The organism is Lentzea kentuckyensis (assembly GCF_002150765.1).
Classification (GTDB): domain Bacteria; phylum Actinomycetota; class Actinomycetes; order Mycobacteriales; family Pseudonocardiaceae; genus Lentzea; species Lentzea kentuckyensis.
Window position 1 is genome coordinate 57,672 of sequence record NZ_MUYM01000075.1, and the last position, 57,671, is coordinate 115,342.

At 70.5% G+C, this 57,671-nt stretch carries 44 protein-coding genes (2 of these 44 cut by a window edge); 17 read left to right on the forward strand and 27 right to left on the reverse strand.

The annotated features are described in order from the left end of the window. The 4 genes from B0F77_RS32130 to B0F77_RS32145 form a co-directional block, all read right to left on the reverse strand. Positions 1–5,197, reverse strand: the 5' portion of a protein-coding gene (locus B0F77_RS32130; protein ID WP_086666773.1) for a type I polyketide synthase. Its footprint begins 3,128 nt before the window's first position; the window shows 5,197 of its 8,325 coding nt (coding positions 1–5,197); its start codon is at positions 5,195–5,197; its stop codon lies beyond the left edge, outside the window. Between the two features lie 4 nt (positions 5,198–5,201). After that, on the reverse strand, positions 5,202–15,482 hold the full coding sequence (locus B0F77_RS32135) for a type I polyketide synthase (protein WP_086666774.1): 10,281 nt from the start codon (positions 15,480–15,482) through the stop codon (positions 5,202–5,204). A 66-nt stretch (positions 15,483–15,548) separates the two neighbouring features. After that, a complete protein-coding gene (locus B0F77_RS32140) occupies positions 15,549–16,829 on the reverse strand; it encodes a PucR family transcriptional regulator (RefSeq protein WP_086666775.1) in 1,281 nt (426 codons plus the stop codon). 8 nt (positions 16,830–16,837) lie between these two features. Then, positions 16,838–18,406 carry an aspartate aminotransferase family protein gene (locus B0F77_RS32145; protein WP_086666776.1) on the reverse strand — a complete coding sequence of 523 codons (1,569 nt, stop codon included), beginning with the start codon at positions 18,404–18,406 and terminating at the stop codon, positions 16,838–16,840. A gap of 178 nt (positions 18,407–18,584) precedes the next feature. Here B0F77_RS32145 and B0F77_RS32150 point away from each other — a divergent pair, with 178 nt between their 5' ends. Continuing rightward, complete coding sequence (locus B0F77_RS32150; RefSeq protein WP_158102877.1) at positions 18,585–18,947, forward strand: YybH family protein; 363 nt, start codon at positions 18,585–18,587, stop codon at positions 18,945–18,947. A gap of 99 nt (positions 18,948–19,046) precedes the next feature. On the opposite strand, the gene B0F77_RS32155 is transcribed toward B0F77_RS32150, so the two are convergent. Genes B0F77_RS32155 through B0F77_RS32165 form a run of 4 tightly spaced genes read right to left on the reverse strand, consistent with a single transcriptional unit; the run spans position 19,047 to position 22,527 of the window. Further along, the gene (locus B0F77_RS32155) at positions 19,047–20,234 is read right to left on the reverse strand and encodes an acyl-CoA dehydrogenase family protein (RefSeq protein ID WP_158102878.1); all 1,188 of its coding nucleotides are present in this window, start codon (positions 20,232–20,234) and stop codon (positions 19,047–19,049) included. Positions 20,235–20,239: 5 nt separating this feature from the next. Next, on the reverse strand, positions 20,240–20,710 hold the full coding sequence (locus tag B0F77_RS48165) for a hypothetical protein (RefSeq protein ID WP_158102879.1): 471 nt from the start codon (positions 20,708–20,710) through the stop codon (positions 20,240–20,242). A gap of 3 nt (positions 20,711–20,713) precedes the next feature. After that, positions 20,714–21,676 carry a ribonucleotide-diphosphate reductase subunit beta gene (locus tag B0F77_RS32160; protein WP_086666779.1) on the reverse strand — a complete coding sequence of 321 codons (963 nt, stop codon included), beginning with the start codon at positions 21,674–21,676 and terminating at the stop codon, positions 20,714–20,716. Positions 21,677–21,729: 53 nt separating this feature from the next. After that, on the reverse strand, positions 21,730–22,527 hold the full coding sequence (locus B0F77_RS32165) for an AfsR/SARP family transcriptional regulator (RefSeq protein WP_086666780.1): 798 nt from the start codon (positions 22,525–22,527) through the stop codon (positions 21,730–21,732). Between the two features lie 364 nt (positions 22,528–22,891). On the opposite strand from B0F77_RS32165, the gene B0F77_RS32170 reads away from it, so the two are divergent. Both B0F77_RS32170 and B0F77_RS32175 read left to right on the forward strand, forming a co-directional pair. Next, positions 22,892–24,148 (forward strand): phthiocerol/phthiodiolone dimycocerosyl transferase family protein, encoded by a 1,257-nt coding sequence (locus tag B0F77_RS32170; protein ID WP_086666781.1) that lies wholly within the window; start codon positions 22,892–22,894, stop codon positions 24,146–24,148. Between the two features lie 50 nt (positions 24,149–24,198). Next, entirely contained in the window at positions 24,199–25,800 is a 1,602-nt protein-coding gene (locus tag B0F77_RS32175; protein ID WP_086666782.1) for an FAD-binding oxidoreductase, read from the forward strand. Positions 25,801–25,822: 22 nt separating this feature from the next. Here B0F77_RS32175 and B0F77_RS32180 read toward each other — a convergent pair whose 3' ends face one another. Beyond that, positions 25,823–26,758 (reverse strand): AraC family transcriptional regulator, encoded by a 936-nt coding sequence (locus tag B0F77_RS32180; RefSeq protein ID WP_086666783.1) that lies wholly within the window; start codon positions 26,756–26,758, stop codon positions 25,823–25,825. An 80-nt stretch (positions 26,759–26,838) separates the two neighbouring features. Here B0F77_RS32180 and B0F77_RS32185 point away from each other — a divergent pair, with 80 nt between their 5' ends. Continuing rightward, positions 26,839–27,684 (forward strand): NAD(P)H-binding protein, encoded by an 846-nt coding sequence (locus B0F77_RS32185; RefSeq protein ID WP_086666784.1) that lies wholly within the window; start codon positions 26,839–26,841, stop codon positions 27,682–27,684. Between the two features lie 87 nt (positions 27,685–27,771). Beyond that, positions 27,772–28,773, forward strand: coding sequence for a gamma-glutamylcyclotransferase (locus B0F77_RS32190; RefSeq protein WP_086666785.1), 1,002 nt, complete (start codon positions 27,772–27,774; stop codon positions 28,771–28,773). On the opposite strand, the gene B0F77_RS32195 is transcribed toward B0F77_RS32190, so the two are convergent. Beyond that, positions 28,766–30,646, reverse strand: coding sequence for a VWA domain-containing protein (locus tag B0F77_RS32195; protein WP_086666786.1), 1,881 nt, complete (start codon positions 30,644–30,646; stop codon positions 28,766–28,768). The two genes, B0F77_RS32190 and B0F77_RS32195, sit on opposite strands and share 8 nt — an antisense overlap. 134 nt (positions 30,647–30,780) lie before the next feature. Here B0F77_RS32195 and B0F77_RS50060 point away from each other — a divergent pair, with 134 nt between their 5' ends. Beyond that, entirely contained in the window at positions 30,781–31,014 is a 234-nt protein-coding gene (locus tag B0F77_RS50060) for a hypothetical protein (protein WP_245848929.1), read from the forward strand. Here the strand turns inward: B0F77_RS50060 and B0F77_RS49270 are convergent. After that, positions 31,007–31,303 (reverse strand): TetR/AcrR family transcriptional regulator, encoded by a 297-nt coding sequence (locus tag B0F77_RS49270; RefSeq protein ID WP_211294162.1) that lies wholly within the window; start codon positions 31,301–31,303, stop codon positions 31,007–31,009. The genes B0F77_RS50060 and B0F77_RS49270 overlap by 8 nt on opposite strands. Before the next feature lie 141 nt (positions 31,304–31,444). On the opposite strand from B0F77_RS49270, the gene B0F77_RS32205 reads away from it, so the two are divergent. Then, entirely contained in the window at positions 31,445–32,233 is a 789-nt protein-coding gene (locus B0F77_RS32205) for a zinc-binding dehydrogenase (RefSeq protein ID WP_342746859.1), read from the forward strand. A 51-nt stretch (positions 32,234–32,284) separates the two neighbouring features. On the opposite strand, the gene B0F77_RS32210 is transcribed toward B0F77_RS32205, so the two are convergent. Genes B0F77_RS32210 through B0F77_RS32220 form a run of 3 tightly spaced genes read right to left on the reverse strand, consistent with a single transcriptional unit; the run spans position 32,285 to position 34,181 of the window. Further along, a complete protein-coding gene (locus tag B0F77_RS32210) occupies positions 32,285–33,343 on the reverse strand; it encodes a DUF6545 domain-containing protein (RefSeq protein ID WP_086666787.1) in 1,059 nt (352 codons plus the stop codon). Positions 33,344–33,366: 23 nt separating this feature from the next. Next, positions 33,367–33,795, reverse strand: a complete 429-nt coding sequence (locus B0F77_RS32215; RefSeq protein WP_143466999.1) for a M78 family metallopeptidase domain-containing protein — start codon at positions 33,793–33,795, stop codon at positions 33,367–33,369. Continuing rightward, positions 33,792–34,181, reverse strand: coding sequence for a helix-turn-helix domain-containing protein (locus B0F77_RS32220; protein ID WP_086666788.1), 390 nt, complete (start codon positions 34,179–34,181; stop codon positions 33,792–33,794). Before B0F77_RS32220 ends, B0F77_RS32215 begins: the two co-directional genes overlap by 4 nt. Before the next feature lie 134 nt (positions 34,182–34,315). On the opposite strand from B0F77_RS32220, the gene B0F77_RS32225 reads away from it, so the two are divergent. Further along, entirely contained in the window at positions 34,316–35,482 is a 1,167-nt protein-coding gene (locus tag B0F77_RS32225; protein WP_086666789.1) for a chymotrypsin family serine protease, read from the forward strand. Between the two features lie 101 nt (positions 35,483–35,583). On the opposite strand, the gene B0F77_RS32230 is transcribed toward B0F77_RS32225, so the two are convergent. From B0F77_RS32230 to B0F77_RS32240, 3 genes are read right to left on the reverse strand one after another with little or no spacing between them, the layout of a single operon-like run. Then, positions 35,584–37,158, reverse strand: coding sequence for a hypothetical protein (locus B0F77_RS32230; RefSeq protein WP_086666790.1), 1,575 nt, complete (start codon positions 37,156–37,158; stop codon positions 35,584–35,586). Between the two features lie 58 nt (positions 37,159–37,216). Next, positions 37,217–37,390, reverse strand: a complete 174-nt coding sequence (locus B0F77_RS32235) for a DUF397 domain-containing protein (RefSeq protein WP_086666791.1) — start codon at positions 37,388–37,390, stop codon at positions 37,217–37,219. Further along, the gene (locus B0F77_RS32240; RefSeq protein WP_086666792.1) at positions 37,365–38,213 is read right to left on the reverse strand and encodes a helix-turn-helix domain-containing protein; all 849 of its coding nucleotides are present in this window, start codon (positions 38,211–38,213) and stop codon (positions 37,365–37,367) included. Before B0F77_RS32240 ends, B0F77_RS32235 begins: the two co-directional genes overlap by 26 nt. A gap of 132 nt (positions 38,214–38,345) precedes the next feature. On the opposite strand from B0F77_RS32240, the gene B0F77_RS32245 reads away from it, so the two are divergent. From B0F77_RS32245 to B0F77_RS32270, 6 genes are read left to right on the forward strand one after another with little or no spacing between them, the layout of a single operon-like run. Further along, the gene (locus B0F77_RS32245; RefSeq protein WP_086666793.1) at positions 38,346–39,470 is read left to right on the forward strand and encodes an efflux RND transporter periplasmic adaptor subunit; all 1,125 of its coding nucleotides are present in this window, start codon (positions 38,346–38,348) and stop codon (positions 39,468–39,470) included. Beyond that, a complete protein-coding gene (locus B0F77_RS32250) occupies positions 39,467–40,162 on the forward strand; it encodes an ABC transporter ATP-binding protein (RefSeq protein ID WP_086666794.1) in 696 nt (231 codons plus the stop codon). The genes B0F77_RS32245 and B0F77_RS32250 overlap by 4 nt, the downstream gene beginning before the upstream one ends. Beyond that, positions 40,159–41,349, forward strand: a complete 1,191-nt coding sequence (locus tag B0F77_RS32255) for an ABC transporter permease (RefSeq protein WP_086666795.1) — start codon at positions 40,159–40,161, stop codon at positions 41,347–41,349. The genes B0F77_RS32250 and B0F77_RS32255 overlap by 4 nt, the downstream gene beginning before the upstream one ends. Before the next feature lie 8 nt (positions 41,350–41,357). Beyond that, on the forward strand, positions 41,358–41,840 hold the full coding sequence (locus B0F77_RS32260; RefSeq protein WP_245848930.1) for a hypothetical protein: 483 nt from the start codon (positions 41,358–41,360) through the stop codon (positions 41,838–41,840). Continuing rightward, positions 41,840–42,532, forward strand: a complete 693-nt coding sequence (locus B0F77_RS32265) for a response regulator transcription factor (RefSeq protein WP_086666827.1) — start codon at positions 41,840–41,842, stop codon at positions 42,530–42,532. Before B0F77_RS32260 ends, B0F77_RS32265 begins: the two co-directional genes overlap by 1 nt. Next, positions 42,529–43,794 (forward strand): sensor histidine kinase, encoded by a 1,266-nt coding sequence (locus B0F77_RS32270; protein WP_086666796.1) that lies wholly within the window; start codon positions 42,529–42,531, stop codon positions 43,792–43,794. Before B0F77_RS32265 ends, B0F77_RS32270 begins: the two co-directional genes overlap by 4 nt. On the opposite strand, the gene B0F77_RS32275 is transcribed toward B0F77_RS32270, so the two are convergent. From B0F77_RS32275 to B0F77_RS32285, 3 genes are all read right to left on the reverse strand, one after another. After that, positions 43,772–44,863, reverse strand: coding sequence for an FAD-dependent oxidoreductase (locus B0F77_RS32275; RefSeq protein ID WP_086666797.1), 1,092 nt, complete (start codon positions 44,861–44,863; stop codon positions 43,772–43,774). The genes B0F77_RS32270 and B0F77_RS32275 overlap by 23 nt on opposite strands. 98 nt (positions 44,864–44,961) lie before the next feature. Then, a complete protein-coding gene (gene dgoD / locus B0F77_RS32280; protein ID WP_086666798.1) occupies positions 44,962–46,104 on the reverse strand; it encodes a galactonate dehydratase in 1,143 nt (380 codons plus the stop codon). A 46-nt stretch (positions 46,105–46,150) separates the two neighbouring features. Beyond that, positions 46,151–46,828, reverse strand: coding sequence for an SDR family NAD(P)-dependent oxidoreductase (locus B0F77_RS32285; RefSeq protein ID WP_086666799.1), 678 nt, complete (start codon positions 46,826–46,828; stop codon positions 46,151–46,153). Between the two features lie 73 nt (positions 46,829–46,901). On the opposite strand from B0F77_RS32285, the gene B0F77_RS32290 reads away from it, so the two are divergent. Continuing rightward, complete coding sequence (locus tag B0F77_RS32290) at positions 46,902–47,492, forward strand: bifunctional 4-hydroxy-2-oxoglutarate aldolase/2-dehydro-3-deoxy-phosphogluconate aldolase (protein WP_086666800.1); 591 nt, start codon at positions 46,902–46,904, stop codon at positions 47,490–47,492. On the opposite strand, the gene B0F77_RS32295 is transcribed toward B0F77_RS32290, so the two are convergent. The 4 genes from B0F77_RS32295 to B0F77_RS32310 all read right to left on the reverse strand — a co-directional run bounded on the left by B0F77_RS32295 (position 47,470) and on the right by B0F77_RS32310 (position 52,401). Then, a complete protein-coding gene (locus B0F77_RS32295; RefSeq protein ID WP_086666801.1) occupies positions 47,470–49,422 on the reverse strand; it encodes an alpha-galactosidase in 1,953 nt (650 codons plus the stop codon). The two genes, B0F77_RS32290 and B0F77_RS32295, sit on opposite strands and share 23 nt — an antisense overlap. Beyond that, complete coding sequence (locus tag B0F77_RS32300) at positions 49,419–50,228, reverse strand: carbohydrate ABC transporter permease (protein ID WP_086666802.1); 810 nt, start codon at positions 50,226–50,228, stop codon at positions 49,419–49,421. The genes B0F77_RS32295 and B0F77_RS32300 overlap by 4 nt, the downstream gene beginning before the upstream one ends. An 86-nt stretch (positions 50,229–50,314) precedes the next feature. Next, positions 50,315–51,139, reverse strand: a complete 825-nt coding sequence (locus B0F77_RS32305) for a carbohydrate ABC transporter permease (protein ID WP_086666828.1) — start codon at positions 51,137–51,139, stop codon at positions 50,315–50,317. Further along, positions 51,139–52,401 carry an ABC transporter substrate-binding protein gene (locus tag B0F77_RS32310; RefSeq protein WP_086666803.1) on the reverse strand — a complete coding sequence of 421 codons (1,263 nt, stop codon included), beginning with the start codon at positions 52,399–52,401 and terminating at the stop codon, positions 51,139–51,141. The genes B0F77_RS32305 and B0F77_RS32310 overlap by 1 nt, the downstream gene beginning before the upstream one ends. A gap of 77 nt (positions 52,402–52,478) precedes the next feature. Between B0F77_RS32310 and B0F77_RS32315 the strand changes: the two genes are divergently transcribed. Further along, positions 52,479–53,165: a FadR/GntR family transcriptional regulator gene (locus B0F77_RS32315; protein ID WP_086666804.1), complete on the forward strand. Its 687-nt coding sequence runs from the start codon at positions 52,479–52,481 to the stop codon at positions 53,163–53,165. On the opposite strand, the gene B0F77_RS32320 is transcribed toward B0F77_RS32315, so the two are convergent. Together B0F77_RS32320 and B0F77_RS32325 are read right to left on the reverse strand one after the other, a co-directional pair. Next, the gene (locus tag B0F77_RS32320; protein ID WP_086666805.1) at positions 53,149–55,662 is read right to left on the reverse strand and encodes a caspase, EACC1-associated type; all 2,514 of its coding nucleotides are present in this window, start codon (positions 55,660–55,662) and stop codon (positions 53,149–53,151) included. The genes B0F77_RS32315 and B0F77_RS32320 overlap by 17 nt on opposite strands. Before the next feature lies 1 nt (position 55,663). After that, positions 55,664–56,035 carry a hypothetical protein gene (locus B0F77_RS32325; RefSeq protein ID WP_086666806.1) on the reverse strand — a complete coding sequence of 124 codons (372 nt, stop codon included), beginning with the start codon at positions 56,033–56,035 and terminating at the stop codon, positions 55,664–55,666. A 151-nt stretch (positions 56,036–56,186) separates the two neighbouring features. On the opposite strand from B0F77_RS32325, the gene sph reads away from it, so the two are divergent. Next, on the forward strand, positions 56,187–57,110 hold the full coding sequence (gene sph, locus B0F77_RS32330) for a sphingomyelin phosphodiesterase (RefSeq protein ID WP_086666807.1): 924 nt from the start codon (positions 56,187–56,189) through the stop codon (positions 57,108–57,110). Between the two features lie 46 nt (positions 57,111–57,156). Here the strand turns inward: sph and B0F77_RS32335 are convergent, their stop codons facing one another. Continuing rightward, positions 57,157–57,671 carry the end of a DUF7824 domain-containing protein gene (locus B0F77_RS32335; protein WP_086666808.1) on the reverse strand. Its footprint extends 1,972 nt past the window's final position, so the window shows 515 of its 2,487 coding nt (coding positions 1,973–2,487); its start codon lies off the right edge, out of view — the gene reads right to left on this strand; it ends in the stop codon at positions 57,157–57,159.

The following is a 57,671-nucleotide window of genomic DNA, read 5'->3' on the forward strand; positions in this document are numbered from 1 at the left end:
GGTCGCGCACGCCGCCCGGATAGCGACAGGCCATCCCGACGATGGCGACGGGTTCGTCGGCGGCGCGCGTGGTGGCGGTGGTCGTGGCGGTCGGCCGCTCTCCGAGCAGAACTTCGCGCAGGTGGTCGGCCAGCGCGCCCGGTGTCGGGTAGTCGAAGGCGAGCGTGGCGCGCAGGCGCAGCCCGGTGGCGGCGCCGAGCCGGTTGCGCAGCTCGACCGCGGTCAACGAGTCGAAACCCAGCGCCCCGAACGCCTGGTCGGCGCGGATCGCCGTGGGATCGGCGTGGCCGAGGACCGTGCCGATGTGCTCGGTGACGATCCGGAGCAGCAGATCGCGCTGCTCCGGTTCGGACAGCCGGGCGAGCCGCTCGGCCAGCGCACCACCACCGGCGCTTCGTTCGGCCGCCTTCCGCCTGGCACGCACCAGGCCGCGCAGCAGCGGGGGCACGTCCGGACGGGCCCGCAGCGCCGTCAGGTCGACCGGCACGGCCGCGAGCACCGGTTCACCTGCGTCGAGTGAGGTGTCCAGCATCGCCATGCCCAGCTCGGCGGTGACGGGCCGCAGACCGTCCCTGGCCATCCGGGCGTGGTCGGACGCCGTCAACGCCTCGACCATGCCCTCCGCGACGTCCCACAGACCCCAGGCCAGCGACAGACCGGGCAGGCCGAGACCGGCCCGGTACGCGGCGAGCGCGTCCAGGAACGAGTTGCCCGCGGCGTAGTTGCCCATGCCGGGGTTGCCCATCGCACCCGCCGTGGAGGAGTACAGGACGAACGCGGCGAGATCATGCCCCTTCGTCAGCTCGTGCAGGTGCCAGGCGGCATCGGCCTTGGCGCGCAACACCTTGGTCAGCTGCTCGTCGGTCATCGCGGTGACCAGGGCGTTGTCCCCCACGCCCGCGACGTGCACGACCGCGGTGAGCGGGTGCTCGGCGGGAACGCCGGCCAGCAGCCCCGCCACGGCCTGCCGGTCGGTCACGTCGCAGGCCGCCACGGTCACCTCGGCGCCGTGCGCCGTCAGCTCCGCCACCAGCTCGGCGGCGCCGGGAGCCCGAGTGCCCCGCCGGCTGGTCAGCAGCAGGTGCCGGACGCCGTGCTCGGCCACCAGGTGGCGAGCCGTGATGGCGCCGAGCGCCCCGGTGCCACCGGTCACCAGCACCGTGCCGTCGGGGTCGAGCCCCCGACCCAGCGCCTGCCCGCCCCGGTCGCCGGCGCTGTGCGCGACCAGCCGGGGGATCAACACCGCGTTCGCGCGCACCGCCACCTGCGGCTCGTCCAACGCCAGCGCTGTGGCCACCGCGGCGGTGAGGTCCACGGCCGCACCCGGCAGGGTGTCCACGAGGACCAGGCGATCGGGATGCTCGGCCCGCGCGCTGCGGACCAGTCCTGCCACGGCGGCCGCGGCGGGGTTGACCGTCTCCCCCGCGTGCACGGCGGCGGCGCCCTCGGTGCGCACCACGACGAGGCCGTCGCCGGCGAGCAGGTTTCGCAGCGCTGCCAGGGTTTCGCGGGTCGCGTTGTGGGCGGCGGCCAGGGTGTCGCCGGTGGTGTCGGGGGTGAAGGTGGTGTGCTCGCCTACCGGTTCTGCGCTCGCGGGCACCGGGGACCACGTCATCCGGAACAGCGACGGGTGGGCGGCGACGGGAGCCTTCAACCGATCCGCCGCCACTGGCCGGGTCGTCAACGTCTCGACCGTGCACACCGGGGCGCCGGTCGGGTCCGCGGCGTACAGCCGCACGCCGTCCGGGCCGTGTGGGACCAGGTGGACGCGCAACGCGGTGGCACCGGTGGCGTGCAGCTGGACGTCCGACCAGGCGAACGCCAGCGCGGCCTGGCCGGAGCCCAGGTTGTGGTGCGCGTACAGGTGCAGCGCGGCGTCGAGCAACGCCGGGTGCAGGCCGAAACCCTTGACCGAGTCGGCCGGCAGGTCCAGCTCGGCGAACAGGTCGTCGCCCCGCCGCCAGCCCGCCACCAGTCCCTGGAACAACGGCCCGTAGTCGAGGCCATGCCCGGCGAGGTCCGGATAGACGTCGCCGATGTCGACGGACTCGGCGCCCGGCGGCGGCCAGGCCGCGAGATCGGTGCCGGTCCAGGTGCCGGCGGCACCACCTGCGCCCAGCGTCACGGACGCGTGCCTCACCCAGGACGCGTCCGGCACGTCGACGCGCGAGTGGACGGTCAGCGTCCAGCCGCCGTCCTCCCCCGGGACGGCCACGAGCTGGAGCTGCAGGGCCCCGTCGGCGGGCAGCACCACGGGCGCTTCGGTGACGAGTTCCTCCACCACCGGCGCGCCGAGCTGGTCGCCCGCGTGGAAGGCCAGGTCCACCAGCGCGGAGCCGGGCAGGATCACGGTGCCGAGCACTGTGTGGTCGGCCAGCCACGGGTGGGTGGTCAGGCTGATCCGGCCGGTGAACACCGCCCCGTCGCCCTCGGCCGGGCGCAGCAGGCCGCTCAGCAGTGGGTGTTCGGCCGGGGTCAGGCCCAGACCGGAGGGGTCGGCGCGGCGGGTGGCGGCGAGCCAGTGGCGCTGCCGCTGGAAGGCGTAGGTGGGCAGGTCCACGCGGGTCGCGTCGCCCAGCAGGGCCTCCCAGTCCGGCGTGACGCCGCGCGCGTGTGCCCGGCTCACGGCCATGAGCCACTGCCGTTGGTCGCCGTGATCGCGCCGCAGGGTGCCGACCGCGGCCACCGGGGAGCCGGCGAGCGTGTCCTCGATCGCGGCGACCAGCACCGGATGCGCGCTCACCTCGATGAACACCGCGGGGCCAGCGACGGCGGCACGCACGGTGTCGGCGAACAGGACGGGCCGGCGCAGGTTGCGGTACCAGTACCCGGCGTCCAGCAAAGCCGTGTCCACCAGCCCACCGGTCACCGTCGAGTACAACGGCACGCCAGCCGGCATCGGGACGACCCCGGCCAGCTGGCCCAGCAGCTCGGTCTCGATGGACTCGACCTGCGAGCTGTGGGAGGCGTAGTCCACGGGCAGCACCCGGTGGCGGACACCGCGTTCGGCACACCGCGCGGCGAGCTCGGCCAGGTCGTCGGGCGCACCGGCCACCACCACCGAGGTCGGGCCGTTGACCACCGCGATCTCGGCCAGTCCCCCGGCCAGCTCGGCGGCCTCCTCCGCGGAGAGGGCCAGCGAGAGCATGCCGCCCTTGCCGCTGAGTTCGCGGGCGATCAACGCACTCCGCAACGCCACGACCCGCGCGCCGTCCTCAAGCGACAGGCCACCGGCGACCACCGCCGCCGCGATCTCACCCTGCGAATGGCCCACCACCGCGGACGGTTCCACCCCCACCGAACGCCACAACGCGGCCAAAGCCACCATCACCGCGAAAGAGACCGGCTGCACCACATCGACCCGGTCCAACCCAGGAGCACCCGGCACACACCGCACCACGTCCAGCACCGACCAGTCCACAAAGGACGACAGCGTCGAATCACATTCCTCAAGCACAGCACGAAAAACCGGTGACGACTCCAGCAGCCCCGCCGCCATCCCAGCCCACTGCGCACCCTGACCCGGAAACACGAACACCACGTCGGGGTCGGTGCCGACCACCCGCACGGTGTCCTCCGGCGTCACGGCGCGAAGCCGTCCGCTCAGCTCCGTGAGGTCCCGGCCGACCACCGCCGCGCGCACTCCGAGCTGCGCTCGCGTGGTGGCCAGCGAGAACGCGACGTCCGCCGGGTGCACGTCCGCCAACCGGTCGGTGAGCTTGGCGATCTGCGCGAGCACCGCCTCCTCCGTGTGCCCGGACACCACCCACGGCACCACGTCCGGAAGATCACGATCCACAATGGACTCGAACTCGGGACCCCGCTCCAGAATCACGTGCGCGTTCGTGCCACTGATCCCGAAGGACGACACACCCGCCCGCCGAGGTCGGTCGACCTCCGGCCACGGCCGCGCCTCGGTGACCAGCTCCACCCCGCCCGGCGACCAGTCCACCTGGCGCGTCGGCTCGTCCACGTGCAGGGTGCCGGGCAGCACACCGTGCCGCATCGCCTGCACCATCTTGATGATCCCGGCGACCCCGGCCGCGGCCTGCGTGTGCCCGATGTTGGACTTGACCGAACCAAGCCACAGTGGACGGTGCTCAGGCCGGCCGCGCCCGTAGGTCGCCAGCAACGCCTGTGCCTCGATCGGATCACCCAGCGGCGTACCGGTTCCGTGCGCCTCCACAACGTCCACATCGGACACCGACAACCCCGCGGCCGCCAGCGCCGCACGGATCACCCGCTCCTGCGAAGGGCCGTTGGGCGCGGTGAGACCGTTGCTCGCGCCGTCCTGGTTGACCGCGCTGCCCCGGACGACGGCGAGGATCCGCCGTCCGTCGCGCCGGGCGTCCGACAGCCGCTGCAACGCGACCAGGCCGACGCCCTCCGACCAGCCGGTGCCGTCGGCGGCGTCCGCGAACGCCTTGCACCGGCCGTCCGGCGCCAGTCCCCGTTGCCTGCTGAACTCCAGGAACACGGTCGGGGTCGCCATGACGGTGACACCGCCCGCCAGCGCGAGGTCGCACTCACCGCCACGCAATGCCTGCGCCGCAAGGTGAATGGCCACCAACGACGACGAGCACGCCGTGTCGACCGTGACCGCCGGACCCTCCAAACCAAGGGTGTAGGCCACCCGCCCGGACACCACGCTCCCGGCCGTGCCCGCCGCGAGCAGGCCCTCGACCTCCGGTGGCGCCTGGCCGGCCGGCGGCGCGTAGTCCTGGTACATGGCGCCCGCGAAGACGCCGGTGCGACTGCCGCGCAGACCGCTCGGGTCGATTCCGGCGTGTTCCAGCGCCTCCCAGGAGGTTTCCAGCAGCAGGCGGTGTTGCGGGTCGATGGCCTGTGCCTCACGGGGTGAGATGCCGAAGAACCCGGCGTCGAACTCACCGGCCCCGTAAAGGAAACCGCCGTTGCGGGTGTAGGTGCTTCCGTTGCGTTCCGGGTCCGGGTGGTGGATGCGCTCGGTGTCCCAGCCGCGGTCGGAGGGGAACTCGCCGACCGCGTCCCCGCCGTCGCGCACCAGCTCCCACAGCTCGTCCGGGGTGTCGGCGCCACCGGGGTACCGGCAGGCCATGCCCACGATCGCGATGGGCTCCCTGACCTGTTCCTCCAGCTCACGCAACCGGCTCTGGGCCTGCCGGGTGTCGGCGATCGCCTTCTTCAGGTACTCGCGGAGCTTCTCCTCGTTGGACATCCCCTCAGTCCTTTCCGGTGGCGTCGACGAGCCGGAACAGCTCCTCGTCACTCGCACTGTCCAAATCGGATTCGCCCGCCGCGTCGCCGATGTCGCGCCAACGCTGGAGAATCCGCTCCAACCGCTCGGTGACCTGGCCGCGGGCCCGCGCGTCCAGCGCCACGTCCGCCAGCAGCACGTCCATCTCGTCGATCTTCAGCCGGACCACGTCCGCCGGTTCCGGCGCGAGCTGCCCGCGCAGGTGCTTCACCAGCGCGGCGGGCGTGGGGTGGTCGAACACCAGGCTCGCCGGCAGCCGCAGGCCGGTGCCCGCCGCGAGCCGGTTGCGCAGTTCGACGGCGGACAGCGAGTCGAAGCCCAGGTCCAGGAACGCCTGGTCCCGGTCGATCGCCAGGTGGTCGCGATGGCCGAGCACCGCGGCGCTCTCGGTGCGCACCAGGTCGAGCAGCAGCTGGTTCTGCTCCCGCTCGCCCAGTCCACGCAGCCGGTCGGCCAGGTCGGCCACCGGTTCGGCGGCGACGCGGCGCGGCGCGGCGGGGACCAGTCCGCGCAGCAGGGCGGGTACGTCCGCGGCCCGCAGCGCGGCCCGGTCGAGCGGAGCCGCCACGACCACCGGTTCCCGGCCGGCCAGCGCGAGGTCGAACAGCGCGGCGCCTTCGGAGTCGGTGATGGGCCGCAACCCTCCCCTGCGCAGCCGATCGCGGTCGGCCGCCGACAGCCGCTCCGCCATGCCGCCGCCCGACCACGGCCCCCACACCACCGACCGGGCGGGCAGCCCGAGGCGAGCGCGGTGGGTGGCGAGCGCGTCCAGCGCGGCGTTCGCCGCGGCGTAGTTGGCCTGGCCGGGGCCGCCCAGCAGACCGGCCACGGACGAGAACAGCACGAACGCCTCGACCGGCCCGGCCAGCTCGTGCAGGTGCCACGCGGCGTCCACCTTGGCGCGCAGCACCGTGTCGAACCGCTCCGGCGTGAGCGCGGTCAGCACTCCGTCGTCGAGCACGCCGGCCGCGTGCACCACCGCCGTGACGGGGTGTTCGGTCAGCAGCCCGGCCACCGCCTCGCGGTCAGCGACGTCACAGGCCGCCGCCACGACCTCCGCGCCGTGGGCCGTCAGCTCGCCGACCAGTTCCTCCGGCACTCCGCGCCGGCCCACCAGCACCAGCCGCCGCACCCCGTGGGTGACGACCAGGTGGCGGGCGATCACCGAGCCGAGGGCGCCCGCCGCCCCGGTGATCAGCACCCGGCTGTCCGGCGTCCACGGCGAGCCGTCCGCCGCGGCGGGCGCGGGAACCAGCCGGGGAACGCTCACCCGACCCGCCCGCACGGCGAGCTGAGGTTCCCCGGCGCCCGCGAGCGCGGCCAGGTCCAGTTCCGCGCACGGGTCCGCGTCGACGAGCACGATCCGGCCGGGGTGCTCCGCCTGGGCGGACCGCACCAGGCCCCACACCGCGGCCGCGGCGAGGTTCGGCACCTCCCGCTCGTCCACGGCGACGGCCCCGGTGGTGCGCACCACGATCGGGTAGCCCGCACTCTCGCCGGAGTCGGCGAGCGCGTCCCGCAGCCCGGTCAGCACCGCGGCCAACGCCTCCCGGACGGCGACGAGCGGCTCGCTCACCAGCTCAGCCCCAGATTCCGGCGCTGCCACCACACGGACAACCGGCGGCTCACTCACCAACCCGGCCGCCGCGCCCTCGGCGGCCGGGATCTCCACGGGCTGCCAGGCGAGCACGTGCACGGCGCCCGCCGTGCTCGGCCGGCTCACGAGCTGGTCCGTGCTGACCGGACGCGTGGTGAGCCGGTCGACGGTCAGCACGGGCAGCCCGGCGGGGTCTTCCGCGTGCAGGGTCAGCGCGTCCTCGCCGTGCCTGGTCAGTCGTACCCGCAGCAGCCGCGCACCGGTGGCGTGCAGGTGGACGCCGTGCCACCCGAACGGCAGTCGCAGGTCGTCGTCGGCGTGCGCGGCCGGGTGCAGTGCCGCGTCCAGGAGTGCCGGGTGCACGCCGTAGCCGTCCTGGTCGACGGCCACCTCGGCGTAGCGGTCCTGCCCGTGCCGCCAGACGGCACGCAGGCCCTGGAACGTGGGGCCGTAGTCGAGTCCGCGGCCGGCCAGGTCGGCGTACAGCTCGGCCGGCTCGACCGGTTCCGCGCCCGGCGGCGGCCACTCGCCGATCGGGACCGTGGCCGGTGCGGGTGCGTCTACCAGCGTGGCGGTGGCGTGCAGGGTCCAGTCCGCGTGGAGGTCGTCGGGCCGGGAGTGCACCCGGACGCTGGTCCTGTCGTCCGCCGTGGACACCGTCAGCTGGACCTGCCGGGGCTCGTCCAGTTCCAGCGGGGACTGGACGAGCAGCTCCTCGACGGTCGTCGCGCCGGTCAGGGCCGCGGCGTGCAGGGTCAGCTCGACCAGCGCGGCACCGGGCAGGATCACGCGGCCGAGTACGCGGTGTTCGGCGAGCCAGCCCGGCGCGTCCGGCGCCAGCCGCCCGGTGAACACCGTCGCGCCGTCCTGCGCCAGCGACACGGCCGCGCCCAGCAGCGGGTGGTCGGCGGGCTGCTGCCCGACGGCGGCCGGCACGCCGGTCACCGGTGCGCTGTCGAGCCAGTAGCGTTCGCGCTGGAACGGGTAGGTCGGCAGGTCCACCGCCCGCGCCCCGGCGAACACCGTGGTCCAGTCCGGCTCGTGCCCCGCTGCGCGCATCGCCGCGAGTGCCGTCACCGCGCTGTGTTCCTCGTCGTGCCCCGACCGCAGCGCGGGTGCCACGACCCGGTCCTCCAGCACGCGCTGGGTCAGTCCCGCCAGCACGCCGTCCGGCCCGAGCTCCAGGTATCCCGTCACCGGGCCGCCGTCGACCTCGGTCAGTGCGTCGTGGAAGCGGACCGGGTCGGTGACGTGCCGCAGCCAGTACTCCGCACCGGACATCTCGGTGGTGACCGGCCGCCCGGTCACCGTGGACACGATCGGCACGCCGGGCTCGCCGAAGGACAGGTCCGCGAGCACCTCGCGGAACCGGTCGAGCATCGGCGTCATCAGCGGTGAGTGGAAGGCGTGGCTGACCCGCAGTGCCCTGGTCCGGCGGCCCTGCGCCGCGAACCTGGCCGCCACCGCCTCCGCCGCCTCCCGGTTGCCGGACACGACCACCGCGTCCGGGCCGTTGACCGCCGCGAGGCCCAGGTCGTCCTCACGCTCCAGCGCCGCTCGCATCTCGGCCTCGGTGGCTTCGACGGCGATCATCGCGCCGCCTTCCGGCAACGCCGCCATCAGCCGCCCGCGCGCCGCGACCAGCCGGGCCGCGTCCGCCAGCGAGAACACCCCGGCCACGTGCGCGGCCGCGATCTCCCCCACCGAGTGGCCCACCAGCCAGTCCGGCCGCAGGCCCCACGACTCGTAGAGGCGGAACAACGCCGTCTGCAACACGAACAACCCGGTCTGCGTGTAGTCCGTGCGATCAAGCAGCTCCGGCTGCCCGGCCAGCACGGTGCGCACAGGCAACGGCACCCAGTCCGTCAGCTCGGCGTCCACCGCGTCCAGCGCCGCGTCCCACGCCTGTGCGAACACCGGATAAGCCCGGTGCAGCCCCTGCCCCATCCCGGCCCACTGCCCGCCCTGTCCCGAGAACAGGAAGGCCAGCCCGCCCTGCCGAGCGGTCACGCCGTGGCCGTTCGCGGCGAACTCGTCCAGCCGGTCCAGCAGCTCGTCACGACCGACGCCGACGACAGCGGCCCGCAGCGGGAACGCGGTGCGCGTCGTGGCCAGTGAGAAGCCGACGTCCGCCACCGGCACGTCGGGGCGTTCGCGCAGGTGGGCGGCGACCCGGGCCGCCTGGGCCCGCAGTGCCGCACCGGTCCGGGCGGACAGCACCAGTGGCGTGGTCGTCGTGGGCGGTTCGGGTCGTTGCTCCGCTTGCTCCGCCACCTGCTCGACGATCACGTGGGCGTTGGTGCCGCTGATGCCGAACGACGACACGCCCGCGCGCCGGGGCCGGTCCACCTCGGGCCACGGCCGTTGTTCCGCCAGCACCCGCACCGCGCCGGACTCCCAGTCGACCTCGGCGCTCGGCCGGTCCACGTGCAGGGTGCGGGGCAGAACGCCGTGCCGCATCGCCTGCACCATCTTGATGATCCCGGCGACACCGGCCGCGGCCTGCGTGTGGCCGAAGTTCGACTTGATCGAGCCCAGCCACAGCGGCCGGTCCGCCGGACGGTCCTGCCCGTAGGTCGCCAGCAACGCCTGCGCCTCGATCGGATCACCCAGCGTCGTGCCCGTGCCGTGTCCCTCCACCGCGTCCACGTCCTGCGGCGCGAGGCCGGCGGCCGCCAGCGCGGCGCGGATCACCCGTTCCTGTGAGGGACCGTTGGGCGCGGTCAGACCGTTGCTCGCACCGTCCTGGTTCACCGCACTGCCCCGGATCACCGCCAGGATCCGCCTGCCGTTGCGCCGCGCGTCCGACAGCCGCTCCAGCAACAGCACACCGACGCCCTCCGACAGCCCCGTGCCGTCAGCGGCGTCGGCGAACGCCTTGCACCGCCCGTCCGCCGCCAGGTTGCCCTGCCGGGCGAACTCCACGAACGTGTCCGGAGTGGCCATCACCGTGACGCCACCCGCCAGCGCGAGGTCGCATTCGCCACCGCGCAGCGCCTGACTCGCGAGGTGCGTCGCCACCAGTGACGACGAGCAGGCGGTGTCGATGCTGACCGCCGGCCCCTCCAGACCGAACACGTAGGACAGCCGGCCGGACAGCACGCCACCCGCGTTGGCCGCGCCGAGCACCTCCTCGTAGCCGCCGGTGGTGCCGGTGAACCGGGCGCTGTAGTCCCGGTACATCGAACCCGCGAACACACCGGTGTTGCTGCCGCGCAACAAGGCCGGGTCGATGCCGGCGCCTTCCACCGCCTCCCACGCGGTCTCGAGCAGCAGCCGCTGTTGCGGGTCGATCGCCAGTGCCTCGCGCGGCGAGATGCCGAAGAAGGTGGGGTCGAAGTCGGCCGCGCCCGTCAGGAATCCGCCGAGCCCGGTGGGGACTGCGTCCAATGACGGCCAGTTCCGGTCCGCCGGGAACGCCGACAGCCCTTCCCTCCCGTCCGCCAGCAGCTCCCACAGCTGCTCGGGGCCGTGCGTGTCGCCGGGGAACCGGCAGGCCATGCCGATGATCGCGACGGGTTCGTCGGACGATGGCCGGACGGTGGCGGTGACCGGGACGTCCGCGGGACCGACGCCCAGCGTGGTGCGCAGGAACGCGGCCAGCGCCGAGGGCGTCGGATGGTCGAACACCAGCGTGGCCGGCAGCCGGACGCCGGCGGCCTTGGACAGCCGGTTGCGCAGCTCGACCGAGGTCAGCGAGTCGAACCCGAGATCGCGGAACGCCTGGTCGGCGGGCACCGACGCCGGGTCGGCGTGGCCGAGAATGGTGGCGACGTGGCCGCACACCAGATCGAGCAGCACGGCGAGCCGCTGCGGCTCGGCGAGCGAACGCAACCGTTCGGCCAGGCCGGCGGCGTCTCCCGAGTCGGCCCGCCGCCGGACGGGCGGCACGAGACCCCGCAGCAACGCCGGCACCTCGCCGGTGCGCAACGCGTTCAGGTCCAGCGGCGTCACGGCCAGCACCGGCCGGTCGGCGTCGACGGCGGCGTCGAAGGCGGCGAGTCCCGCCGCGGTGTCGATCGCGGCGAGACCGTCACGGGCCAGCCGGGCGTGGTCGGTGCCGCCGAGATGGCCGGTCATGCCACTGGCCTGCGCCCACAACCCCCACGCCAGCGACGTCGCGGGCAGCCCGAGCTCACGCCGGTGCCGGGCCAGCGCGTCGAGCGTGGCGTTGGCCGCCGCGTAGTTCGCCTGGCCCGGTGTGCCGATCAGTCCGGCCAGCGAGGAGTAGAGCACGAACGCGTCCAGGTCCCCAGCCAGCTCGTGCAGGTGCCAGGCGGCGTCCACCTTGGCCCGCAACACCTTGTCGACCTGCTCGTCGGTCAGACCGGTCACGGTCCCGTCGTCGAGCACACCGGCCGTGTGGACCACGGCGCTCAGCTGTTCGACCTCCGCCAGCAACCGCCGCACTTCCTCGCGGTCCGCCACGTCGCAGGCCACGACCCGCACCTCGGCGCCCGACTCGGCCAGCTCGTCCGCCAGCTCCCGCGCACCGGGGGCCTCGATGCCACGACGGCTGGTCAGCAGCAGGCGCCGGACGCCGTGCTCGGCCACCAGGTGCCTCGCCAGCGCCGCGCCGAGCACACCGGTGCCGCCGGTGATCAGCACGACGCCGTCGGCCCGCCATGGCGCGCCCGTGACCGGCGAGGTGAACCGAGCGAGCCTCGGCACCAGCGCGCCACCGTCCCGGATGGCGAGCTGCGGCTCCCCGTCCGGCAGCGCGGCGATGCCGTCCCCGTCGACCAGCACGATGCGTCCGGGGTGCTCGGACTGCGCGGACCGCAGCAGCCCCCAGACGGCCGCGGCCGCTGGGTCGACCTGGTCACCTGGTGCGGCGGCAACGGCGTTGCGGGTGGTCACCACGAGGGTGGAGCCGGTGAACCGATCCTCGGCGAGGAACCGGCGGACAGCGCCGAGGGCCTGCCCGACGGCGTGGCGCACGGCCACGCCTGCGGCATGCCTGTCGCTCGGTAAGCCGTCCGGTCCGGACACCGGCAAGTCCCACCGCACCAACGATCCCGGCCGCTCGTCGTCCAATGTGGACAACGCGGCCCCGCCCGCGGTCAGCGCCACCGGCCGCCACGCCTCCTCCAGCAGCAGGTCGCTCCCGGGCATGCGGGCCGTGACCCCGTCAGCGGGCCGGGTGGTGAGTGCGTCCGCGGTGAACACCGGCTGCCCGGCCGGGTCCGTGGCCAGCACCTCGACGGCGCCCTCCCCCGCAGGGCTCAGCCGGACCCGCAGCCTGGTCGCCTCCACCGCGTGCAGCCGGACACCGTGCCAGCTGAACGGCAGGCGCACGTCGTCGGCGAAGTAGGCGAACAGGTGCAGCGCGGCGTCGAGCAGCGCCGGGTGGAGGCCGAAGCCCGCATCGGGCTCGACGGGCAACTCCACCTCGGCGTACAGCGAGTCGTCACGGGTCCAGGCGGCGGTCAGCCCCTGGAACACCGGCCCGTACCGCAGGCCTCGCCCGGCCAGCGAGGCGTACGCCGAGGTGAGGTCCACGGGCTCGGCGCCTGCGGGAGGCCACGGCCCGGTGTCGGCGGGCTCCTGGCGCTGTTCACCGCTCAGCACACCACTCGCGTGCTTCGTCCACGGGCCGTCGCCGGCACGGGAGTGGATGGTCACCTGGCCCCGGCCGCTCTCGTCGCGCTGCAGGTTGACCTGGAGCTGCCTCGGCTCGGTCAGGTCCAGGGGTGCCTCGACGACCAGCTCGTCCACGGTCGGCAGGCCGAGGTGGTCACCCGCGTGCAGGGCCAGCTCGACGAGAGCCGCGCCGGGCATGATGACGGTGTCGCGCACCGCGTGATCGGCCAGCCAGGGGTGCGACGACAGGCTGACCCGGCCGGTGAGCAGCACGCCGTCGCCGGTCGCCGCCGGGACCGCGGCGGTGACGAGCGGGTGGCCGGTGGCGGCCAGGCCGAGGCCGCCGGGATCGTTGCCCTGGTCGGTGCCGAGCCAGAACCGCTTGCGCTGGAACGCGTAGCCGGGCAGCGGCACCCGTGCCGCGTCGGGCCCGAGGAGGGCGGGCCAGTCGACGGCGACGCCCAGTGCGTGCGCCTGGCCGACGGCGGACCGGAACCGGGTGAGGTCGCCCTCGTCCCGGCGCAGGGTGCCGAGTGCGGCGACCGGAGCGTCCGCCAGAGTGTCCTCGATGGCGGCCACCAGCACCGGGTGCGTGCTCACCTCGATGAAGATCACGGACTTGAGGTCGTCGGTGACGGCACGCACGGTGTCGGCGAACAGCACGGGCCGGCGCAGGTTGCGGTACCAGTACCCGGCGTCCAGCAAAGCCGTGTCCACCAGGCCACCGGTCACCGTGGAGTACAACGGCACCTGGGCCGACGCGGGGACGACCCCGGCCAGCGCGGTGCGCAGCGCGTCCTCGATCCGCTCGACCTGGACGCTGTGCGAGGCGTAGTCCACCGGCAGCGTGCGGTGCCGCAGGCCCTCCCGTTCGCACCGGGCGGCCACCTCGGCGATCACCTCGGGCGCGCCGGCCACGACCACGGCCGCCGGCCCGTTGACCACCGCGACGTCCGCGCCGGAAGCCAGTTCGGTCACCCGTGCGGCGGACGCCGCGACCGACAGCATCGCGCCCCGGCCGCTGAGTTCGCGGGCGATCAACGCACTGCGCAGTGCCACGACCCGAGCGCCATCAGCGAGCGACAAACCTCCCGCCACCACCGCCGCCGCGATCTCACCCTGCGAATGACCCACCACCGCGGACGGCTCAACCCCCACCGAACGCCACAACCCGGCAAGCGCCACCATGACCGCGAACGACACCGGCTGCACCACATCAACCCGGTCCAACCCCGGCGCACCCGGCACACACCGCAGCACATCCAGCACTGACCAGTCCACAAAGGACGACAACGCCGAATCACATTCCTCAAGCACAGCACGAAAAAACGGCGACGACTCCAGCAGGCCCGCCGCCATCCCCACCCACTGCGCACCCTGACCGGGAAACACGAACACCGCACGCCCGGATCGCGCCCGGTGCCCGTCAGTGCGACCGTCGGCGACCGCGGCCAGTGCCGCGGGCAACGTCTCGCGGTCACCCGCCACCGCGGCCCGGTGCTCGAACCGGTCGCGCCCGGTCGCCAGGGTGAGCCCCACGTCCGCCGGGTGCAGCCCGGGGAACCGGGCGACGTGCTCGGCCAGCCTCGCGGCCTGCGCCCGCATCGCCTCCTCGGTGTGCCCGGACACCACCCACGGCACCACGTCCGGAAGATCACGATCCACACTGGACTCAACCTCGGGTGCCTGCTCCAGGATCACGTGCGCGTTCGTGCCGCTGATCCCGAACGACGACACACCCGCCCGCCGGGGCCGATCCACCTCCGGCCACGGCCGCTCCTCGGTCAGCAACCGCACGTCGCCCGACGACCAGTCCACCGCGGGGGTGGGCTCGTCCACGTGGATGGTCCTGGGCAGGACGCCGTGGCGCATGGCCTGCACCATCTTGATCACGCCGCCGACGCCGGCCGCCGCCTGCGTGTGGCCGATGTTGGACTTCAGCGACCCCAGCCACAGCGGACGGCCAGTCTCGCGGCCGCGCCCGTAGGTCGCCAGCAACGCCTGCGCCTCGATCGGATCACCCAGCGGCGTACCGGTTCCGTGCGCCTCCACAACGTCCACATCGGACACCGACAACCCCGCGGCCGCCAGCGCCGCACGGATCACCCGCTGCTGTGACGGACCGTTGGGCGCGCTGAGCTGGCTGCTCTTGCCGTCCTGGTTGACCGCGCTGCCCCGGATCAGCGCCAGCACGGGGTAGCCGAGCCGGCGCGCGTCCGACAGCCGGGCGAGCACGAGTGTGCCGACGCCCTCCGACCAGCTCGTGCCGTCGGCGTCCTTGGCGAACGACTTGCACCGGCCGTCCGGCGCCAGGCCCCGCTGCCTGCTGAAGTCGATGAAGAACCCCGGCGTGGACAGCACCGCGACGCCGCCCGCCAGCGCCAGCCCGCACTCACGGCCGCGCAATGCCTGTGCCGCCAGGTGGATGGCCACCAACGACGACGAGCACGCGGTGTCGACCGTGACCGCCGGGCCCTCCAAGCCGAGGGTGTAGGAGATGCGACCGGAGGCCACGCTGAGCTGGTTGCCGGTGACGAGGTAGCCGTCGGCGGCCTCGACCGCGGGGTTCAGCAGGCTGGGCCCGTACTCCTGCGCCATGATCCCGACGAACACCCCGGTGTCGCTGCCGCGCAGGCTGCCCGGCGCGATGCCCGCGTCCTCCAGCGCCGTGTAGGCGGACTCGAGCAGCAGCCGCTGTTGCGGGTCCATCGCCTGCGCCTCGCGCGGCGAGATGCCGAAGAACTCGGCGTCGAACTCGTCCGCGTCGTGCAGAAAACCGCTTTCCCGCAGGTAGGACGTGCCCGGCTGGTCGGGGTCGGGGTCGTACAGCGCGTCCAGGTCCCAGCCCCGGTTCGTGGGGAAGCCGGTGACCGCGTCCCGCCCGTCGGCGACCAGTCGCCAGAGGTCACCGGGGTCGCGCACGTCGCCGGGGTACCGGCAGCTCATGCCGACGACGGCGATGGGTTCACCGGCCGCGGCGTCCAGCTCGCGGATGCGGTCGCGGGCGTGCTTGAGCTGCACGGTGACCTTGTTGAGGTAGTCGCGCAGCTTCTCGGCTTCCGCCACGGTGGTTCACCTTCCTCGTGCTCATGCGGGCTGGAGTGCTCGTGGTCCGGGCGGTGCCGGCGGTGGTCAGTTCGTCGCCGTGCCGGGTGGTCCCTGGTCGCCGGTGCCCAGCACCTCCGCCAGGTGCAGGGCGGCGTGCAGCTGGAGGCGGTTGTCGGCCAGCGGGCTGCCGCGCAGTTGCTCGGCCTTCTTCACCCGGTACAGCACGGTGTTCTTCGCGACGTGCAGGTGCCGGGCCGCGACCGCCGGGCTGCGGTCCTCGTCGAGGTAGCTCTTCAGCGTCGCCCGCAACACCCGCGCGGCCGGGGTGTCCGCGGCCAGCGGGCCGAGCTGGCGCTCCACGAAGGCCGCCGCGGTGGTCTCGTCCGCGGCCATCAGCGCGACGAACTCCAGCGCGCGGTACTCGTGCACGGCGGACGCGCCCGACCTCGACCCGAGCCGGGCCGCGGTCACCGCCTGCAGGTGCGAGGAGCGCATCCCGGCCGGTCCGGCGGCGGGCAGTCCCACCGCGGCGCGCACGTCCGGGGGCAGCGGCACGTCGGCGAGGTCCGCGTCCCCCTCGGGTTGCGCGCCCCACGCCCACAGTCCCGCGGCGCCCACCGGTATCAGCAACCGCGCCGCACAGCCCGCGCGAGCGAGCAAGCGCGACGCGGCGCGCTCCAGGTCCGCGTCGCACCGGTCGTCCCGCTCCGACCACACGAGCACGGCGAGGTGCCGGCGGGTGACGTCGTAACCGAGCAGACTCGTGGCCTTGTCCGCCGGCACGGACTCGGCGCGCAGCACCGCGCGGACGAGTTCCCTGCGGCGCGCGACCAGCCCGCCGTGCCACGTCTCCCTGGCCCGCAGGAACCCGGCGGACACCAGGGTGCACAGAGTGTCCACGGCGTCGAACAGCGCCTCGGACAGCTCGTACATCACCGTGACGGGCTGGTGCGCCTCGTCCAGTCCGCCGCACCGGCCCAGCAGGTCCTGGGTGATCCGGGCATGTGCCATGCGGACCAGCGCCAGCGAGCAGTCCAGCTCGAAGCCGCGTTCCACGTGCGTCCGCACCGCCGCCTCGACACACCGGGAGAACTGGTCCGGCAGCTGCCGCGCCCCGTCCAGCCGCAGCGCGCACCACAGCGCGATCATCTCCAGGAACGCGTGGTCCTCCGGCACGAGCCGGACGCCGGACCCGGCCAGCTCGGCGGTGACGGCCGCCCGCAGGTCGCGTCCGGTGGACACGGCCCAGCCGACGACGTCACGCCCGCCGTGGGCGACCGCCTCCTCGATCACTTCGGCACGGCAGGCGGGTTCGGCCTCCGTGCCGGACGCCACGGACAGCAGCAGCCGCGCGGTGTTCGCCATCGCGTCCCCTAGAAGACTCGCCTGCCGGCGAACGCGGTGAGCCCCTGGTCGTCGCCGACGCGCAGCAACGCGCACAGCGCGCGCAGCCCCGCGGCGAGCCGGTCGATCTCCTCGTCGGTCACGTACACCGAAGGCTGCAACCGCAACGTGTTCGGGGCACTGCCGGTCGGGAACAGCCGGACCCGGTGCTCGTGCAGCAGGTAGCCGCTGGCCAGGAAGCCGAACTGGCCGACGCCCTGCAGCTGTGCGGCCAGCGCCGAGTCCGATGTGGACAGATTGCCGAACTCGATGCCCTGGAGCAGCCCGAGACCACGGACGTCGGCGACGATGTCGGGGTAGTCGGCGCGCACCGCGTGCAGTGCGGAGGCCAGCCGTTCGCCGCGCTCGGCCGCCTTGCGGTAGAGCGCGCCGCCGTCGGCCTCCAGCAACTCCAGCACCGCGGCGGCCACCGAGGTGGACAGACCGTCCTTCGCGAACGTCGAGCTGTGCACCATCTCGAACTCGGGCCGGTACCGGGAACCCCGCACGAGGGTCACGGAGAGCTTCACGAGCCCGCCGCCCAGGCTCTTGGACAGCACGTAGTAGTCGCCCAGCAACCCGATCTGGGAGGAGGCGAAGAAGGTTCCGGTGCGGCCGGTGCCGCTCTGGATCTCGTCCACGACGACCGGGCACCCGAACTCGGCGGCCAGTGCCTGGACCTGCTTGGCGAACTCGGCGGTCAGCGGCACGATGCCGCCCTCGCCCTGCACCGGCTCCAGCAGCAGCGCGGCGAACACCGGGGCGTCGCGCTGGACGACCTCGACCCGCGTCGCGGTGACGTTCAGGTCGTACGCGACGACACGGGCGTCCTCGAAGGTCGCCCTCAGCGCGTCCGGGTCGCCGGCCGGGGCGAAGACCGCCTGCGCGCCGAGGGACGCGAACGGCAGCCGGTAGTCGCCGTTGTGGGTGAGCTGGATGGAGCCCATCAGCTTGCCGTGGAACCCGCCGGTGAGCGCGACGAGCCTGGGCGGACCGGCGAAAGCGGTCTCGTTGTGCCAGCGCAGTTCCGCCACGACGTCGTCGAGGTCCGTCCCGGCCGGCAGGCCCAGCACCGAGGCGTCGATGTCCGTGGGCTCCGCCGCCTGCGCGGCGGCGATGTGCTCCTCGATCTCGGCGCGCAGTGCGCCGACCCGCAGCACGCGGTCGAGCTCCGCGTGCTTCACCGCGACCTCGATCCCCTCGGCGCCGCTGTTGGCGAACACCCCGAAGTACGGCTCGTCGGTCTGGAACTCCCGGTGCAGCACGCGGTTCAACGTGCCCACGACGTCGTGCGCCTGCGGTCGCAGTGACAGCTGCGTCAGCACAGGGGCCTCGCGCTGGAGCAGATCGGTGAGGTGGGCGACCAGGGCCGGGTTGTTGTGCCCCAGCAGCAGGGCGCCGAACCCGCCGAGGAAGTCCGTCACCGGGACCTCGGCGCCGTCCACGCCCTTCGCGAACACCGTGTTGCCCACGGCCCGCACATATTCCACGTCCAGGCCGACTTCACCCGTCGCCCTGTGCAGGACGCCATCGACCAGTTCGCTGACTTCGGTCGTCATGACCCTCCTTTTTTCCGTCGGCCTGAAATGATTCTTTCGAACGCGCCTAACCGGCCACTAACGAATCCTGGGACGGTTTCCTGGGTTAGCAGACGATTAGTGCGAGGTTATGAGAGGAGTCGAGCGGGACTTTAACCTTGCGGCAGCGGGAACCATTCCGAGCACGGAGGAGCGGCGGATGTTCGCGGAAATTCAGCAGAAGTACAGGGACGCGTTCAACGCGGGTGACGTCGACGGGGTGCTCGCCACCTTCATCGACGACGGGGCCACGGTGGTCGAGCGCGGACTCGCCCTGCCCAAGAGCGGTGACCTGCGGGAGGCGCTGGCGGGCTACTTCGCCGAGTCGAAGCCCCAGGTCGACTTCGAGTTCATCCACACCTACCTCGCCGGCGACATCGCCATGGTGGTGACCGAGTGGTCACTGGACGAACTCGGCCCGGACGGCGCCCGGCACAAGCAGAGCGGCCGGGCCACCGACGTGCTGGTGCGCGAGAACGGGCAGTGGAAGTTCGCCATCGACAACCGGTTCGGCTCCAGCTGACCTGCCGGCGCTTGACGATGAAGGGCTCCTTCATCCACCTGAGGTGGATGAAGGAGCCCTTCATCGCGTCCGGCGGGCGTCCGGCGGGCGTCCGGCCGGTCAGTGGATGACCGAGACGGGCTCCTCGGTGCCGAGCAGCGCCCGGCTGTAGTCCTCGAACGCCACGAACTTGTTGAAGTGGATGTGGTGGCTGCCCACCTCGAAGTCCCGCCAGTAGCGCTGCAGCGGGCTGGCACTGGCGAAACCGCCGGTGCCACCGAGGTCGAGAATCCTCATCAGGGCCTGCCGCGCGGCCTCCAGCGCGGAGACGCCGTGCCTGCGCGCCCTGGTGCGCTCCTCGCGCGACATGGAGCCCGCCGCCCTGGCCGCGTCGTAGATGTCCGACGCGGTCAGCATGTGCTGGTAGGACGTGTCCACCAGGTGCGTGGCCTCGCCGAGCCACTGACGCGCGACCGGCGAGTCCAGCGAGGTGCCGTAGGTGGTGTCGATGAGCGGCTTGCCCTTGTCCAGGGTCGCCCGCACGATGTCCAGCGCACCGTGCACGGCGCCGACCAGCGACGCGATGGACCGGTGCGCCACCGCGGCGAACGTCTCCAGGCTGGGGAAGTTCGTGAGGCTTCCCTGCGGGGTGATCTCGTGCTTGATGACCCTGCTGTCCGGCACGAACAGCCCGTCGTACTCGACGGTGTGACTGCCGGTGGCCTGCATGCCCGCGACGTACCAGGTGCGGTCGATCCGGCCGTCCTTCGGCGGGGCCGCCATCGAGATCAGCTCACCGGTGGGTTCGCCGTCGGCGACGACCGGCACGACCGCCAGGATCATCCAGTCGCCGATCTCGCAGCCGGAGATCGTCGGGAAACGGCCGGAGACCCGGTAGCCGCCGTCCGCACGGGTCGCGGTGGCGCCGTGGTGCCCGCCGTTGGCGCACACGTAGACGTCCGGCGAGGCACCGAACATCTCCTTGGCGCCTTCCGCGGAGACCAGGCTGGACAGCGTCTCGGCCGCGCCGGTGATGCTGACCAGCCAACCGGCCGAGGCGTCACCCCGGCCGACCGCGGCGATGACGGCCGTCTGCGTCCGGATGTCGAGCTCGTCGCCTCCGAGCGACTTCGGCACGCTCATCCGGAAGAAACCGGCGTCACGCAACGCGTCCGCGCTCTCGGCCACGATGCCGCGGTCCTCCTCGCCGCGCGCCGCGTTGGCCCGCAGCAGGGGGATCAGGCCGTGGGCCTTGTCTACCAGCTTCTGAACTTCGGGCGCGTAGCCCAGATCCAGGTCCGTGGACACCCCGTTCATCCCTTCGAGTCGAAGCTGGTGGGCACCTTCTCGAGCACGGCCAGGCACTCGATGAAGAAGAAGACGGCGCGGAAGAAGATCAGGATGTTGCCGTGGACCAGCCGCAGCTGCTTGTCCACGACCATCCGCTGGTGGTCCAGCTCGCCCGCGAGGAACTGCCGCCAGGTGTCCCTGGTCCCGACGATCACGAAGTCGGCGGACACCGGCTCGCCCGGCGCGATGATCCCTGCCTTGGCGCACTTGCCCTGCTGCCAGGTGAGGTGGAGGTAGGAGGTGCTGCCGTCGCGCTCCTGCACTCCCAGCGCCCAGGTGTGGGAGTACACGCCGCGGGTGGCGGCGATCCACTCCCAGTAGCTCTCCTGCTTGCGCGCCAGCGTCTCCTCGCTGGGGCCGTGGTCGAGCCGCTCGCGCACGGTCTCGGCCCATTCCTCGGTGAGGAAGCCGAACGTCGGCGTCGTCGTGGTCATCGGTCAGCCTCCCGCGATCTCGGGCTGGATGTTGTTCACCATCTCCTGGATGTCCGGCGGCAACGAGATGCCCACGTCGGACAGCTTGTTGTTGACCTGCCGGATCATGAACTGGACGACCTCCTCCTCGGAGAACCCGAGCGGCTCCAGCGGAGCCGGGACGCTCGCGCCGCCGTTCATCGCCAGCTCGGTGCGCAACGTCTCGTGGATCTCGTTGAGCAGCCGGGGGTCCTCCTGCACCGAGTCGCGCAGGAACCGCATGCCGAACTGGACGTGCCTCGCCTCGTCCCGGCAGGACGCGATGAACCCGGTGTAGTAGCCGGGCAGGTAACCCTTGTTGCGGCAGTAGCTCAGCGTCAGCTTCATGATCGTCAGGGCCAGCACGCCCTCGATCCACAGGAAGTAGGCGGTGGCGAAGCGCACGCGCTTGACCGGGTCCGCCGGGTCGAGACGCAGGTCCTCCGTCAGGTAGGACAGCAGGCCGAACGCGCCCACGAACGTCTCGGGCACGTGCGGGAACGAGGAGGCGAGCAGGTCCTCGACCGACTCACCGGGCAGGCCGACGACCTCGCGGTAGAACCGGTCGAAGAACAGGGTGTGCCTGGCCTCGTCCTCGAGCTGCGTGGTGAGGTACATCTTGGCTTCTTCGCTGCCCGTGAGCATGAAGATCGGCAGCTCGACCTCGACCTGGCGCTCCGCGTGGTGGAACGCGGCGGCGATCTCGGTGAACGCCTTGCGCTCCACCTCGGTCATCTTGGTCCGCCAGTCGATGGCGTCCTGACTGAAGTCCAGGTCGTAGGCGTTCCAGCGATGGGTGAAGTACCGCTTGTAGAGATCGATGTAGTCCGGGAGCTTCTTCAGGTCCTTGTGGACGTAGTCGATCATGTCGTCGATGCTGACGTCCTTCATCGTCCCCAGTGTCGCGTTCTCGACAGCGGCGAGCGCGGCCGATGACATCTGCGCCATCCAGTGGTCTCCATTTCATTTCCGTCTTGCCGGGTTCACGAAGCGGGCAGGTGTCAGCCGTGCCCGTAGGCGCCGGGGACCAGGTCGGCCGCGGTCACCGGGGTGAGGTCGTGGTGGAGGATGGCGAGTTCGAGCTCCCGCAGCGGAGGGCTCGGTTCCAGGCCGAGCTGACCGATCAGCGCCGCCCTCGTCGTGCGGTACAGGGTCAGCGCGTCGGCCTGCCGCCCGGTCTCGTACAGGGCCCGCATCAGCCGCGCGCACACCTGTTCGTTCAGCGGATCGGTGGCCAGCAGGTGCTCCAGGTCGCCGATCACGTCCGCGTTGCGTCCGAGCGCCAGGTCCGCGTCGACCCGGTCGAGAAGCACCGCCGTCCGCTCCTCCGGCAGCGCCCGCAGCTCCGGCCAGTCGTAGCCGTGCTCGACCAGGTCGGCGAGCGCGGCCCCGTGCCACAGCCGGGACGCGGCGTGCAGCGTCGTGGACGCCTGCTCCCACCGGCCCGCACGGAGCTCGGTGCGGCCGAGAGCCGCGAGGCGCCGGAACAACGCCAGGTCCAGCGACTCCTCGTCGACGAGCAGCGCGTAGCCCGGCCCGACCCTGGACAGCTCGGCACGGCAGGTGTGGCGCGCGGTGGCGAAGATGCCGCGCAACCGGAAGACCGCGTTGTGCAGCACCTGGCGCGCGGTGGGCGGGACCCTGGCCGGCCAGACGGCGTCGATCAGCCTGCTCATCGGCACCATCTCGTTGGCGTGCAGCAGCAGGTATCCCAGGGTCGCCCCCTGCCGCACCCCGCTGACCCGCACGGGACGGTCACCGTCACGCACCCGCAGCGGGCCCAACACGTGAAATCGCATGCATCCCCCAAGGCACACAGCCCGATTCACCGCGAAGCAGGGAATTCACCTTCCGGCGATTTGTCTCGGTATTGCCACCGATGAGAACCATATGAGCGAACACCTCCGCACTCCAGGTCGCCGCATGCTCAGGAAGCTGCAGTTCCGTTTCCTGAAGCGCAGGAACGAAGCAAACGGGTAAGGTGGAGAAGTACGCCGGTCCGGTCGAGCGGGAAATCGACCCGACCTCGCGCGGCCACCTGGCGCCGGTACTGGCGAATCATTTTGTCTCCGAATTCCGGAATCCGCCCGCGCCCTGTCCGCGGGCGGCAGTCGCCGTTTCGTGGACCGGCCATCGCCGACCCGTCGAGGAGATCCTCCGAAAATGATCGAGATCATCAGCAGGCCCACCGTCGTCCGCGGTCTCTCGCCCACCGAAAGCTGGTACGCGGCACTCGGCGCCTACGTGGGCTACGCGGTGGAGGTACGCGGGCGGCTGGACGTGGACGCGCTCACCACCGCGCTGGAGGCCGTCCGCCACTCCTACCCCGTGCTGGCCGCGCGGCTGGACCAGGTCGGCGACCAGCGGGTGGTGGTCACCGGCACCGAACCGCTACCCGGCGTCAGCGTGGTCAGCGTGGGCACCGCCGATCCGTCGGCCCCGCTGACGGGGTTCGACGTGGACCCGCGCGACGGTGTGTCCGCGGTCCACGTGGTGCACGACGGCGACCGGGCGATCGTCGCGCTGGTGATCCACCACGCGATCGCCGACGGCCACCACGCGATCGCCGTGCTGGAGGACTTCTGGGCCTGCTACACGGACGCCGTGCAGGGCAGGGCGACGGTCCTCCCCGTGCACGGATACCCGGACGCGATCGAGAAGATCCTGTCCAACCGGGGGATCGGCGACTTCGAGTACCCGGTCCCGCCCGCACGACAGCCCGCCGGGCGCGCGGCGGACACCGCGGACCTGCCCGTGTTCACGAACCAGCTCGTCCGCTGCGAGTTCGGCACCGACGCGCTGCTGGATCTCGGCCACCGCACCGGAGTCACCCTGAACGCGCTGGTGTCCGCGGCGATCATCCAGGCAGAGGCGGCCGAACGCGGCCGGCCGGTCACCGAGATCCCCTACGCCATCACCGTGGACATGCGGACCAGGCTGACACCCCAGGTCGCGATGGCCGCGGGGACGAACGTGATCAGCTTCGTCGGCTTCACCGCGTCCGAGGACACGGGCTCCGACCTGATCAGCCTGGCCCGCGCGGTCGGGGCCCGGCTGCCGGAAGCGGTCGAGGAGCGCACGGAGATCCACCGCAACGCGGCGGGAATCCACGACTTCGTCGACGGCCTCACCCGGCCGTCCGCGCCGGGCAGCGTGCTGACCACGAACTGGGGCACGGTGCCGGCCCTGCGCTCCCCCGCCGAGCTGACCTTCGGCGCTTTCCACGGCGCCCTCTACAACAAGGTCCAGGACACGAGTGTGTTGAGCCCGAGCAGTTCCAGCTCGATGCACCTCTACGCGATCTATTCCTTCAACGGCACGACAGCGGTCGAGGCGGTGCTCGGCGATCCGGCACTGCACCAGTCCGCGCGACGCAAGATCGCGGCCGTGACGTCGGCGCTGCGCGCGCACCTCCACTGACCCGCCGCACCACCAGCACTGTCCCGCACCGATGAGGAAGGACCTCGCCCATGACCGACCAGTCACGCCGGAGACTCCTGCTGGGCGCGGCGGCGATGCCTGTCGCCGCCGCCGTGTCCCCGATGCTGCCCAGAACCGCCGCCGCCGCCGACGTGGTGGAACCACCCACCACTGTGGTCACCCCCACCGACCGCCAGTACGCCGACCTGGTGATCGGCTCCAACGCCCGGTTCGTCGCCACACCTCGCCAGGTGCACGTGGTCGGCTCGGCCGCCCAGGTCGTGCGGTCCGTGCAGGCCGCGGTGGACGCGGGTCTCAAGGTCGTCGTCCGCAGCGGCGGGCACTGCTCCGAGGACTTCGTGCACGCGCCGTCCTCGCAGTTGATCATCGACCTCTCGGAGCTGAACGAGACCGGCTTCGACCCCGCGCGCGGTGCGTTCTTCGTGGAGCCGGGCGCGGGGCTCGGTGAGGTCTACCGCACGCTCTACAAGAAGTGGGGCGTCACGATCCCCGCCGGTCTCACCCCGACCGTCGGCGCGGGCGGGCACTTCAGCGGCGGCGGGTACGGCAGGCTGAGCCGGCTGTACGGCAGCTCGATCGACCACCTGTACGGCGTCGAGGTCGTGGTCGTCGACGCCGCCGGGAAGGCCAGGCTGGTCACCGCCACCAACCTGCCGTCCGATCCCAACCGCGACCTGTGGTGGGCGCACACCGGCGGTGGCGGCGGGAACTTCGGCGTGGTGACCAGATACTGGTTCCGCTCCCCCGCCGCCACCGGGAACGACCCGGCGGCCCTGCTGCCCAAGCCGCCGAAGACGGTGCTGGACAGCCTGGTTCGGTGGTCGTGGCCGGACATGACCCGGGAGGCCTTCCGCAGACTGCTGCGCAACCACGGTCGCTGGCACGAGCTGAACAGTGCGCCGGGTTCGCCCTACGCGAGCTTCTACAGCCTGTTCACCATCCTGCGCAGACAGTCCGGTGTGCTCGACCTCAACACCACTGTGGACGGTACGCGCCCCGACGCGGACCGGCTGCTGGCCGACTACCTCGCCGCGCTGAACGACGGCGTCGGTGTCCCGTTCACCCATGACGTGCGCCGCGACCCGTGGCTCAAGTCCGCTCTGCTCTCCCGCACACCGGACACGTTCAGCGGCACCCGCGCGAAGGTGAAGGCGGCCTACCTGCGCAAGCCGCTGCCCGACCGGGAGCTCGACATCGCCTACGACCGGCTGACCGGCACCGCCTACGCCAACCCCGTCGCGGGCTGGCTGATCACCTCCTACGGCGGCGCGGTCAACGCCGTGCCGCCGACCGCCACCGCACAGGCCCAGCGCGACTCCATCAACAAGATCGTCTACGTGACGAGCTGGACCAACCCCGCCGAGGACGCCGAACATCTGCGGTGGGTCAGGGAGTTCTACCGGGACATGCACGCGAACACCGGTGGCGTCCCGGTCCCCGGCGAGCAGTACGACGGCTCGTACATCAACTACGCGGACGTCGACCTCGCCGATCCCGCCTGGAACACCTCGGGCGTGCCCTGGCACACGCTGTACTACAAGGGGAACTACCCGAGGCTCCAGCAGGTGAAGGCCAAGTGGGACCCGCGCGACGTGTTCAACCACGCGCTGTCGGTGCGGCTGCCGAAGTGAGTGCCGGCCGGCGTGGCGGCGCTCAGCTCGCCCGCCACGCCGGTTCCGGGTTGCGGTGGTCGCTCGGCCGCGTGCCGCGCAGCCGTTTGAACGCCACGCTCAGCGCGAAAGCGTTGGCGTAGCCCACTTTCCGCGCGATCGAGCCCACCGTGTGGTCGGTCTCCCTGAGCATGTCGGCGGCCAGTGCGATCCGCCAGTTCGTGAGGTAGGCCATCGGCGACTCGCCGACCGACGCGGTGAACCGCCGGGCGAGCGCCGCCCGCGACACCCCCACCTCGGCCGCCAGGTTCGCCACGGTCCACGGGTGGGCGGGCGCGTCGTGCATCAGCCGCAACGCCTGGCCCACCACCGGTTCCTCCAGGGCGCGGCACCACGCGGGCGCGTCGGCCGCCGGGTTGTCGAACCAGGCGCGCAGCGCGGAGACGAGCATCAGATCGAGCATCCGGTCCAGCACCAACTGGTGTCCTGGGCGGTCCCTGGCCACCTCCTCGGCCAGCATCTCCGCGGACGGGTAGGCGGTGTCCGCCGCGGACACGACCAGTACCGGCGGCAACGACCGGAGCAGCCGTTCGCTGAGCTCTCCCCTGCGCTCGAACGCCCCGCTGAGCAACACGGTCGCCCGGTCGTCCGGCGTGCCGCAGGTCCGGTCCCTGACGGACTCCACCCCCACCGCCGTCGGGCAGAAGTCGGCGCTGGTCACCTCCAGCGTGGGCGTGGTCGCGGGGTCGTCGGCCACGACGTAGGGCACGTCGCCGCGCACCACCGCGACGTCACCCGCCCGCACCAGCGCCGGTTCGCCTCTGTCCGGGACGATCCAGGCGTGACCGCGCAGCATCGTGGCGAGCGTCAGCGGGGCACCACTGGCCATCCGCAACGCCCACGGCGGTCGCATGACCGCCTGCCGGAAGACGGCGCCACGCGCCCGTACGTCCGCCAACAGCTCCGAGACGGCATCCACCCCTTCAGCGTAGACGATCAGACATCAAGTGGAGCGCATTGGCCATGGATGGTCTCGCTGTTACACGTTTTGATGGAGTCATGTCTGATCAACCAATTCTCGTCACCGGGGCTACCGGGAAGTCCGGCAGCCGCGTCGTCAAGCAGCTGCGCGCCAAGGGCCTGCCGGTCCGCGCGGCCGCCCGGCACGGTGAGCAGGTCTTCGACTGGACCGACAGCGGCACCTGGGACGCCGCGCTCGAAGGCGCCCGCTCGGCCTACATCGTGCAGCTCGACGGCACGGTGCTCGTCCGCCAGTTCGTCGAGCGCGCGGTGAAGCACGGCCTGCGGCGAGTGGTGCTGGCCTCCGGCCGTGGCATCGACAACCCGAACTACGCGACCGACACCAGCGGCATCCTGGACGGTCTCCTCGACAGCGAGGCCGCCGTGCGAGAGAGCGGCCTGGAGTGGTCCATCACCAGGCCCGGCTGGTTCGCGCAGAACTTCAGCGAGGGCTTCTTCGCCGACTACATCCGTGCCGGTGAGCTGCGCCTGCCCGCGGGCGACGGCGCCGTCAGCTTCGTCGACGCCGAGGACATCGCGGCGGTGGTCGTCGCCGCGCTGACCGAGGACAAGCACAACGGGCAGATCTACGAACTGTCCGGCCCCAAGGCCCTCAACCTGGCCGAGGCGGTGGCCACGATCTCCGAGCACGCCGGTCGCGAGATCCGCTACGTACCGCTCTCCGTCGAGGACTACATCGCGGAGCTGGTGGCGGCCGGTCTGTCGCCCGAGGACGCCAAGGCGTTCGCGGACATGGTCGAGCCGATTCGCAACGGCACCGACGAGTACCTCTCCGACGGTGTGCAGCGCGCACTCGGCCGTCCGGCACGGACCTTCGCCGAGTTCGCCAAGTCGACCGCGGAAGAGGGCGGCTGGGCGGTCTGACCCCCACCGCCTTTCTGGTGTCGTGACCGGCGGCTTCGCCCGTCACGGCACCAGAACCGCCGGAAGGCCTGACATAGAGTCGGTCTCATGATCACATCGAGAGACCGCGTGCTGGGCCGGATCGCCGATCACCTCGTCGCGCTCGGCCGTCCGTTGCGAGTGGCCGTCGACGGGATCACGGCGTCGGGCAAGACGACCCTGGCCCGCGAGCTGACCGCGGCGGTCGCGTCGAGGGGCCGTTCGGCCGCGCACCTGTCGATGGACGGGTTCCACAACCCGCGTGCGATCCGGCACCGGCAGGGGCGGGACTCGGCGGACGGCTACTACGCCGACGCCTACGACTTCGCGGCCTTCGCACGGCTGGTGCTGGAGCCGCTCGGGCCCGGCGGGGACCGGAAGTACCGGGAGCGGATCATCGACCTCCACTCGGACGCCGCCGTCGACGAATCACCGGTGATCGCCCCTGATGACCTCGTGTTGGTCGTCGACGGGAGCTTCCTGCAGCGTGACCTGGAGTGGGACGAGGTGGTCTTCGTCGACACGCCGTTCGAGATCGCTCGGGCCCGCGGCACGCGCAGGGACACCGAACTGCTCGGCGGGCTGGAACAGGCCGAACGTGCCTTCGACCAGCGGTATCACGCCGCGAGCCAGCGCTATCTCGACGAGGTGGGACCAGCCGCCCGTGCCTCCATCGTGCTGGGCAACGCCGATGTCGCGAACCCGGTGCTGCGCCGGATCGGAGGCCCGGCCGACGCGGTGGTCAACCTCTTCTCGTACGGGACGCTGCAGACGCCGTCGGTCCAGCGCGAGCACTTCGGCCGGGAGCTCCACGGCGCGCCGGACGTGCTGCCGGGTTATCGGCAGGACTGGGTGACGATCACCGACCCGGCCGTGATCGCGGTCAGCGGCACGGACCGGCACCCGATCGTCCGGCACACCGGCGATCCCGCCGACACGACCGCGGGCACTGTTTTCGAGGTGACGACGGAAGAGCTGGCGGCGGCCGACCTCTACGAGGTCGACGACTACCGGCGGGCGCTCGCCCGGCTCGGGTCGGGCGCGGACGCCTGGGTCTATCTGGCTAGCTGAAGCGGTTGCGGATGAAGCCCGACCTGCTCTGCCCGAACCTGTTCATGGCGAAGATCGTGTAGCCGACGTCGCCCCCGTCGGTCCACGCCTGGATCTGCCCGAGGTTGCTCGAAAGGCTGATCAACTTCCGGAACGTCGTCTGGTCGTCGCGGAACTGCGGCGCCGGCACCTGGGAGTGGGCCGCACTGAGGACCTCGACGTGCTCGGCCAGCCGGCGCCCGGCCGACTCGCGGTCGTTCTGGTAGAGGTCGTCGAGCGCGTAGAACGTGACCTCGCTCGTCCAGAGGCCGACCGCGTGCGCGAACACGGTCTCGGCGGCGATCGTGGTGTCGGGACCGAGGTCGACGACGTGCCGGCGGTTGTCCCTGGCCACGGCGTCGACGTACTGGACCGTGGCCTGGCCGAAGCCCTGCCAGCCTTGCGGGGCCTGCACTTCCAGGACCACCCAGTACGTCTCGTCGAACGCCAGGTCGGGCGCGAAGATCCGGATGCCGTCGTCCTCGGTCACGAGGTCGGGCAGCGACTCGACGCCCATCTCCTCGCGCGCCCGGTGTTTCGCGGCCGACACTTCCCGTTCGACGCGGGCGCGGCTGGGCGGATCGGTGATCAGGTCGTGGCCGTAGAGGTGCCACGCGGTGATCTCCGCGTCGAGGCGGATCTGCAGCTGGATGTTGATCGCGGCCAGGTGGTCGCGGCGGGCGAGGTCCTCGGCGAGGTTGAGACGCACGTCGTCGGGAGTGGTCACCAGCAGGCAGGAGCCGCCGGTGAGGCCGGCCAGCGCTTCCAGTTCGCGCATGCGGGCGTCTGCGCCGAAACCGAAGCAGGACAGGGTGAGATCGCCACGGATGCGGTCGGCGATGTTGCGGCGGATGGTGATCCAGTTGCGTTCGCCCGAGTTCGGATCGCCGTCGGAGAACAGGTACAGGCAGTTGACCACGTCCGCCTGGGAATGCCGCGCGATCTCGTCGATGCCGTAGAGGACGCCGAGGTTGATGTCCGTGCCGCCGTCGGCCCCCAGGCCCGTCACGATCTCGTCCAGGCGGGCCGCGGGGATGTCGTGCTTCGGCGTGGCCTTGAGCAACGTGCGGACGCGCGTGTCGAACGTGACGATTCCCAGGACATCGGTGTCGCGCAGCTGGGAGTAGAGCCCACGAATCGCCGACTTGACGGTGTCGAGCTTCTCCCCCTCCATCGACAGGCTCGTGTCGACGACGAACACGAAGTTCACCGGCAGCATTTCCCGGTTCGGCGACGTGCCTCGGCCGCCCTCGCCGGCGCGCAGTGCCAGTTCGACGAAATGCGTGGTGTTCTCGTTCGCGCGGAAGTGTTCCCGCGCCTCGCACGTGCCGTGGCTGACGGCGAGAGCCTCCCCCGATGACGGCGTGGGAATTCCCGACGGATTCGAGGCCACGAAATCGTCGAACCGGATCTGGGCCTGGTCGATCAGCACGCCCTGGTCGACCAGGTCCGCGATGCCGAGGGTCGCCTTGGTGCCGAACTCGTTGTTGCGCCGGACGAACAGGCCGCTGCGAGGAAGGGGGCCCGGTTTCCCGTCCAGCCCGAGGGCGAGGGACGACCAGTCGGATGCCTCGGCGTTCAGCCGCACGCTGGCGTTGACGGTGCTGCCGAACTGGACGGACAGGAGCTCGCGCAGGGGCGACGAATCCTCGCCCTCGACGGTGTCCAGGCACCCGTCGACATCGTCGTCAAAGCTGATGTCCTTCTCGTAGCGCTGGTCGACGACCGGCGCGTTGAACACCGGGGGTTCGTTGACGACTTCCTGACGGCGCGACGAACGACGACGGATCACCACAACGATTGCGACAACCACTATCGCGATGCCGAGTGAGGCCAGGACCCAGGCGAGGCTCATGGCTCCGCATTATCGGCCTCGCCTGATCCCTGGGTGGTGGACTCCCGGAGAAACACGAGGACGCCATTCGTTCTGACCCGGAATTGTCCCGTTTGTGGCAACGAATTGCGAGGACGTCCGGGATCACGGCGACCGTGTCACGAATCCGGCTCGTGAGCGCGGCCACGGCCGGGTCGGCCTGCGCGGCCCAGTCGGCCAGGGCGTGGCGGAACGCGGCGAGCAGCATGTCCCCCGCCAGCCACGGGCGCGGATCGCCGGTGGCGTCGACGCCGAACCTGCGCTGGACGACCTCCAGTGCCGCACACGTGGTCTGCTCGCAGAACTGCAGCCCGTGCGCGTTCATGGACGGCGTCACCGCGGTCAACTGACAGCTGAGCAGGGCGCGCCGAGCAGTGCGTCCCGCAGGAAGTGCAGCAGCAGCGCGCAGTCGGGTTCGCGGGTGTCCAGGTCGTCGAGGAAGGCCTGCCACATGTCCTGCAGCGGTGCCATCGCGACGTCTTCCTTGCTGGTGAAGTACCGGAAGAACGTGCGCTTCGAGACGGCCACCTCGTCGCACAGCTGATCGAGGGTGACGCGAGCGAAACCGTGCTGGAGGAACAACTCCAGCGCCGTGTCGATCAACGTTTCCCGCGTGTGCTGCTTCTTGCGCTCACGCACGCATGCGCGCCCTTCTGATCGACCACTCCGCGCCCGGCGGCCTCGCGCCCGGCGAGACCGAAGATCCCGTACCCGCACCACATCAGGCGCTGGTGCGGGTCACCGCGGCCTCGCTCAAACTTCGGCGAGGTCAGCCACGGCGTGCCGCTGGTCCCGGACGGCACGGTGCTCGGCTCGGACGCGGCGGGGGTCGTCGAACGTGCCGCGGCCGACGGTTCCGGACCCTCCGCCAGCACCCCCGTGGTCACGATCGGCCCGGCCGGTGCCTGGGCGCAGCTGCGTGCCGTGGACACCGACGCGCTGGCCGTCACGCCCGCCACGGCCGACCCCGGCGCGGTCAGCACGATCCCGGTGGCCGGGCTCAGCGCGCTGGGAGCGTTGCACCGCCTCGGTTCCCTGCTGGGACGACGCGTCCTGATCACCGGTGCGACCGGCGGCGTCGGGCACTACGCAGTCCAGCTCGCCCGGCTCGGTGGCGCCCACGTCATCGCGTCCACCGGCGACCCCGCCGCGCACGGCGACGAACTGCGGGCCCTGGGCGCGGGCGAGGTCGTGACGGAACCGGGCCTGGTCGACGCACCGGCCGACGGGGTCGTGGACCTCGTCGGCGGGCCGCAGCTGGTCGACGCCTTCGGCAGGCTCGCCCCGCGCGGCACGCTCGTCGCCGTCGGACACACGACGGGCGAGGGCGAGACCTTTCCGTTCGGCGCGTTGCTGGGCAACCACGGCCACGACCGTTCGATCGTGACCTTCTACCTTGGCGCCTTCACCGGACTCGGCGCGGACCTGGCGTGGCTGGCCCGCCAGGTCGGCAGCGGCGTGCTCACGCCGCGGATCTCGTGGCGGGGCGGTCTGGCCGAAGCCGGCGAGGGTGTCGGCGCTCTGCTCGGACGGCGCCTGCACGGCAAGGCGGTCATCGAGCTGGGCTGAGTCTCAGGAAACGAGCGACAACCACGCAAGCGCTCTGATCGATCCGCTGGCCTACTGCCGCTCGGCGAGCCGGGAGTACGCGACGCTCACCTGTGCGAGCCAGGCGGCGTCGTCGCCGGGCCTGGGCGTCGCGAACACCGGCGGCGGCAGGCTCGGCTCGTCCCCGCGGAGTGCGGCGGCGATGCAGGCGGCTTCGGCGTGCGCACGCGCGCCGTCGGGTCCGAGGTCACGGGCTTCGGCCAGAGCCGCCTCATACACGGCCGAGTCGAATCGCGAGCGCAGCGGACCGAGGAGTGCGTCCCGGATTCCGATGACGCGGGTCAACAGGCGGGCGCGCTGGCCGCGCACCCCGATGTTCTCGGTACCGACGGCCGAGGCGAGTGGCTCCAACTGCCGGTACAGCCGCCTGCGGGTCCACCACGCTCCGAACGACGGCAGCACCAGGCCGAGCAGGAAGAACACCGAGCCGGGGAAGACGAGGTAGATCTGCACGCCGCTGGGTCCGTTGTCCGCCCACGACGGAGGGAAACCCAGGAAGACGGCCCAGAGGTAGTACAGCTTGTGCACACCCTGCGCGACCAGCAGCGCACACCCGACGCCGAGCAGGGTGAGGCTGGTGCGCAGCAGGTCGCGCTCCGGGGTTCGGTTGCGCCACAACAACCTCAGCAGACCGGCCTGCACCAGCATGCTGTAGGTCTGCGAGGTGGTCACGTACGCGACGACCCCCGGATCGGTGTGGCCGCGGGAGCCGAGGATGGGCAACCCGAGCCGGAACGGGCCGAGCAGGTAGCAGACGACCAGAGCGGCCATGCTCCCGAAGAGCAGGCGCGTCCGCCACCGGGTCGACGTTCCCGGCGCCACCACCGCGAGCGTGAAGTTGGCCGCGTTGTAAGCGGTGGCCATGTTGGCGAGTTGCTGCACCAGCAACCAGATGCTGGGGATCTCGCCGGTCAGCCGATGCAGGAACCAGTACACCGGCGGATAGCCCAGCAACCGGGATATCTCCATGAACAGCAGGGCGAAGAACACCGCGCGGGTCGCCTCGTCGCCGGGACTGCGGCGCATGGCGAGGAACCGGAACACCACGCTCACCGCGACCAGCGCCGTCATCAACGCGTGAGCGTTGTCCGCTATCAAGTCTCCAGCACGCGTCGGAAGCCGTCGCCACGAGACGCTCGGGCGAGCACGGCGTAAGCGAACTGCTCGGCCTCGCGTTCGGCCTTGGCCGAGAAGGCGTCGTGCTGGCGGGCCAGCATGATCCGCAGCGTGGCGCCGCTGAGGTCGGGCAGCAACGCGTTCAACGTCTCGGCGCCTTGGTGGTCGTGCAGGATGTGGCCGAGCTCGTGCAGAATGATGTGTTCCTGGTGCAGCTCGGACGTGTCCTGCTCGTAGCAGATGATGTCGGCCTGCTCGCCTGCCAGCCACAGACCGCACGGCCCGAGAGCGGACAACGGCATCGGCGCCAGCACGATCCGTCTTCGCCTTCGCCGCGACACCCGCGCACACAGCTCGACGATGTCGAACGGACTCGGAAGGACGAGTCCGCGGGCCAGCCTGCTCACTCGAGACCTTCCAGCTTCCGCAGCTGTTCGGTCAACGCGCGGACGGCGTCCACACTGCCCTGCGACAACCCCACCATCCGCGCCGCCGCGTTGGCCACCCCTGCATCCCGCATGGCTCCGGCCAGCCCGATCTGCGCGGCGATCTCGTCCGCCGTCTGGTCGTCGAAGAAGAACGCCACCGGCACACCGAAGAACCCCGCCAGCCGTTCCAGCGTGTCCTTCGTGGGGTTGAGGTTCTTGCCCGACCGCAGCGCGGACAGCAGCCCGGTCGACAAGCCCGTCGCGGCGGACACTTCGGGGTGCGTGAAGGGCTTGCGGCCTTTCGGGTGCACCTCGCGAAACAGGTACTCCACCTTCTCGGCCAGCGTCCGAGGACCACCGCTCACCGATCGTCCTCCTCCATTGACGCACCGATCGGCAGAGTCTACGGTACGTGATCGTGTCACTTTAATGACACAGACTGTACGTAGAGTCAGTCTACTAAGCCTTGGGGGCTTCGTTGAAAAGATCACGTCTATTTGTGCTGCCTGCAGTCACCCTGTTACTGGTCTCGTTCAACGGCCAAGCAGCCGCGGCCAAGTCGGGCAAGCAGCTGACCGCCGCACCTGCCGGAGCGCCGATCGCCACAACACTCGACACCACCGCATCCGCCATCCAGGACCGCGCGCTCCACACGGAGATCGGGTTCGCAGGCCTGTCCGTCGACCGGAAGACCCAGACAATCACCTTGCACGCCAAGGACCTGACGGCCGCGAGGACCCTGGTCGCAGCCGTACCGGGCACAGCGGCAATGAAGATCGACTTTCGTGCGGCGAAGCACAGCCGCTCCGAGTTGAGAAAAGCTGCCGACCTGCTCTGGAAGTCGGCCGCGAACTGGAAGGCGTCCAGCGCTATTGAGGTGTACTCGATAGCGCTCAATCCGGATGGCAGCGGGCTCAAGGTACGGGCCAACGATGTCGCCGCCGTCTCGACCGCTGCGACGTCCGGTGTACCGCTCAGCGTCGAAAGGGGTGAAGGCGGCGCAGTGCCGGCCAGCCGGTACGACGACGACCCGCCGTTCTCGGGCGGCATTCACCTCGGCAGCGGTGGTGCTTCGTTCTGCAGTTCCGCTTTTGGGGTGCGCCAGGGAGCCCAGACTTTTCTGATGACCGCGGCGCACTGCTACGAGGGAGGTGTCGGTGACGGACCGGTTCAGACCGGCATGGGCGGGCACCACATCGGATACGTGAGCGGGTGGGACTCGACCCGTGATGCCGCATCGGTCGCGACCAACGCGTGGAGTGGGGTGTGGACGAACGACAGCAGCTGGACCCACTACCGGGATTCCGCCTGGTCCTACAACAACAACGAGATCTGCCAGAGCGGAGTTCACACGGGGTACACCTGTGGGATCTTTGTGGCCGACCAAGCGACCAGTTGGACCTTCTCCGGCTGGCCCACGCCGATCTACGGAGTCAGGGCCTGCGCTCCGCAAGGGTACTTCGCTGTTCGGTCCGGTGACAGCGGAGGCCCTGTCTACGACTGGCACGCGGACGGAAAAGTGCGCAGTCGCGGCATCATCTCGGCGGGCGACGCGGAGCTGGCGACCACCGGCCGCAGCCGCTGCATGTACTTCGCAGAAACCAACGCGATCCTGAATTCCTGGAGTCACAACACCACTCCGGTCACCCTGCTGACCAGCCCCTGATCCACCCCTGGCCGCAGAACCCGCCTGACCAAGCGCCCGCGCCGGCCAGGCGGGTTCTGCGTCGTCATGACAGTTGCCCGCTCAACGGCAACGGACTGCGATCAAGAGACCAGCGAAAGTCCGCGGCGAACCGGCTCCTGGACCGCGGCGGCCTCAGCAGAGGGAATGACGACCTCTTCGCCGCCGATCTCCCGCGTGATCCACGCCCCGGACTCCACCATGACCTTCAAGGTCCGCGTGTCCATCGCGTTGACCCGGCCGTAGTACCACTCGTCGGTGGCCAGCGAACCCATCCGGTCGCCGAGGCGCTTCTTGATGTCCAGGACGCGCTGGAACAAGGTCGACACCAGCGCGGCGCGGTCGAACGGGCCCTCCAAACCGGTGCGGATGCGGTCCTCGATGCCGCGCGGCACGCCCTCGGAGTCCGGCATGAGCATGGTGGTCCACGCGCGTGACTTCTCGCGGTACTGCAGCTGCTGCATGATGCCCTCGTGTTGCGCGAAGTCGGCGGCACGGAAAGCCGAGCCGCGCCAACGCTTCTGCAGGTTCACGGCCAACGAGAGCGCGCTCTTGAGCCCGGTGTTCAGGCCGCGGCCTGGCCAGAAGTGCAGCGAGTTGGCGGCGTCGCCGAGCAGGAAGCCGAACGTCGACGGCGCGAGCTGGGCGGTGAACTTCGACATCTGCTGCATGCCGAGCGTGAACGAGTTGATGCCCACGACGTCCGCCGCGCCGACGCCGAAGAAGCGCAGTCCGTCGAGAATCCGGGGCCACAGGTAGGAAAGCTTGTCGACGGACGGCTTGAACACGGCGCGGTGCCGGTCGCAGACGAAGCGCGTTCCGGACGGACGCATGGTGCAGCCGAACTTGCCGATGCACGACACCGGGCCGTTCTCGCCGAGCGCCACGATCTCGGAGGCCTCCTCGGCGGTCAGGCGCATGTTGATGAAGCCGCCGCCGAGCGAGTTGAAGAGGAACCTGTTCTGCGCCACGGTCAACGGCACGGTGTGCTCGTCGGGAACCTTGGCCGTGACCCGGATGCCGAGCACGCGCTCGTCCAGCGGCGAACCGTCCACAGAGAACAGTTCACGGCTCGGGGTGCCGAAGTGGGACGAGAGCGAGTCGCGGGTGGCGGACCTGGCGCCGTCGGCGATGGCGAGGACGTGCAGGCCGTCCCAGCGGGCCGGCGCGCTGTAGGCGCTGGGGACCAGTTCGATGCCGTAGACGTCCTGCGCCATGTCGAGGAGGGCGTCCTCGATCCAGCGGATCTTGATGTTGCGCGGACGGCCCTTCGACTCGGGCGAGTCCGGGCCGAGTGGCCACATCTCGGAGAACTTGCCGGGCGTGAAAAGGCGTTGGCGCACCTCGGCGGGCAGGGCCGCCCAGACGTTGCTCTGCAGCGTCACGACCTGCTCGCGACGGTTGTTGCCGTCGGCCGCGCCGCGCCAGGCGACCCGGTTGCCTGCCCGCTTCCAGCGACGGTCGAACACGCGCACCGCGACCTGGTCCCCCAGCAACGACTTCAGCGTGCACGCGAACGCCAGACCGACGGGACCGCCGCCCGCGACGTCGACCCGCAGCGGTGCCTTCCTGCGCAGCGGCACCACCTGGCCGCCCTGCTTCGGCAACAACACCGTCGGGCCACACCGGCCGATCAGCACCGTCTTCTCGTCAGCCATGACCCGTCCCCCTTGATCCCGTTCGACGGCGGGAACACGTGCTGAGACGGGAGAAGGTTCAACGATTTTCGAGGAAGTTCTGCCACGCGGTGAAAGTGAAGGTCAGAACGCCTCCGGACGGGTTCTTGGAGTCACGGACGAGCGCGTCGTGGGCCAGCGACACCTCGACGCAGTCCCCGTCCTCGGTCGCACCGCTGTAACTGCTCTTACGCCATGCACGTTCCTGAGTCATCGAGGTCCTCTCGCGGTTGGCCAGCGTACTCCGCCAGCCTGCTCCGCGATTGTTCCGCATCCAAGGCGACCTCAGCCAAACGGTCGAACAGCAGACGTGCCCTCACGATGGCGCTGGGATCCTGGACGAACACGTTCACCAGGTCACCCTCGATGAACGCCACCGGCCTCGCCTTGTCGAACTCCCACAGAGTGCAGTTGGCCGCGATCACAGGCGCCCCGACGGGCACTACCCGGATGAACTGCGCGCTGTACAGCAACCGGAAGTACTGATCCTCCATGATCCGGCTGTCACCGACTTGCATCTGCAGTGCGTGCTCGTGGATGTAGAACAGGCAATCAGGCCGATCGTGTCGCAGCAGAAGCGACTGCCGGTCCGTCCGGAACTGCACGAGGGACGGGATTCGGTCCTCAGCGACGAATCCACCCATCCGGTACCAGGCGTCGGCGTACTCCGCCGTCTGCAGGAGGCCGGTGACCGACTGCGTGTCGTACCTCATGATCGTCTTGGCCGTGGACTCCGCCATCGCAAGCGTGCGCAGGTTGTCCGACGTCTGGACGATGTACTCGTCGAACGCGTGCCGGTAGCGCCGCTTGAAGTCCTCGAAGAAGTCGATGTCCTTGTCGCACTTGGACAAGTACTGCACGAGGTCGATCTCACTCGCGCGGTACTTGCCGTTTTCGATGGTCGAGAGCTTGCTCGGATCCCAGCCAAGCCTGACGGCGAGTGCGGCACCGGTCAGGCCGGTGCAGGTCTCGCGCAGTTTGCGCAGCTCATCGCCAAGTTGCCTGCTGTACGCAGTGGACTGAGTGGTCGTGGCCATGGTTCGACGTTAGGGCTTGCTCCAAGAGCAATTAAGGCGCTCATTCGGGTGAAAACGTCCCACCCTGATCTTCAGCACGTTGCCAGGAAACTCGCAGCCGCGCCACAGCTTGACGGACGACCATCCCAGCCCATGACTCGACGTCGCAGATCCTTGTTGATCAACGGACTGCTGGTGGTGGTGCTCCTCGGCGCCGGTGTGGCCGGCTACCTGGTGTTCTTCGGTTCCTCCGGCAGTGCCCAGCCCACCGCCACCCGCACGGCCGCGGCCGCGAACCGCGACGTCAGCGAGACGGTGACGGCCTCGGGCACGGTGCAGAGCTCGTTCAGCGCCGCCGCGTCGTTCAGCGCCAGCGGCACGGTCACCGAGATCGACGTCAAGGTCGGCGACGTGGTCACCAAGGGCCAGCAGCTCGCGAAGCTCGACCCGACGCAGGCTCAGCTGCAGGTCGACATCGCGCAGGGCAACCTCAACGCGGCGCTCGCGAAGGGCACCGGCACGACCGCGCTGCTCACGGCGTACCGGCAGACCCAGCTCGCGCTTCAGCAGGCGCAGGACACCCTCGCGGCCACCACGCTGACCGCACCTGGCGACGGCACGATCACGTCGGTCACCGGGTCCGTCGGGCAGAAGGTGGGCAGCGGCAACAACACGTCCAGCACCACGAGCAGTACCACCACCACCGCGGCGTCCGGGTTCGTCGTCGTCACCGACCTGAAGAACCTCGTGCTGCACGCCAACGTCTCCGAGTCCGACGTCAGCAAGCTCAAGGCCGACCAGGCCGCGACCGTCACGGTCAACGCGATGCAGGCGCAGCCGATCCAGGCCAAGGTCACCCAGGTCGACCTCACGCCCACGACCTCGAACAACGTCGTCCAGTACGGCGTCACGCTGACCCTCACCGAACCACCGGCCGGGCTGCGGCCGGGCCAGTCCGCGAGCGTCGAGGTCACCGTCAGCTCGGCGACCAACGTCCTCGCCGTCCCCGCGGCGGCCGTCCAGACCGTCAACGGCGCCAGCAGCGTCCAGGTGCTGGAGAACGGCGCGGAGACCCGCAAGACCGTCGAGATCGGGGTGCGCGGCGACCAGTACGTGGAGATCAAGTCCGGGCTCAGCGCGGGCGAGGAGGTCGTGCTGCCGCAGGTGACCACCTCGACCAACCAGAACCGCACCGGCCAGCAGCAGGGCACCGGCCAGTTCCCCGGCACCGGCGGCGGCAACCGCAACGGCGGCGGGCTCACCGGGACCGGTCGATGAGCCCGGTCATCGAGGTCAGGAACCTCCGCAAGACCTACGGCTCCGGAGACACGGCCGTGCACGCGCTCAGAGGGCTCGACCTGACCGTCGAGAAGGGCGAGTACATCGCGATCATGGGTGCGTCCGGGTCGGGCAAGTCGACGCTGCTGAACATCCTCGGGTGCCTCGACGTGCCGACGTCGGGCAAGTACCTGCTCGACGGGATCGACACCGGCGAGTTCGACGAGGAGCAGTTCTCGTTGCTGCGCAACAGGAAGATCGGGTTCGTCTTCCAGTCCTTCAACCTGGTGCCGCGCACCACGGCACTCGCGAACGTCGAACTCCCGCTGGTGTACGCGGGAGTTCGACGTGCCCAACGCCGGGAACGGGCGCTGGCCGCGCTCGATCTCGTTGGTCTCAAAGACCGCACGCACCACCGTCCCAACGAACTGTCCGGCGGCCAGCAGCAGCGCGTCGCCATCGCCCGTGCGCTCGTCACGTCGCCCGCGATCGTGCTCGCCGACGAACCGACCGGGAACCTCGACACCGAGTCCAGCCGCGAGGTCCTGGGCATCCTCGACCGCCTCAACGCGAGCGGGCGCACGGTCGTGCTGATCACGCACGAGGACGAGGTCGCCGCCCACGCCATGCGCACGATCCGTGTGGTGGACGGCAGTGTTCAAACGGGCGGGGTCGCGGGGGTGCTGGTGTGAGGCTCTTCGAAATCGCCGCGTTCGCGGTGCGCGGCCTGACCGCGAACAAGATGAGATCCGGCCTCACGACGCTGGGCATCCTGATCGGTGTCGCGTCGGTGATCCTGCTGATCGCGGTCGGCAACGGCGCGTCGAGCGCGGTGCAGCAGAGCATCGCGGGGCTCGGCACGAACATCCTGACGATCAGCCCGCAGCGCGCCCAGCCCGGCAGCACCGTCAAGCCGCTGACCACGGCGGACGCGGCGGCGCTCGTCAGCGCGGACTCCCCCGACGTCAAGTACGCGTCGCCGGTGGTCTCAGCGCAAGCCACCGCCGGGTACGGCACGACGAGCTACGCGATCAGCCAGTTCATCGGCTCGGATCCGCGGTACTTCGACACCACGAACAGCGCGGTGGCGCAGGGGAACCTGTTCTCCGACAACGACGTCCAGCAGGCGCGCAAGGTCGTCGTGATCGGCGCGACGGTGGCCACGCAGCTCTTCCCCGGCACCGATCCGGTCGGGAAGTCCATGCTGGTCAACAACATCCCGTTCACCGTCATCGGGGTGCTGGCGGCCAAGGGTTCCAGCGGGTTGCAGGACGCCGACGACATGGCCGTGGCGCCGCTGACGACCACGCAGAACGCGTTGACCGGCTACGGCAGCCTCAGCCAGATCGTCGTGCAGGCGCGGTCGGCCGACGCGCTGCCGAACGCGCAGGCGCAGGTGACCACGATCCTCAACGGCCGGCACAAGGTCACGCAGACCGCCGACTACCGGATCCTCAGCCAGGACCAGCTGCTCACCGCGCGCACCGCGACGACGGAGACGTTCACCGTGCTGCTCGCGTCGGTGGCCGCGATCTCGTTGCTGGTGGGCGGAATCGGCATCACGAACATCATGCTGGTCACCGTCACCGAACGGATCCGCGAGATCGGCATCCGCAAGGCCGTCGGCGCGCCCCGGTCGTCGATCCTCGGGCAGTTCCTGATCGAGGCGACGCTGCTGAGCCTGTTCGGCGGGTTCCTCGGCGTCGCGGCGGGGGTGATCGGCAGCCGGTTCACCATCGCCGGCATCCAGCCCGTGCTCGTGCCGTCGTCGGTGCTGCTGGCGTTCGCGGTGTCGGCGTTGATCGGCCTGTTCTTCGGCAGCTATCCGGCGTCGCGCGCCGCGAAGCTCCGTCCCATCGAAGCCCTCCGGCACGAATAGGAGTTCTTGTGAGCAACCCACTGGATCAGCCGTTGGAGAACGACATCTCGGCCGAGCTGAAGGAACGCAAGGCCGGCATCGGCAAGACCACGATGATCCTCGGTGTCGCGGTGCTGGCCATCGTCGCGTTCGTCGGCGGGGTGTTCGTGCAGAAGTCCTTCGGCTCCACGCAGACCCCGGCTCGCCAGAACGCCGCCGGCCGCCAGTTCAACGGCACGCCTCCTTCGGGCGCTCAGCAACGACCCAACGGCGGGTTCGGCCGCGGCACCACGGGCACGATCGACCACGTCGACGGCACCACGGTGTACGTGAAGACCCAGAACGGCCAGGTCGTCAAGGTGTCCACTTCGGACACGACGAAGGTGCAGATCACGTCCGACGGCAAGCTGACGGACCTCAAGGCCGGGCAGCAGGTCGTCGTGCAGGGCCAGGCGGGCTCGGACGGCACGGTGACCGGGCAGACCATCACGCAGCGGCCGACCACCGGGTGATGCAGGATCAGCGTGTGGAACGTGGCCGGTTGCTCGTCGTCGAGGACGAACCCAGCATCCGCGAACTGCTGTGCGCCAGCCTGCGGTTCGCCGGGTTCACCGTGTCCAGCGCGGCCACGGGCGGCGAGGCGTTGCAGGCGGCCCGTTCCGAGGCACCGGACCTGGTGCTGCTGGACGTGATGCTGCCCGACCGGGACGGGTTCGAGGTGGTGCGGCGGCTGCGTTCGTCCGGTGTGCGGGTGCCGGTGCTGTACCTGACCGCGCGCGACAGCACGGACGACCGCATCACCGGCCTGACGATCGGCGGCGACGGGTACATCACCAAGCCGTTCAGCCTGGAGGAGGTCGTCGCACGGGTGACCGCCGTGCTCCGCCGCACCCGGCCCGGCCACGAGAGCGAGCAGCTGACCTGCGGTGATCTGTCGCTGGACGTGGAGAGCCACATCGTGCGGCGCGGGTCGCGGGTGGTGGAGCTGTCGCCGACGGAGTTCCGGCTGCTGCACTACCTGATGCGCAACAGCGGCCGGGTGCTGTCGAAGGCGCAGATCCTGGACCAGGTCTGGTCGCACGACTTCGACGGCGACTTCGGGGTGGTCGAGTCGTACATCTCGTACCTGCGGCGCAAAGTCGATGTCGCGGAACCGCGGCTGATCCACACCGTGCGCGGCCTCGGATACATGATCAGACCATGACGTTGCGCGTGCGACTGGTGGTCGTGCTCGTCGCCCTGGTGGCCGCGGGCCTGTTCGGCACGTGGCTGATCGGCTCGCAGGTGATGGAGCGCTACCTGCTGGGCCAGCTCGACGCGCGGATCGACCGGGTCGCGTCGTCGCCGCGGCCGTTTCCCGGGCGGGAGAACGTGATCCTGCGGTCTCCGTCCGAGGTGCTGTCCGGAACGCCGTTCGCCGGCCTGCCTGGGTACGGGTCGTTGACGCCGGGCGAGCACGTCTCGGTGGGCTCGCACCGGTTGGTCATGCGGCAGCTCGACGGGGCCGAGCTGATCGTGGCGACCGACCAGTCGGAGGTCGACAAGGCGGTCGGCGATCTGCGGCTGGCGTTCCTGCTGATCAGCCTCGGCGCGCTGATTCTGGTCGGCATGGCCGGGTATGCGCTGGTCCGGGCCTCGACGCGGGCGCTGGAGGAGGTCGAGCAGGTGGCCGGCGAGATCGCGGCCGGTGACCTGTCGCGACGGGTTCCGGTGCGGCGGCCGGGGTCCGAGGTGGGACGGCTGGCGTCGGCGTTGAACACGATGCTCGGGCAGATCGAGCAGGCGTTCGCGGTGCGCGTCTCGTCGGAGAACCGGATGCGGCAGTTCGTCGCCGACGCGTCACACGAGCTGCGGACGCCGTTGACGTCGATTCGGGGCTATGCCGAGCTTTACCGCCAGGGTGCGGCCTCGGATCCTGCCGAGGTGTTGCGACGCATCGAGGACCACGCCGAGCGGATGGGCGTTCTCGTCGAGGACCTGCTGCAGCTGGCACGACTGGATTCCGCGCAACCACTGGTCTTGTCCACTGTGGACCTGGTCGTGCTGGTCACCGACGCCGTGGTCGAGGCACGGGTGCGCGCTGCGGACCGGACCGTGTCGCTGGAATTGCCGGACGGACCGGTGCTGGTGCAGGCCGACGAGGCGCGGGTGCGGCAGGTGCTGACGAACCTGCTCGACAACGCGCTGATCCACACGCCGGCGGGGTCGCCCGTCGAGGTGCGGCTGGGGCCGAGCTCCTTCGAGGTGGCTGATCACGGACCGGGGATGTCGGCCGAGCAGGCTTCGCGGGCGTTCGAACGGTTCTACCGCGTGGACGCCGCGCGAGGGCCGGGCGGAACCGGGCTGGGTCTGGCGATCGTGGCGGCGCTGGTCGCGGCCCACGGGTGGACGATCTCGCTGGACACCGCGCCGGGTGAGGGCGCGGTGTTCCGGGTGTCGTTCGTCAGTTCTGCTCAGCCGCGATGAGCTCGAGCACCTTCTGCGGTGCGTCGTCACCGAACAGGCTCTGCACGACCACGTCAGCATCGGCGGTGGTCTCCTCCGCGCGCACGAACATGGCCTGCTCGTACGCGTGCAGCGCGACCTCCACATCATCATGGGCGGCCAGAGCCTTGCCGAGCTCGGCACCATCCAGCATGGCGAGGTTGGCGCCCTCACCGTTGGGCGCGGCGAGGTGCGCGGCGTCACCGATCAGGGTCACGCCCGGCACGCGGTCCCACCGATGCCCGGTGGGCAGGGCGTAGTGCGGCCGCAACAGCGGCACGGTGTCGGACTCGGTGATCAACGCGGTCACCTGCGGCGCCCACCCCTCGAACTCGGCCGCGAGCCGCGCGCGGTCCGTCACGTCGATGTCGTCGAACCACTCCAGCGGCCGGCTGAACTCGACGTAGGCGTGCAGGACGCCGCCGGCCTCGCGGTGCGCGAAGATCCCCTTGCCTGAGCCGGGGACGAACATCGAGCCGCCACCGACGACCTCCGCCACGGCCGGGTGGTCGGTGTCGGCGTCGTACAGGTAGGTCTCGACGAACGACATGCCCGTGTACTCAGGTGTGGCGTCGGTGAGCAACGACCTGACGCGCGACCACGCGCCGTCCGCGCCCACCAGCAGTTCCGCCGTGATGGTGGTGCCGTTGGCGAACGTCACCTCTTTGCCGTGTACCCCGGTCACCTTGTGGCCCCAACGGACGGTGCCTTCGGGGAGGGAGTCGAGCAGCATCTGCCGAATGTCGGCGCGCTGTGCCTCGGGACGGCCGCCGGTGCCGTCGTCGCCCTTCTCGAACAGGACGGACCCGTCGGTGTCGAGGAACCGCATGGCCTCGCGGCCTTCCAGCACGATGGCGCGGAACTCGTCCATCAACCCGGCGGCCTCGACGGCGAGCTGGCCGTTGTAGTCGTGGACGTCGAGCATGCCGCCCTGCGCACGTGACGTCGGCGAGTCCTCCGCCTCGTAGACGGTGGACGGGATGCCGTTGACGTGCAGCACGCGGGCGAGCGTGAGACCGCCTAGGCCGGCACCGATGATCGTGACGTGCATTGGGGCTCCTTCAAGGTCGTGATCCGGGAACACGACCAGGTTCACCCGCGGCGCTGGCACCTCCCGCACACGTCACTGGCAGCGGCTGACAGCCGCTGTCACCACTCGGCGAAGCTGCCGTCGTCGTGCCGCCAGATCGGCGACCGCCACGAGTGCCCGATCTCCGCGGCCCGGCGCACCGCCTCCTCGTCCACCTCCACGCCGAGCCCCGGCCCGGTGGGGCGCGCGATCCAGCCGTCCACGACCCGCACCGGCGCCATGTCGACCAGGTAGCTGGGATCGGTGCCGTGGTAGTGCAGGCCGGCGCTCTGTTCCTGGATCAGGAAGTTCGGCGTCGTGAACGCCACCTGCAGCGACGCCGCCAGCGAGATCGGCCCGAGTGGACAGTGCGGGGCGATCGACGCGCCGTAGACCTCGGCCATGGAGCCGATCCGGCGCAGTTCCGAGATGCCGCCCGCGTGCGACGGGTCGGGTTGCACGACCGCGACGCCCGCTTCCAGCACCGGCTTGAACTCCCACCGCGAGAACAGCCGTTCCCCCGTCGCGATCGGCACGGTCGACGCCTGGACGACGGACGCCAGCACGTCCGCGGGGAGTTCGGGCAGCACCGGTTCCTCGACGAACATCGGCTGCACCTCTTCGAGCAGGCGCACCAGACGCCGGGCCATGGCGGGGGAAACGCGGCCGTGGAAGTCGATGGCCAGGTCACCGCCGGGGCCGAGCGCGTGCCGGGCCTCCCGCGCGCGGTCCAGCACCGCGTCGACCTCGGCGGGTGACGCGATGGGCCTCATCTCGGCGGTGGCGTTCATCTTCACGGCGCTGAAACCCTCCGCGACCTGCTGGGACACCGCCTCGAACACGCCGTCCGGACGGTCGCCGCCCACCCACGAGTAGGCGCGCACGCGGTCGCGCACCGGGCCGCCGAACAGTTCGTGCACCGGCAGGCCGCGGGCTTTGCCGGCGATGTCCCAGAACGCGTGGTCGTAGCCGGACAGCGCCGACGACAGGATCGGGCCGCCGCGGTAGAAGCCGCCGCGGCGCAGGACCTGCCAGAGGTCCTCGACGCGCAGCGGGTCCTGGCCGATCACCAGCTCGGACAGTTCGTGCACGGCCGCGCGGACCGTCTCGGCCCTGCCCTCCACGACCGGCTCACCCCAGCCGGTCACCCCCTCGTCCGTGCTCACCTTCAGGAACAGCCAGCGGGGCTCGACCAGGAACGTCTCGACCGCCGTCACCTTCATCCGGCCTCCTTCGTGGACACCCCGGCCGGCAATGCTGCGAGAGAAGTCAAGACGAGTCCTTTGCCGCGGACCAGCCGCCGTCGACCAGAAGCTCCGCGCCCGTCACGAACGACGCCGCCGGAGACAGCAGGAAACCGATCACCGACGCCACCTCGGCCGGGTCGCCGAGACGGCCGGCCGGGGTGGCTCGGGCACTGCGTTCGCGATCCTCGGCGGACACCCGGTCCCACGCCGCCGTCAGCACGGGGCCGGGCAGCACCGCGTTGACCCGGACGTCGGGCGCGTACTCGACGGCGAGCTGGCGGGTCAGCGCGACCAGCCCGCCCTTCGTGGCCGCGTAGGCGCCGTGGCCGGGGATGCCGAAGTGCGCGTGCACCGACGAGACCAGCACGACCGAGCCTTGGCGTTGCCGCAACGACGGCAGGCAGGCCCGCAGGCCGTGGAACGCGCCGCTGAGGTTGACCGCGAGCTGGCGTTCCCACTCGGCGGGCGTGGTGAAGTCCAACGGCTTGACCGTGACCGTGTAGGCGTTGCACACCAACGCGTCCACGCCGTCGCTCAACTCCACGGCTCGACGCCACGTCTCCGGGTCGCTGACGTCGCCTTGAATCGCGACATCACCGTGCAAATCGATCCCGACCACCCGGTAACCGTTGTCGGTCAGGTGCTTCGCCGTGGCGGCGCCGATTCCCGCCGCCGCACCCGACACCACCGCGCACTTCATGCGACGAGCCTCCCCTTTGCGCGTCCTGAGTGTCAAGAATAATTCCTAATTTATGTGTAGTAGGCTGTCCAGCGTGAGCTACCGCTACGAGATCACCCAGGCAGTCGTGCGGCAGGGCATCATCGCGATCATTCGCACCGGCGACACCGACTCTGCCCTCAAGGCCGCCGTTCCGCTGCTGGACGCGGGCCTCACGTCACTCGAACTCCCGCTGACCAACCCCGGCGCGCTGGACGCGATTCGCCGGTTGCGCACCGACTTCCCGTCGGTCGTCATCGGCGCCGGCTCGGTGCTGGACGAGGCTTCGGCGGTCGCCGCCGTGCGCGCCGGAGCACAGTTCCTGGTGGCACCGAACCTCGAACCGTCGGTGATCCGCGCCGGCCACCGGTACGGGGCCGCGGTGCTTCCCGGCGCCGCCACGGTCACCGAGGTGATCCAGGCGATGGAACTGGGCGCGGACGCCGTGAAGGTGTTCCCCGCGCCGACTCCGCAGTGGGTCAGGGACGTCCTCGCCGTGCTGCCGCATGCCCCGCTGGTGCCGACCGGCGGCGTGGCACCGGCCGACGTTCCCGCGTGGCTGGAAGCGGGCGCGGTGGCGTGCGGGGTCGGGTCGGCCCTCGCCCGCACGCCTCTCGATGAGATCAAGGCCCTCCTACGGGCCTGAGCACCACCACGTCGGCGTCGTTCGTGGCGGACCAGTCGAACGGCAGCCCGACGTGCGTCAGGTGCGCACCGGAGTACGCCTCACCGGCCTCGTCCACATAGGACTGGGCGGTCAGTCCCTTCAGCTTCAGCCGCGACGACCGGCCGGGCACCACCGGAACGCCCGTCAAGCCGCCCGTGTTCCAGGCCAGCACGACGATCCGGTCCTCACCCGAGTACTGGATCGCGTCGCCAAGCAGGTGCACCTCGCCGTTGTGCACGACCTCGCGGATGTCCTTGTAGCGCTCGATGAGCACGGCGGCTTCCTCGCGTTGCTCGCGAGTCCAGTGCCGCACGTCGGCGCCGATGCCGAGGACACCGGCCATCGCGAGCACGAAGCGGAACTTCAGCGAACGCGGACGGGCGTCGAAGATACCGGGCGCGTCCGTGACCCACGACGACATCAGGTGCGGGGCGTGCATGTGCAGGAACCCGTGCTGGATCTTCAGGCGGTCCAGCGGCGCGGTGTTGTCGCTGGGCCACACCACGTCCACCCTGCCGGTCGTGGCCAGGTCGATCCGGCCGCCGCCACCCGCGCAGCCCTCCACCAGCACGTGGGGATGTGCCGAACGCAGATGGTCGAGCACGCGCCAGTAGTTGCGGACGTGCGCGTTGTCGAGCTCGCCGGACCGTTCGGTGGCGGGACGGTTCATGTCCCACTTCAGGTAGCTGATCTGATAGTCGGTGAGCAGTCGATCCAAAGTGGACACGACGAACTCGTACACCTCGGGCAGGCCGAGGTTGAGCAGCAGCTGGTTGCGGATGAGCGTGGGTTCGCGGCCCTCGCTCCGGTACACCCAGTCCGGATGTTCGGCGTAGAGCCGCGACTTCGGGCTCACGCACTCCGGTTCGACCCACAGCCCGAACTCCAGGCCCATCGCGCGCACGTCCGAGACGAACGCGCCGAAGTCCGGGGACTCCGGGTACCAGTCGCCGAGGCCGCCGGTGTCGTCGTGACGGCCGACGAACCAGCCGTCGTCGACCACGAACAGCTCGACCCCGATGTCCGCGGCGATCCTGGCCAGTTCGAGTTGCCTGGGCAGCGAGACCTCGAACCCCGTTGCCTCCCAGGAGTTGTAGAGCACCGGCTTGCGGACCTCGCGGCTGCGCAACCGGTCGTAGGCGTGCCACACCCGCGCCAGGCCGTTCGTCGAGTACGCCAGCGCCACCTCGGGCGTCGTGAAGGTCTCCCCCGGCTCGACCACGACCGGCCCGAGCATCCCGGCCCGCAGGCGCGTCAGCCCGGACGGCTCGACCTCGGCCGTGATCTCCCACGAACCGGACCACGCCAGCGACACGCCCCATGTGTCGTCCACGGACAACCAGGGCGCGTAGTTGTGCCCGGGAACGCCGTAGGAGCTGCCGATCCGGAACCCGCCCGCCGGCAGCGAAACGTGGTCCAACTGGCACTCGCGGGCCCACTCACCGTGCAAAAAGGACAGTCGCGGGGTGTTCGTCGGCAGGCACACGCCCGCCGACCCGATCCTGGCGAGCCGGACCGGTTCTTCTCGCGTGTTGGTCAGCTCGACCCACCGGGTGAGCACGTCGACGGTGGCTTCCGGCCGGTAGCAGAGCACCGCGCGGAGCCCGGCGATCTCGTCGGCGAACGCCAGCCGCAACACGCCGTCCGACTCGGTGGCGCCGGCGAAGGTGAACCACGAGTCGCCGTCCAGTTCCAGATCGGCGCCGGTGAACGGACGCTGCCCGCGCGGCACGTACTCGACCGGAGCCGCGTCGGCCTCGGTGATGAAGTGGATCTCGCCGAGGTTCTTCAGCGGCGACGGACCGCACTCGACGCCGTGCGGGCCCCACGCCACCAGCTCAGCCCAGCGGTTACCGGGTTCGACCGCCACCGTGTACGAGGTCGTGGCCATGCGCAGGATCCAGGTCATTTCACCGCTCCCACCGCGAGCCCGGAGATGAAGTGCCGCTGGAACCGCAGGAACACCGCCACGGTCGGGATCGCCGCGATCACCGAGCCGGCCGCGATCACGTTCCAGTTCGACACGTACTGGCCCTGCAACGCCAGCAACGCGGGCGTGACCGGCATGACGGACGACGAGCGCAGCACGGTGATCGCCCACAGCAGGTCGTTGAAGATCCAGGTGAACGCCAGCGCGGCCAGCGCGGCGAGCGCGGGCCGGGTCATCGGCAGCACGATCCGCCAGAAGATCTGCACGGGACCGGCGCCGTCGATGGTGGCGGCCTCCTGCACCTCGTCCGGCATCGCGCGCATGAAGCCCTGCAGCACGAACGTGTAGAAGCCCAGCCCGAACCCGACCTGCACCACGATCAGCGCGAACAACGTGTCGTAGAGGCCGAGCAGCTCGGTCAGCTTCGACACCGGGACCAGCAGGATCTGCGGCGGCAGCAGGTTGCCCGCGAGCATCAGCAGGATGATCGTGCGCCGGCCGGGAATCTGGAAGCGGCTCAACGCGTACGCCGCCGCCGAGCTCAACGCGAGCGACAGGAACACCGTCGGAACGGTCACCAGGACGCTGTTCCACATCGCGCCCGCGCCGCCGTTGGTCCACGCGTCGGCGAACCCGGCGAGGGTGAACGACTTCGGCAGCGACGCGAGGCCGTTGGCGGCGATGTCGTCGAAGCTTCGGACAGCGGTGACCAGCACCGCCACGATCGGCAGCAGCCAGAGCACGGAGATCGTGCCCGCCACGGCGTGGAAGACGCGGTTCGACATCTCAGTTCTCCGGGAACGCGTTAACGGTGCAAGCCATGATCACGGCACATGCGCCCGCAACAACCAGAAAGACACAGCTCGACATCTCAGTTCTCCCGGAACGCGCGGACGAGGTACGTCACGATCACGCCGAACGCCAGCACGAAGATCACGACCGCCAAGGCGCTCGCGTAGCCGAGCTTCAGCGACTGGAACGCGGTCGAGTACATGTACGTGCTGAGCAGCTCGGACGAGTGGTAGGGCCCGCCACGGGTCATCGACCACACCACGTCGAACGACCGCAGCGAGTCGATCACGATCACCGACAGCACCACCGAGTTCACCGAGCCGAGCTGCGGCCAGGTGATGTGCCGGAACCTCTGCCAGGCCGTGGCACCGTCCAAAGTGGCCGCTTCGTACAGCCCGGGGTCGATGCCCTTGAGGCCGGCCAGGTACAGCACCATCACGTACCCGACCTGCCGCCACAGCGCGGGCACCAGCACGGCGTAGATCGCGGTGTCCGGGTCGGCGAGCGGGCTGCTGTCGAACAACCCGCCCGGCTGGTAGAGCACCTGCCAGATCAGCGAGGTGGCGACCAGCGAGAACACCACCGGCACGAACAGCGCCGCCCGGTAGACGCCGACGCCGCGGCGTTCCTTCTGCAGCAGCACGGCCATCCCGAGGCCGCCGACCGCGGACAACCCGCCGAAGAGCACGAGCCAGATCGCGGTGTTGGTGACGGCGGTGTGGAAGACCGGGTCGTCGATCATCCTGGCGTAGTTGCCGAGCCCGACGAACTGGGGCGGCGAGACGCCGTCCCAGTTCGTCAGCGCGAGCCAGAACCCCTGCAGCGCGGGCCAGAAGACCCAGAATCCCTCCACCAGCAGCGGGATGAGCACGAACAGGAGCAGTACGGGAGGAACACGGCGCATCAGGCCGACCACACCTGCTCGGCGGCCTTCTGCCACGTGGTGAGGATGGTGTCCAGCTGGTCGGGCTGCTGGAGGAACTTGATCAGCGCGGCGTCCGCGGTGGGCTGCAGCGCGTCACTGGAGTCGCGGTTGAAGAACTGCGTGATCTCCGCGGCCTCCTTGAGGTGCGCGCGTCCCTTTTGGACCAGCGGCGTGCCGGAGTCCTTGGCGTTCGGGTGCGTCGGCAGAACCGTGCCGGACGAGGCCCTGATGTAGACCTCCTGTCCCTCCGCCGTCGCCGCGTAGGTCAGGAACTCCTTGAGCTCCTTGACGTGCGGTGACTTGGCGCTCGCGAAGAACCCGTCGGTCGGGCCCTCCTCGGCGAGCGGCACCTTCGGGTCGATGATCGGGAACCGGAAGAAGTCGATGTCGTCGATGGCGTCCTTCGGTGCCGCGTCGGCGAAGAACGCGCCGGTGAGCAGCATGCCCGTGCGGCCCTGCAACATCGCGGTGGTGGCCTCCTGGAAGCCGATCGCGGTGCCGTTCGGGTCGGTGTACGGCAGAACCTCGCGCCACGGCGTGAAGATCGCCTTGACCTTCGGGTCGTCGAACCTCTGCTTGCCCGCGAGCAGCTCCCGGTGGAACGGCGCGCCGTTGATCCGGATGTTGAAGTAGTCGAACCAGCTCGACGCGGTCCACGGCGAGTCGGAGCCGGCGCCCATGCCGAGCGGGATGACGCCCTTGCCCCGCAGGACCTTGCACAGGTCGACGAACTCGGTCCAGGTCTTCGGCGGGGTGACGCCCCACTTCGCGAAGTTCGACCTGCGGTGGAAGAAGCCCCACCAGTAGTAGGTCGTCGGCACGAACACCTTGCCGCTCAACGTCTTGAACGACTGGGGATAGTCGCCCATGGTCTGCCAGACGTCGCTCACGTCGAGCAGCAGGCCCTTCTGCTCGTACCCGGTGAGCAGCGCTCCGGGATACCAGGTGAAGAGATCGGGCGGGTTGGCGGAGGTGAGGTAGCTCGGCAGCTGGGTGCGGAAGGTCTCGGACGCCACGGTGTTGACCGAGACCTGCGAGCCTTCCCTGTCGTTGAAGGCCTTGACCAGTGCGTCGATCGCCGCCTTGGCCGCGGGCGCCGACAGGTTCGACTGGATCGTGGCCGTGCCCGCGGCCTGGGTGACCGGGCCGGAGGACGCGGAGGTGGCGCAGGATGCCGTGCCGCTGACCAGCAGCCCAGCGCCCGCGGCAGCGGTGACGCGGAGGAAGTGACGCCTGTCCATGGCGCCCAAGACTGCGCTTCGGCCATGATCAAGTCAAGAATAATTCATAATTTATGATGTGCCGTATCATCTCGCCCATGAGCGAGAAGCGGCTTCGGGGCGTGCACGGCCAGACCGTCGAGGCGCTGGCGGGCCGGATCCTCGCCGGTGAGATCGCCGAGGGCGACACCCTCGACCTCCCGGCGCTGCGCGAAGAACTGGACGTGTCGCTGACCGCGCTGCGCGAGGCGCTGAAGGTGTTGTCCGCCAAGGGCATCATCGACGCCAGGCAGAAGCGCGGCACGTTCGTGCAGCCGCGCTCGTCGTGGAACCTGCTCGACACCGACGTGATGCGCTGGCAGACCCAGGCCGACACCGACCAGAGCCTGTTCGACGAGCTCACCGAGATGCGGGTGATCGTCGAACCCGCCGCCGCCCGCCTGGCCGCCGAACGCGCTTCCGACGCCGACATCGAGGCGTTGTCCGGAGCTGTGGACCGGATGGCCTCGGCACGCGACCTCGCGGCGACCGTCCGGGCGGACCTGGAGTTCCACCGGCTGCTGATGGCCGCCACGCACAACGCGTTCCTCACGCAGGTCGAGCGGATCATCGCGATCGGGCTGGCCGAACGGGACAAGCTCGTGCACGGCAGCGTGGACGACGACCCGGTGCCGTCGCACCGCGCGGTGCTGGACGCGATCGCGGCGCGCGACCCGCAGGGGGCTTACGACGCGATGCAGGCGTTGGTCGACAAGTCAGGGGCCGATCTCAACCGGTTGCGCTGACGAGCCGTGCGAGTGGATCGACCTCGTCGATGTGTTGAGCGCTCTCCGCATCGACGACCATCCACTGCTTCTTGCCGGTCCCGAGATCGCGGGCGCTCACGACCACGGTGCAGTTCGCGTCGATGTCGATCTCGACCTCGATCTGCGGGACGCCCCCGGGGGCCGGGGGCAGTCCGCTGAGCACGAACGTGCCGAGGCAGGTGTTGAGCTCAGCCGCAGCCAGCTCGCCCTGGTACAACCGGATCTGCACCGATTCCTGGTTGTCGCGGGACGTGGTGAAGACCTCGCTGCGTTTGGTCGGGAGGTTGGTGTTCCGTTCGATCAGCCTGGTGCACACGCCGTCGCCGGTCTCGATGCCCAGCGACCACGGAATGGCGTCGAGCAGGAGCGAGTCCTTGACCTCCCCCGAGAGCACGCCCGCCTGGATCGCGGCGCCGATGGCCACGCCGTCCGGGATCAGGCCGCGCCGGGGTAACGCTCCGGTCAGCTCCTGCACGAGCGCGCCGATCGCCGGCATGCGGGTCGCTCCGCCGACCAACAGCACCTGTTCGACGTCGGTGATCTTGACGTTCGCGTCTTTCAGCACTCGCTCGATCGGCTTGCGGACGCGGTCCAGCAGATCCGCGGTCATCTGCTCGAAGCGGCCACGCGACAGCTCGTTGTGAAGGGTGAGCCCGGCCGTCACGTACGGCACGGTGATCGTGCTCGACCGGGCTCCCGACAGTTCGATTTTCGCCCGCTCGGCGGCCTCACGCACGCGGCGCATCGCCGAAGCGTCCCCGGTGAGGTCGATGCCGTGATCCGCCTGGAACCTCTCGCACAGCCACTCGCAGATCCGCTGGTCCCAGTTGTCGCCACCCAGCCGGTTGTCCCCGCTCATCGCGTAGACGTCCATCACCACCAGGTCGTATTCGGGGTCAGTCGAGCTGGGTCCGGCGGATCCGACGTCGAGCAGCGACACGTCGAACGTGCCCCCACCGAGATCCAGCACCAGGACGTATCTGTCCCTGTCCTTGTCGGTGATCCCGTAGGCGAGCGCTGCCGCGTTCGGCTCGGTCATCACGCGCCACACGTTCAGGTCCGCCCCTTGCGCGGCTTCGACCAGCGCCCGCCGCTCTGCCAGCGTGAAGTAGGCGGGCACGGTTAGAACGACATCGTGGATCCGTGCTGTCAGGGTGCGCTCGGCACTCCGCTTGAGGTGGCGGAGGATGACAGCGGTGATGTCCTCGGCGGTGTACGGCTGCCCGTCCAGGACGACCTGCCAGCCGGAGCCGAGCTTCAGCTTGATCGACGAGAAGGTGCGCTCCGGGTTCGCCGCCGCCTGGTTCTTCGCCCGCTCCCCCACCAGCCACTCGCCGTCAGCCGTGAGAGCGGCGACGCTCGGCGTGGTGCGGTTGCCGACCTCGTTGAGCACGATCTCGCACTCACCGCCGACCACGGCCGCGACGGCGGAGTTGGTCGTGCCGAAGTCCATGCCGACCGCACGGCAGGTACGGGTCCAGTTCTCGTGTTCGGGTTGTGCGCCAACGGGAAGCTCACCGAGTCCCCGGCCCAGCCACATCGCCCGCGCTTGGGCGGCCACCACCGGGTCGGCGTCTCGCGTGAGTTCAGCGAGCAGGTCTGCAGCGGCCGCGCGGACGACCTCGTACCGGCTGCCGAGCCGGTTCTCCAGCTCGTGCACGACCCCGATCCGCTGCCAGCTCAACGGACTCCGGCTCGCCCGCACCAGTTCGGCCGGCAGCTGGCCCGAGCCGCTGCGGACGTTGCGCGCGAGCACCAACGTGCCCTCGGCGCTGGAGACGCTGCGAGTGGGCGTCTGGTTCGGCTGCCGGGTGCGGACCTCGGTGTAGATGTACTCGTACAGCTCGTCGACGCTGATGGTCCCGTCGAGGTCGAGATCGGCGTCGCCGGTGCTCAGGCCGTCGACGATCGCCCTGGTGAAGATGGACGGCTCGGCGGCGTCCCGGCTGCTGAGCACGGACTCGTGGCTGAACTGCAGGGCGTTCGACGCGGTGATCACCACGCGGCCGCGCCCGTCGAACGCCTCGGCCACGTCGACCGACTCGGCGCCGCGGGTGCGCAGGCCCCGGCTGTAGGCGCCGCTGTAGCAGCAGTCCAGGAAGACGACGATCTGGTTCGACCGGCAGCTCTCGACCTGGTCGCTCACGAAGGTGCAGTCGACGCCGGTCGAGGCGAGGTAGCCGCTCTCGGTGTCCGAACCGACCAGGAAGAGCCGGTTGTCGCGGTTCTTCATGCCGTGGCAGGAGATGTGCAGCCACAGCAGGTCGTCACGGGCGGCGTCGTGGAAGAACGACTCGACCGCGCGCTGGAACTTCCGGCCGCTCGCGTCCTGCAGGACGGTGACCTCGAAGTCGCCGATCTCCTGGCGGGCCAGCACCTCGGACAACGCCACGGCGTCCTGGGCGGCGCCCGGCAGCTCGCCGAACACCGGGTCCTCGTAGTGCTGGTTCGCGATGATCAGGCATTTGCGGGCCATGTCAGTCCGTGGCGTGCCGTTCCAGGAACGCCTTGACCAGCGCTTCCTGCTGAGCGTTCGACACCGCGTTCAGCTCCAGCTTGTCGTCCCCGCAGGTGATCGTGACCGAGCCGCGTTCACGCCGCACCAACCAGCTCCTGACGACCTCCACCGCGCCGCGCACCACGGCGGGCGACGAGATCACCCCGACCAGCGTGCCGACGACCATGACGGACCCGGACCGGGTGCCGCGTTCCTCGGTCGTTTCGGTGGCCCGGTCCAGGCGGTCGAAGCCGAGCCGGTCCAGCTCCTCCAGCAACGTCTCGCTCGCCTCGCTGGCGGCCAGCGGGTCGCCGTCCTCGTCTACGACAACGAACTCGATCTCGCGCGGCACGGCGGTTCTCCCCCGGCGGACTGGACGGCTAAGGCAAGAAGTCAGTCGCCGCAGCGGTACTCCGCGTTACCACAGGATTCATCAACGCTTGATCGATACGACCCACCCGGCCGGTTGTGAAGGATTCTCACGTCCTTCACCATCGGGCCTCATGCGCCTGATCACGCTCGCCGCCGCCGTCGCGCTCACGATCGCCGCCACCCCCGCGATCGCGGCTCCTGCCGCCCCGAGGATCGCCACCTACAACGTGTTCATGCTGTCGCGGAACCTCTACCCGAACTGGGGCCAGGTCACGCGGGCCGACCTGATCGACAGCACCGGTGTGCTGAACGGGCAGGACGTCGTGGTGCTGCAGGAGGCGTTCGACAACGCCGCGTCCGACCGGTTGCTGGCCAACCTCCGCGACACCTACCCGCACCAGACCCCGGTGCTGGGCCGCAGCCGATCCGGGTGGGACGTCACGAGCGGCGCGTACCGCAACTCGACGCCGGAGGACGGCGGAGTCGCGGTGCTCAGCCGCTGGCCGATCACCACCCGCGTCCAGCACGTCTACCACGACGCGTGCGGCGCGGACTGGTTCTCCAACAAGGGGTTCGCGTACGTGCGCATCGAGGCGCCGTCCGGGCCGATGCACGTGATCGGCACGCACATGCAGGCCGAGGACTCCGCCTGCACGAGCGCGCCGGCAGGCTACCGGGCGTCGCAGCGGGCCGAGATCAAGGCATTTCTGGCCTCCCGCACCATTCCCGCGTCCGAACCCGTGTACGTGGCGGGCGACATGAACGTGGTCAAGGCGACCGAGGAGTTTCCGCGGATGGTCGCCGAGTTGGGCGCTTCGACGCCCGAGGTGGTCGGGCACCCGTTCTCGTGGGACTGCGCGGACAACAGCGTCTGCCGCGACCAGTACGGGCCCGAGTACGCGTCCGAGCACCTCGACTACGTGCTGACGGTTCAGGGTCCGCTGCTGCGCAACGAGACCCGGCGGGTGAAGAGTCCTGAGTGGTCGATCTGGTCGTGGGGGCGCAAGTACACCTACACGGATCTGTCCGACCACTACCCGGTCTTTGCCAACTGACCGGCGGCGCGACCGTCAGGCCATGAATCCACGTCGAACCGTGCGGTCAGCCCAGTGCGGCCACCAGCCGCTTCGCCTGCACGACCCCCTTGCTGGACCCCTTGCGCGCCGCGACGTCGGCGAGTCCGTCGACCTCACCGCCGGGCTTGAGCTGCTGCGCCAGTTCGACGGCCAGCTCGACGACGTCCGCGACCCGGTTGTGCGCCCACAGCTTCGGCAACGCGGACGTCAGGGCCGCCCAGATCTGCACGGCCGCACCGGAACGGGCCGCGTCACGCAGGCCCGGCACGACCCGGTTCAGCGCGACGGCACCGCTGTCGAGCAGCTGACCGAGGAGGTCGCCCAGGACTATGCCGTCGAGTTGGCCACGGGAGGCCAGAATGAGCAGGCCATCGACCGCGCAGGCGCGGCCCACGGTCGCCTCGGCTCCGAGACCGTAGGCCAGCGCGAGGTGCAACGCCGGTCCCTCCGGCCCGTCCGTCTCGGCGAGCATCGGCAGCAGCGGTCCGTCGTTGCCCTTCGAGGCCGTCCGGGACCGGAGGTGCGGGACGAGGTGGGCGG

What these genes read in the sequence shown, in the direction of transcription:
- B0F77_RS32140 (WP_086666775.1), bottom strand. Translation starts at nt 16,829, where the DNA reads ATGGCGAACACCGCGCGGCTGCTGCTGTCCGTGGCGTCCGGCACGGAG.
- B0F77_RS32145 (WP_086666776.1), bottom strand. Translation starts at nt 18,406, where the DNA reads ATGACGACCGAAGTCAGCGAACTGGTCGATGGCGTCCTGCACAGGGCG.
- B0F77_RS32150 (WP_158102877.1), top strand. Translation starts at nt 18,585, where the DNA reads ATGTTCGCGGAAATTCAGCAGAAGTACAGGGACGCGTTCAACGCGGGT.
- B0F77_RS48165 (WP_158102879.1), bottom strand. Translation starts at nt 20,710, where the DNA reads ATGACCACGACGACGCCGACGTTCGGCTTCCTCACCGAGGAATGGGCC.
- B0F77_RS32160 (WP_086666779.1), bottom strand. Translation starts at nt 21,676, where the DNA reads ATGGCGCAGATGTCATCGGCCGCGCTCGCCGCTGTCGAGAACGCGACA.
- B0F77_RS32165 (WP_086666780.1), bottom strand. Translation starts at nt 22,527, where the DNA reads ATGCGATTTCACGTGTTGGGCCCGCTGCGGGTGCGTGACGGTGACCGT.
- B0F77_RS32170 (WP_086666781.1), top strand. Translation starts at nt 22,892, where the DNA reads ATGATCGAGATCATCAGCAGGCCCACCGTCGTCCGCGGTCTCTCGCCC.
- B0F77_RS32175 (WP_086666782.1), top strand. Translation starts at nt 24,199, where the DNA reads ATGACCGACCAGTCACGCCGGAGACTCCTGCTGGGCGCGGCGGCGATG.
- B0F77_RS32185 (WP_086666784.1), top strand. Translation starts at nt 26,839, where the DNA reads ATGTCTGATCAACCAATTCTCGTCACCGGGGCTACCGGGAAGTCCGGC.
- B0F77_RS32190 (WP_086666785.1), top strand. Translation starts at nt 27,772, where the DNA reads ATGATCACATCGAGAGACCGCGTGCTGGGCCGGATCGCCGATCACCTC.
- B0F77_RS32195 (WP_086666786.1), bottom strand. Translation starts at nt 30,646, where the DNA reads ATGAGCCTCGCCTGGGTCCTGGCCTCACTCGGCATCGCGATAGTGGTT.
- B0F77_RS32210 (WP_086666787.1), bottom strand. Translation starts at nt 33,343, where the DNA reads ATGACGGCGCTGGTCGCGGTGAGCGTGGTGTTCCGGTTCCTCGCCATG.
- B0F77_RS32230 (WP_086666790.1), bottom strand. Translation starts at nt 37,158, where the DNA reads ATGGCTGACGAGAAGACGGTGCTGATCGGCCGGTGTGGCCCGACGGTG.
- B0F77_RS32235 (WP_086666791.1), bottom strand. Translation starts at nt 37,390, where the DNA reads ATGACTCAGGAACGTGCATGGCGTAAGAGCAGTTACAGCGGTGCGACC.
- B0F77_RS32240 (WP_086666792.1), bottom strand. Translation starts at nt 38,213, where the DNA reads ATGGCCACGACCACTCAGTCCACTGCGTACAGCAGGCAACTTGGCGAT.
- B0F77_RS32245 (WP_086666793.1), top strand. Translation starts at nt 38,346, where the DNA reads ATGACTCGACGTCGCAGATCCTTGTTGATCAACGGACTGCTGGTGGTG.
- B0F77_RS32250 (WP_086666794.1), top strand. Translation starts at nt 39,467, where the DNA reads ATGAGCCCGGTCATCGAGGTCAGGAACCTCCGCAAGACCTACGGCTCC.
- B0F77_RS32265 (WP_086666827.1), top strand. Translation starts at nt 41,840, where the DNA reads ATGCAGGATCAGCGTGTGGAACGTGGCCGGTTGCTCGTCGTCGAGGAC.
- B0F77_RS32270 (WP_086666796.1), top strand. Translation starts at nt 42,529, where the DNA reads ATGACGTTGCGCGTGCGACTGGTGGTCGTGCTCGTCGCCCTGGTGGCC.
- B0F77_RS32275 (WP_086666797.1), bottom strand. Translation starts at nt 44,863, where the DNA reads ATGCACGTCACGATCATCGGTGCCGGCCTAGGCGGTCTCACGCTCGCC.
- dgoD (WP_086666798.1), bottom strand. Translation starts at nt 46,104, where the DNA reads ATGAAGGTGACGGCGGTCGAGACGTTCCTGGTCGAGCCCCGCTGGCTG.
- B0F77_RS32285 (WP_086666799.1), bottom strand. Translation starts at nt 46,828, where the DNA reads ATGAAGTGCGCGGTGGTGTCGGGTGCGGCGGCGGGAATCGGCGCCGCC.
- B0F77_RS32295 (WP_086666801.1), bottom strand. Translation starts at nt 49,422, where the DNA reads ATGACCTGGATCCTGCGCATGGCCACGACCTCGTACACGGTGGCGGTC.
- B0F77_RS32300 (WP_086666802.1), bottom strand. Translation starts at nt 50,228, where the DNA reads ATGTCGAACCGCGTCTTCCACGCCGTGGCGGGCACGATCTCCGTGCTC.
- B0F77_RS32305 (WP_086666828.1), bottom strand. Translation starts at nt 51,139, where the DNA reads ATGCGCCGTGTTCCTCCCGTACTGCTCCTGTTCGTGCTCATCCCGCTG.
- B0F77_RS32310 (WP_086666803.1), bottom strand. Translation starts at nt 52,401, where the DNA reads ATGGACAGGCGTCACTTCCTCCGCGTCACCGCTGCCGCGGGCGCTGGG.
- B0F77_RS32315 (WP_086666804.1), top strand. Translation starts at nt 52,479, where the DNA reads ATGAGCGAGAAGCGGCTTCGGGGCGTGCACGGCCAGACCGTCGAGGCG.
- B0F77_RS32320 (WP_086666805.1), bottom strand. Translation starts at nt 55,662, where the DNA reads ATGGCCCGCAAATGCCTGATCATCGCGAACCAGCACTACGAGGACCCG.
- sph (WP_086666807.1), top strand. Translation starts at nt 56,187, where the DNA reads ATGCGCCTGATCACGCTCGCCGCCGCCGTCGCGCTCACGATCGCCGCC.